The organism is Ramlibacter sp. (genome assembly GCF_036383835.1).
Lineage (GTDB): Bacteria > Pseudomonadota > Gammaproteobacteria > Burkholderiales > Burkholderiaceae_C > Ramlibacter.
Genome location: NZ_DASVNN010000028.1, coordinates 1 through 49,515, shown reverse-complemented (window position 1 = coordinate 49,515; position 49,515 = coordinate 1). Strand labels below are relative to the sequence as shown.

The window sequence follows — 49,515 nt, the reverse complement described above, 5'->3', positions numbered from 1 at the left end:
CAGACGCGCGAGCACATCCTGCTGGCCCGCCAGGTGGGCGTGCCGCACATCATCGTGTTCATGAACAAGTGCGACATGGTCGACGACGCCGAGCTGCTCGAGCTGGTCGAGATGGAAGTGCGCGAGCTCCTGACCAAGTACGACTTCCCCGGCGACGACACCCCGATCATCAAGGGTTCGGCCAAGCTGGCGCTGGAAGGCGACAAGGGCGACCTGGGCGAGCAGGCCATCATGCGCCTGGCCGATGCCATGGACACCTACTTCCCCACGCCCCAGCGGGCGGTGGACGGCGCCTTCCTGATGCCGGTGGAAGACGTGTTCTCCATCTCCGGCCGCGGCACCGTGGTGACCGGCCGCGTGGAGCGTGGCGTGGTCAAGGTCGGCGAGGAAATCGAGATCGTGGGCCTGACCCCGACGGTCAAGACCATCTGCACCGGCGTGGAAATGTTCCGCAAGCTGCTGGACCAGGGCCAGGCCGGCGACAACGTCGGCATCCTGCTGCGCGGCACCAAGCGCGAAGAAGTCCAGCGCGGCCAGGTGCTGGCCAAGCCGGGCAGCGTCAAGCCGCACACGCACTTCTCCGCCGAGATCTACGTGCTGAGCAAGGACGAAGGCGGCCGCCACACGCCGTTCTTCAACAACTATCGCCCGCAGTTCTACTTCCGCACGACGGACGTGACCGGCGCGATCGAGCTGCCGAAGGACAAGGAAATGGTCATGCCCGGCGACAACGTGACGATCACCGTCAAGCTGATCGCCCCGATCGCGATGGAAGAAGGCCTGCGCTTCGCCATCCGCGAAGGCGGCCGGACCGTCGGTTCCGGCGTCGTTGCCAAGATCATGGAGTAATGGCCATGGCCCAGCAAAAGATCCGCATCCGCCTCAAGGCCTTCGATTACAAGCTGATCGACCAGTCCGCCGCCGAGATCGTCGACACCGCCAAGCGCACCGGCGCCATCGTCAAGGGCCCCGTGCCCCTGCCGACGCGCATGAAGCGCTTCGACATCCTGCGTTCGCCGCACGTCAACAAGTCGTCGCGCGACCAGTTCGAGATCCGCACGCACCAGCGCCTGATGGACATCGTCGACCCGACCGACAAGACGGTCGACGCCCTGATGAAGCTGGACCTGCCGGCCGGCGTGGACGTGGAGATCAAGCTGCAGTAACCCTGCGGTTTGCGTTCCGGAAGAGCCGCCCTCGAGGCGGCTCTTTTTCATCCTGGCAGCTTTGTAGGAAGACTGCTACAATCGCAGGCTTCGCTCGGTTTGCGCCGGGCGGAGCTATTTAGTCGCCGGTCAAGCCGGCGTGATCAACCCTCTTTCGCAGGGCCTTCGCGGCCCAAACGCAGAAGCCAATTGCAGCGGCTGCGGCGAAAGCAACGGAGTAACAACATGAGTCTGAGCAGCCTCGGGTTGCTGGGCCGCAAGGTGGGCATGATGCGTGTCTTCACCGATGAAGGGGACGCAGTTCCCGTCACGGTGCTGGACGTGTCGAACAACCGCGTGACCCAGGTCAAGAACCAGGACAACGACGGCTACGTGGCCCTGCAGGTCACGTTCGGTGCACGCCGCGCCTCGCGCGTCACCAAGCCGGCCGCCGGCCACCTCGCCAAGGCGGGTGTCGAAGCCGGTGAAATCATCCGTGAATTCCGTGTCGACGCCGACACCGCCGGCAAGTACGCCGCGGGCAAGGCCGTGCCGGTGCAGGACATCTTCGCCGCCGGCCAGCTGGTCGACGTGCAGGGCACCTCGATCGGCAAGGGCTTCACGGGCACCATCAAGCGCCACAACTTCAGCTCGCAGCGCGCGTCGCACGGCAACAGCCGTTCGCACAACGTGCCGGGCTCGATCTCGATGGCGCAGGATCCGGGCCGCGTGTTCCCGGGCAAGCGCATGTCGGGCCACCTGGGCGACGTGACCACCACCGTGCAGAACCTCGACGTCGTCCGCGTGGACGAGGCCCGTGGCCTGCTGCTGGTCAAGGGCGCCGTCCCCGGCGCGAAGAACGGTTTCGTGACCGTTCGCCTGGCCGCCAAGGGCCAGCCGAAGCCGGTCCAGGTGCAAGCCAAGGCCGAGAAGGGGAAGAAGTAAATGCAACTCGAACTCCTGAACGAGCAGGGCCAGGCCGCGTCGAAGATCGACGCCCCCGAGACCGTGTTCGGCCGTGAATACAACGAAGCGCTGATCCACCAGATCGTGGTGGCCTTCCAGGCGAATGCCCGTCAAGGCACGCGCGCCCAGAAGGACCGCGAGCAGGTCAAGCACTCGACCAAGAAGCCGTTCCGCCAGAAGGGCACGGGCCGCGCCCGCGCCGGCATGACCTCTTCGCCGCTGTGGCGCGGAGGCGGCCGGATCTTCCCGAACAGCCCGGACGAAAACTTCTCCCAGAAGATCAACAAGAAGATGTACCGCGCCGGCATGGCGTCGATCTTCTCCCAGCTGGCCCGCGACGGCCGTCTGGCGGTCCTCGAGTCCCTGAAGCTCGACAGCCCCAAGACGAAGCAGCTGGCCGCCAAGTTCAAGAAGATGAACCTGGAGTCGGTGCTGGTGATCGCCGACGAAGTGGACGAAAACCTGTACCTCGCCTCCCGCAACCTGGCCAACGTGCTCATCGTCGAGCCGCGTTACGCCGACCCGGTGAGCCTGGTGCATTACAAGAAAGTGCTCGTCACCAAGGGCGCGATCGAGAAGCTGAAGGAGATGTTCGCATGAGCACCGCCTCCAAGAAATACGATGAAGGCCGCCTGATGCAGGTCCTCGTCGCCCCCATCGTCTCCGAGAAGGCGACCATGGTGGCCGACAAGACCAATGCCGTGACCTTCAAGGTCCTGCAGGACGCCACCAAGCCCGAGATCAAGGCCGCCGTCGAACTGATGTTCAAGGTGCAGGTCAAGGGCGTGTCCGTCGCCAACATCAAGGGCAAGACCAAGCGCTTTGGCCGTTCCGTGGGCCGCCGCGACAACATCCGCAAGGCGTATGTGACGCTGCAGCCGGGCCAGGAGCTGAACTTCTCCGGGGAGACCGCTTAATCATGGCAGTCATCAAGCTCAAACCGACGACTCCCGGCCAGCGCGGCACGGTGAAGATCTCGCGCGACCACCTGCACAAGGGTGCCGGTTACGCGCCCCTGCTGGAACCCCAGATCCAGAAGGCCGGCCGCAACAACAACGGCCACATCACCACCCGCCACAAGGGCGGTGGCCACAAGCACCACTACCGCGTGGTCGATTTCGTCCGCAACAAGGACGGCATCCCGGCGAAGGTGGAGCGCATCGAGTACGACCCGAACCGCTCGGCCCACATCGCCCTGGTGGTGTACGCCGACGGCGAGCGCCGCTACGTGATCGCCCCCCGCGGCCTGGAAGTCGGCTCGACGCTGGTTTCCGGCTCCGAGGCGCCGATCCGCGCGGGCAACACGCTGCCGATCCGCAACATCCCGGTGGGTTCCACGATCCACTGCATCGAACTGCAGCCCGGCAAGGGCGCGCAGATCGTGCGTTCGGCGGGCACCTCCGCGACGCTGCTGGCTCGCGAAGGCGTGTACGCCCAGGTCCGGCTGCGCTCCGGCGAAGTCCGCAGGATCCACGTCGAGTGCCGCGCCACCATCGGTGAAGTGGCCAACGAAGAACACAGCCTGCGCCAGTTGGGCAAGGCCGGTGTCAAGCGCCACATGGGCATCCGCCCGACCGTCCGCGGCGTGGTGATGAACCCGGTCGACCACCCGCACGGCGGCGGCGAGGGCAAGACCGGCGAAGGCCGCCATCCTGTCGACCCGTGGGGCAACCTGACCAAGGGTTACCGTACTCGCAACAACAAGCGCACGCAGACGTTCATCGTCTCGCGCCGCAAGAAGTAAGGGGTCCGCAACATGACGCGTTCTCTCAAGAAGGGTCCGTTCGTGGACCACCACCTGGTGGCCAAGGTCGACAAGGCCGTTTCCACCAAGGACAAGAAGCCGATCAAGACCTGGTCGCGCCGCTCGATGGTCCTGCCCGATTTCATCGGCCTGACCATTGCCGTGCACAACGGCAAGCAGCACGTGCCGGTCTACATCACCGACCAGATGGTGGGCCACAAGCTGGGCGAATTCGCCCTGACGCGCACCTTCAAGGGTCACCCCGCCGACAAAAAAGTCGTGAAGAAGTGAGGCTGAGAAATGGCTGAAACCAAAGCGATTCTCCGCGGCGTGCGCCTGTCCGTCGACAAGGGCCGCCTCGTGGCCGACCTGATCCGCGGCAAGAAGGTGGACCAGGCCCTGAACATCCTGAACTTCACCCAGAAGAAGGGTGCCGTCATCGTCAAGAAGGTGCTGGAGTCCGCGATCGCGAACGCCGAGCACAACGACGGCGTCGACATCGACGAGCTGAAGGTCAAGACGATCTACGTGGAACAAGGCACGGTGCTGAAGCGCTTCACCGCGCGCGCCAAGGGCCGCGGCAACCGCATCAGCAAGGGTACGTGCCACGTGTACGTGACCGTCGGGAACTGAGGAAGAACATGGGACAGAAGATCCATCCGACCGGCTTCCGCCTGGCCGTCACCCGCAACTGGAACTCCCGCTGGTACGCGAACAACCGTGACTTCGCCGACATGCTCGGCGAGGACATCAAGGTCCGCGAATACCTGAAGACCAAGCTGAAGAACGCTGCGGTCTCGCGCGTCCTGATCGAGCGTCCGGCCAAGAACGCGCGCATCACGATCTACTCCGCCCGCCCGGGCGTGGTGATCGGCAAGAAGGGCGAGGACATCGAGGCGCTGAAGAAGGAACTGGCCGTCCGCCTGGGCGTGCCGGTCGCCGTGAACATCGAGGAAGTGCGCAAGCCCGAAGTCGATGCACAGCTGATCGCCGACTCGATCACCCAGCAGCTCGAGAAGCGCATCATGTTCCGCCGCGCGATGAAGCGCGCCATGCAGAACGCGATGCGCCTGGGCGCCCAGGGCATCAAGATCATGTCCGCCGGCCGCCTGAACGGCATCGAGATCGCCCGTACCGAGTGGTACCGCGAAGGCCGTGTGCCGCTGCACACGCTGCGCGCGGACATCGACTACGGCTTCTCCGAAGCCAAGACCACCTACGGCGTCATCGGCGTCAAGGTGTGGGTCTACAAGGGTGACACCCTGGGCCGCAACGACGTGCCGTCCCTGGACAGCACGCCGCGTCCCGAAGGCGAAGAGCGCCGTGGCCCGCGTGGCCCGCGCCGCGACGGCGACCGCCGTGGCGGCCCCGGCGGCGATCGCCGTGGTCCGGGCGCCGGCCGTGGCGGTCCCCGCCGCGACGCCGGTGCGACCAACGTCGCCCCTGCCGAAGGCAGCGACAAGCCCGCTGAAGCAACCGCAGGCGCTCCCGAAGCGCCGAAATCTACCGTTAAGCGCGTGCCCCGTAAGACGGGCGCCGCGCCGGCTGGTGGCAACCCCGCCGACGGTAAAGGAGAGTAAACATGCTGCAACCTGCTCGCCGCAAATACCGCAAAGAGCAAAAAGGCCGCAACACGGGCATTGCCACCACCGGCAACTCCGTGGCGTTCGGCGACTTCGGACTGAAGTGCACCGACCGCGGTCGCCTGACGGCCCGCCAGATCGAGGCCGCGCGTCGCGCGATCTCCCGTCACGTGAAGCGTGGCGGCCGCATCTGGATCCGCGTGTTCCCCGACAAGCCGATCTCCCAGAAGCCCGCTGAAGTGCGTATGGGTAACGGCAAGGGCAACCCCGAGTACTACGTGGCCGAGATCCAGCCGGGCAAGGTCGTGTTCGAGATCGTCGGCGTGCCCGAGGAACTCGCGCGTGAAGCGTTCAAGCTGGCCGCTGCAAAGCTGCCGCTGCGCACCACGTTCGTCACCCGCATGATCGGCCAGTAAGGAGCAAGGACCATGACGAAAGCCAATGATCTGCGTTCCAAGGACGCCGCCGGCGTGGAAACCGAAGTGAAGAGCCTGCAGAAGGCCCATTTCGGCCTGCGCATGCAGAAAGCCACCCAACAGCTCAACAACACCGCCACGCTGCGTTCCACGCGCCGTGACATCGCTCGCGCCAAGACCATCCTGGCGCAGAAGCGTGCGGAATCCGCCAAGTCCAAGGAGTGAAGATGACGGAAGCGAAAACCTCCCTCAAGCGCACTCTGGTCGGCCGCGTGGTGAGCGACAAGCGCACCAAGACCGTGACGGTGCTGGTCGAGCGTCGGGTGAAGCACCCGATCTACGGCAAGATCGTGATCAAGTCGAGCAAGTACCACGCGCACGACGAGAACGGCGAGTTCCACACCGGCGACCTGATCGAGATCCAGGAAAGCCGCCCGATCTCGCGCACCAAGAACTGGGTCGCGACCCGCCTGCTCGAAAAGGCGGCGCTGGTCTAAGACCCGGCCCCGCTGCAGGCAAGCCCGAAACGGCCCACAATCGTGGGCCGTTTTTCTTTTGTCCCACCCCATTGAGGAGATGAACATGATCCAGGTCGGCGAGCAACTCCCTGACGTCACCCTGCAGGAATATTCGGAAGTCGAAGGCAACGGCTGCAGCATCGGCCCCAACCCCGTGAAGGTGCGGGAAGCCACCCAGGGCAAGACCATCGCCCTGTTCGCGCTGCCCGGCGCGTTCACGCCGACGTGCTCCGCCAAGCACGTGCCCGGCTACGTCGAGAAGTTCGCCGAGCTGAAAGCCAGCGGCGTCGACGAGATCTGGTGCGTGAGCGTCAACGACGCCTTCGTGATGGGCGCCTGGGCGCGCGACCAGAAGACCGCCGGCAAGGTCCGCATGCTGGCCGACGGCAGCGGCGAATTCGCCAAGGCGATCGGCCTGACGCTCGACCTCAACGCCCGCGGCATGGGCCTGCGCAGCCAGCGCTATTCGATGCTGGTCAAGGACGGCAAGGTGGCTTCGATGAACGTCGAGGCGCCGGGCAAGTTCGAGGTGAGCGACGCGGGCACGCTGCTGGCGCAGGCACGGGGCTGACCCCCGTCATCCCCGCCTGCGCGGGAATGACGGAGCTCAGAATCTGCTGCTCAACGCCGCCGGCGAAGTGTTCCAGAGATCCGCCTTGAGGTAGTGCGCGCCCGGCACCGGGTTGTGATAGTAGGGCGGGATGTCCTCGAAGCCGAGGTCCTCGTAGAGGGCGCGCGCCGCCTCCATGTCGTCCAGCGTGTCCAGCAGCACGCAGTCGAAGCCCGCCCGGCGCGCCGCATCGAGCGTGGCCTCGGCGAGCCGCCGGCCGAGGCCGAAGCCGCGGAAGGCCTTGCGCACGTACAGGCGCTTCATTTCTGAGGCGTTCGGGTAGTCGCTGGAATCCAGCGGCCGCAGCGCGCAGCAACCGGCCAGTTCGCCGTCCACCCGCGCGAGGAACAGCGCGCCGCGCGGCGCCGCGTACTCGCCGGGCAGTTCGGCGAGTTCCTGCTCGAAATTCTGGAAGCAGAGATCGACGCCGAGCCCTTCGGCGTATTCCCGGAAGATCGTGCGCACCTCCTCGAATTCGGGCGCGCCCGAGGGAGACGAGAGTTCGATCAGGGGCAGTGGCGCTGTGTCCAAGATCCGGATTGCGAGTCCATGGACGGACCATTCTAGTCAAGCCACACGGTCGAGCTATGCTCCGTTGCCCGTGTTCCCCAGGTGCACGATCCAGGCGACCAGGCTCGCGCACACGGCGATGACAACCAGGGCCACCACGCGCGAAGCCAGGTCGTCGCGCGAGGAGACCGCGGGCGCGGCGAGTTCCTTGTCCCCGGCGATCATCGGCCGCACCAGCACCTGCCGCTTCTTCACGACGTACCAGCCGACCGCGCCCAGGTGCAGCAGCACCAGCGCGATCACCAGCAACTGCCCGACTTCCTTGTGGTACCAGGTGGCCGAGAGGCCGCGCGCGGTCGACACGAAGCGGTTCAGGGGCCCGGTGAAGGCGATCTCGTCGTCGGCGAACAGCCCGGTGGCCACCTGCGCCGCCAGCACCAGCAGCATCGCGAACACCGAGCCCGCGCCCAGCGGGTTGTGCCCGACGAGATGGTCGGGATGGGGGCGCCCGCCCACATAGGCCAGCACGCTGCGCGGAGCGAACAGGAAGTTGCGGAACTTCGACCAGTGCCCGCCCGCGAAGCCCCACACGATGCGAAACAGCAGCAGCGCGAACACGGTGTAGCCGAGCCGCGCATGCCAGGGCAGCGCGTTGCCGCCCGTGTAGCCGGTGACCAGCAGGCCGACCACGGCCAGCGCCAGCAGCCAGTGGAAGACGCGGGTTGGCAGGTCCCAGACGCGCACGCGGTATGCCATGGTGGTCCTCGTCGTTTGTTGGGGCGGTGCGACAGCCCCGCTGGCCCTCGGGCGCCGGTCTCAGTAGATTCCCGGGGTGGCGCGCCGCGGGCCGAACTTTTGCCAGGGTCCGCGGTCTGCTGCACAGGCATCCGTCACTTTAACCATCCGGAGAAGAACTCATGAAGTTTGCCGTCCCCTTCGCCATCGCGGCCGCCCTGCTCACGCTGTCCAGCCCGGCGTCCGCGCAGTTCGCCAAGCCGGAGGATGCCGTCAAGTACCGCCAGAGCGTGATGTTCGTGATGTCGCAGCACTTCGGGCGCATCGGCGCCATGGCCAACGGCCGCGCCCCCTACGACGCGAAGGTCGCGACCGACAACGCCGAGATCGTGGCGGAGATGTCCCAGCTGCCCTGGCCCGCGTTCACGGCCAACACCGACAAGCTGTCGCAGAAGGCGAAATCGGAGATCTGGAGCGAGCCGGCCAAGTTCAAGGAGCACAACGAGAAGTTGATGGACTCCACCGGCAAGCTGCTGGCCGCCGCCAAGACCAACAGCTTCGACAACCTGAAGTCGGCCTTCGGCAATACCGCGCAGACCTGCAAGGGCTGCCACGACAACTTCCGGAACCAGTAAACGGACCTGGCATGAAAAAGCCCCGCGATGCGGGGCTTTTTTTGGTCGTCATTCCCGCGGAGGCGGGAATCCAGGGTCCTGGGTCCCCGCCTCCGCGGGGATGACGATCAGGATTCCGCCAGCAGCTTCTCGATCAGCGCGTGCAGCTCCGCGAAGTTCGGCTCGCCGACGTAGCGCTTCACGATCTCGCCCTTCTTGTTCACGACGTACGAAGTCGGCGTGAGTTTCACGTCGCCCCAGGCTTGCGCCACCGCGCCGGTGTTGTCGATCGCGACGTTGAAGGGCAGCTTGCGCGACTGCGCGTAGTTCACCACGTAGACCGGCGGGTCGTAGCTCATGGCCACGGCCAGGTGGTCGTAGCCCTTGGCGTGGTACTTCTCGTAGGTGGAGACCATCTTGGGCATCTCCGCCACGCAGGTGGTGCAGCTGGTGGCCCAGAAGTTGACCAAGGTCACCTTCCCCTTCAGGTCCGCGGTGGTCTTCTTCGAACCGTCGAGAAGCACGAAGGTGGTGTCGGGCGCCGCATCGCGCGCGCAGCCGGCCAGCACCGCCGTGGCGGCCACTACGCCCGCCAGCAGCGCGCGGCGGCTCCAGTTCGTTCCGGTCTTCGTCTTTGCCATGTCAGCTGGGATTCTGGCCCATCCTGGAAGTTCGCGCCTGACGCGGGTCAAGCGCAGGCCGCCAGCAGCCGGCCGAGCTCCTCCGGGGCGCTGACCATGGGGTCGTGGCCGGTGGCGAGCTCCACTACCCGGGCGCCGCCGCCGCCGACCCAGGCGCCGTCCCAGAAGTTGCGGTCGCGCACCCGCGGCCGGATCGAGTCGATGGTGCCCAGGCGCGGCTGGGTGCAGTCGACGAAGGTGCGCGGGACCGACGCGACGCGCGCCGGATCGAACGCCAGCGGCGCCTGGTAGGTGTGACCCGGATGCGGCGTCTGGCGGCGCTGCACCCAGGCATGGTCGTCCGCCGCGAGGCCGAACACGGACGGGTCCGGCGCCGGGAAGGCGTAGTCCGGCGAGGCCTGCGCGGCGGCCAGCCGCGCCTCGCGCGTCGCGCTGGCGTGCGTGCTGCTCCAGCTCTCGCCGGGCTTGGGCACCACGGCGTCCACGTAGACGAGATGCTTCAGCCGCTGCGGCATGCGGTCGGCGATCGCCGTGCCGATCATGCCGGCGTACGAGTGCACCGCCAGCACCACGTCGCCCAGTTCCTCCGCCTCGATGACGCCGGCGACGTCCGCGATGTGCGTCTCCAGCGTGATCAGCGACGACAGCAGGTGGGCGCGCTCGCCCACGCCGGTGAGCGTGACGGCGTGCGCCCGGTGGCCTTGCGCGTGCAGCCGGTCCACCACGCGCTGCCAGCACCAGCCGCCATGCCAGGCGCCATGCACCAGGACGAAATTCGCCATCAGAGGATCTCCTTCGCGCGCAGCGCGCCGACCTGCGCGTCGTCCCAACCAAGGATCTCGCGCAGCACTTCCTGCGTGTGTTGTCCGAGCAGTGGCGGCGGCATCTCGGTGCGCACCGGCGTCGCGCTCAGTTTCAGCGGGCTCGCCACCAGGTCCACCTCGCCCGCCAGCGGATGCTGCCACCGGTGCACCATGCCGCGCTCGCGCACCTGCGCATCGGCGAACACTTCGGCGAGGTTGTTGATCGCGCCGCAGGGCACCTTGGCGGCTTCCAGCGCCGCGAGCCAATCCGTCTTGGGCCGAGTCTTCATCACCGCCTCCAGCATCGGCACCAGCACGGCGCGGTTGCGCACGCGGTCCTGGTTCTTGGCGAAGCGCGGATCGCTCGCCAGCTCGGGATGGCCCGCCACCTGGCAGTACTTCGCGAACTGGCCGTCGTTGCCCACGGCGACGATCACGTAGTCCTTGCTGCCGTCGGTGTGCGGCGCCGTCTCGAACACCTGGTAGGGCACGATGTTCTGGTGCGCGTTGCCCGCGCGCCCGGGCGCCTTGCCGCTCACGAGGTAGTTCGCGCCCAGGTTCGCGAGCATGGACACCTGCGTGTCGAGCAGCGCCATGTCCAGATGCTGGCCTTCGCCGGTGCGCTCCGCGTGCCGCAGCGCGGCGAGGATGCCGACGCAGGAGTACATCCCGGTGAACAGGTCCGCCACCGCCACGCCCACCTTCTGCGGCCCGCCGCCGAGGTCGTCGCGCTCGCCGGTGATGCTCATGAGCCCGCCCATGCCCTGCACCGCGTAGTCGTAGCCGGCGCGCTCGCGGTAGGGGCCGGTCTGGCCGAAGCCCGTCACGCTGCAGTACACGATGCGCGGATTCGCCGCGCGGATCGATTCGTAGTCCAGCCCGTAGCGCGCCATGTCGCCGACCTTGAAGTTCTCCACGAACACGTGGCAATGCTTCGCCAGCTCGCGCACCAGCGCCTGGCCCTCGGGCTGCGCGATGTCGCAGGTCACCGAGCGCTTGTTGCGGTTCGTCCCGAGGTAGTACGCCGCTTCGCCCGTGTCTTGGCCGTCGCGGTCCTTGAGGAAGGGCGGCCCCCAGCTGCGCGTGTCGTCGCCGCTGCCGGGACGCTCGATCTTGATCACGTCCGCGCCGAGGTCGGCCAGGGTCTGCGTGCACCAGGGACCGGCCAGCACGCGCGACAGGTCGAGCACGCGGATTCCATCGAGGGCGTTCATGCGCCCATTATCGGGAAAGGATAATCCGTGCGATGTCCCTGCTCGAGCGCCGCCAGGCGGTGGTGGTCTTCCTCGCGTTCGCCTTCGCCTACTTCTTCGCGGCGGTCCTGCGCGCCATCACGGCGACGCTCTCGCCGGTGCTCACCGAGGAGTTCCGCCTGCACGCCGGCGACCTCGGGCTGCTCGCCGGTGGCTATTTCCTCGGCTTCGCCCTGATCCAGCTGCCCCTGGGCACCTGGCTCGATCGCCACGGCCCGCGCAAGGTGATCCTGCGCTTCGTGGCGCTCGCGGTGCTGGGCTGCGTGTCCTTCGCGCTCGCGCACGGCTTCGGCTGGCTGCTGGCCGCGCGCGTGCTCTGCGGGGTGGGCGTCGCCGCCTGCCTGATGGCGCCGCTCACCGGCTTTCGCCGCTGGTTCACCCCGCCGGTCCAGTTGCGCACCAACTCGTGGATGCTGATGACGGGCTCCATGGGCATGGTCGCTTCCACGCTGCCGGTGCAGTGGCTGCTGCCGCAGTTCGGCTGGCGGCCGCTGTTCTGGGGCCTCGCGGTGCTGATGGCGCTGTCGATGTTCGTGATCGCCTGGCGCGTGCCGGACTGGTCCACCGAGGACGCGACGGGCAAGCCCGGTGCGCCGCGCGGCAGCTACGGCCCGGTGTGGCGCCACCCTTATTTCTGGCAGATGGCGCCCCTCGGCTTCTTCAGCTACGGCGGGATGATCGCGGTGCAGTCGCTGTGGGCGGGGCCGTGGCTCTCGCGGGTGGCGGGCTACAGCCCGGTCGAAGCGGCCGCCGGCCTCTTCACGATCAACCTCGCCATGCTCGCCACCTTCTGGTGCTGGGGCCTGGTCAATCCCTGGCTGCAGCGCCGCGGCATCGTGACGGACCGCCTGATCGCCTGGGGCCTGCCCCTGAGCTTCGCTGCCCTCGCGAACCTGATCGTGGCGGGCCCCGCGGCCGGCCCGGCGGCCCTGGCCCTGTTCTGCACGGCCAGCACCTTCGTCGCGCTGGCCCAGCCCGCGGTGGGCATGGTGTTCCCGGCCGCGCTCGCCGGCCGCGCCTTGTCCGCCTACAACCTGGCGATCTTCATCGGCGTGTTCGTGGTGCAGTGGGGCATCGGCCTGCTGGTCGACGCCTTCCAGGCCGGGGGCTGGACCGAGGTGGATGCCTTCCGGGGCGCCTTTGGTGTCTTCCTCGCCACGAGCGTGCTCTCCTACGCATGGTTCCTGTGGAGCAGAAGCCATAATCGCCCGGAGAGCCCATGAACGCCATCCTGCTGATCGCCCATGCGCCGCTGGCCAACGCCCTGCGGCAGTGCGCGCTGCACGTCTTCCCCGACTGCGGCGGCGCGGTCATGGCGATCGACGTGCAGCCCAACCTGTCGCCCGACGAAACGCTGGCCACCGCGCGCATCGCGCTGGAGCAGCTCTCGCGCGGCCAGGGCATCATGGGCGTGCTGGTGCTCACGGATATTTTCGGCGCCACGCCCAGCAACGTGGCCCAGAAGCTGGTCGACGGCGTGAGCACGCGCCTCATCACCGGCGTGAACCTGCCCATGCTCCTGCGCAGCGTGAGCTACCGCCACGAGTCGCTCGACACGCTGGTGTCGCGCGCCGTGGTGGGCGGCACGCAGGGCGTGATGCAGGTGAACATCACCGCGCCGCAGAACCAGCCCCGACGGAACCATGATCAAGAAGAACACGACCATCAGCAATAAGCTGGGCCTGCACGCGCGCGCCTCCGCCAAGCTCACCAAGCTGGCCGGCAGCTACCCGTGCGAAGTCTGGATGAGCCGCGGCGAGCGCCGCGTCAACGCCAAGAGCATCATGGGCGTGATGATGCTGGCCGCCGGCATCGGCACCGAGGTCACGCTGGAGACCAACGGGGACAAGGAGCAGGAAGCGATGGACGCGCTGCTCGCGCTGATCAGCGACAAGTTCGGGGAAGGCGAGTGACTTTTTCGATCCATGGCATCGCGGTCGCCCGGGGCATTGCCATCGGGCGGGCGGTCGTCATGGGCTCGGGCCGCGCCGACGTGGCCCACTACTTCATCCAGCCTTCGCAGGTCGAAGCCGAGATCGAGCGCATCCGCGCCGGCCGCAACGCGGTGGTCGACGAGATCCACCGCCTGCAGCAGACCATCGCCGGCATGGGCCCCAAGGAGGCGCCGCACGAGCTGTCCGCCCTGCTGGACGTGCACCTCATGCTGCTGCAGGACCAGGAGCTGATCGACGGCGTCAAGCACTGGATCACCGATCGCCTCTACAACGCCGAATGGGCGCTCACGACGCAGCTGGAAGTGCTGTCGCGCCAGTTCGACGACATGGAGGACGAATACCTGCGCGAGCGCAAGGCCGACCTCGAACAGGTGGCCGAGCGCATCCTGCGCTACATGAAGGGCATCGGTTCGCCGGTGGCCCAACCCGTGGCGCGCAAGCGCAAGACGCAGCAGGACTTGCTGCTCGACGAGAGCGTCGACGTGCCGCTGGTGCTGGTCGCGCACGACCTGTCGCCGGCCGACATGCTGCAGTTCAAGCAGAGCGTGTTCGCCGGCTTCGTGACCGACGTCGGCGGCAAGACTTCGCACACCGCGATCATCGCCCGCAGCCTGGACATCCCCGCGGTGGTGGGGGCGCGCACCGCCAGCCAGCTGGTGCGGCAGGACGACTGGGTGATCATCGACGGCGACGCCGGCGTGATGATCGTCGACCCGTCGCCGATCATCCTGGCCGAGTACGGGTTCAAGCAGCGCCAGGCCGAGCTGGAGCGCGGCCGGTTGAGCCGGCTGCGGCACACGCCGGCCGTCACGCTCGACGGCCAGAAGGTGGAACTGCTCGCCAACATCGAACTGCCCGAGGACGCGGCGGGCGCGCTCGCCGCCGGCGCCGTCGGCGTGGGGCTGTTCCGCAGCGAATTCCTGTTCATGGGCCGCCACGGCAACCTGCCCGACGAGGAGGAGCAGTACCTCGCCTACCGCAAGGCGGTGGAGGACATGCATGGCATGCCGGTGACGATCCGCACCGTGGACGTCGGCGCCGACAAGCCGCTGGACGAATCGCGCCGCGACGAGGCGCACCTCAATCCGGCGCTGGGCCTGCGCGCGATCCGCTGGAGCCTGTCGGAGCCCGAGATGTTCCGTACCCAGCTGCGCGCGATCCTGCGCGCGGCGGCGCACGGCAAGGTGAACCTGCTGGTGCCCATGATCGCGCACGGCACGGAGATCCGGCAGACGCTGTCGCTGCTGGACTTCGCCCGGGCCGAGCTCGACAACCGCGGCGTGCCCTACGGCCCGGTGCAGTTCGGCGCGATGATCGAGATCCCGGCGGCGGCGCTGTCGCTGCGCACCTTCCTGAAGTACTTCGACTTCCTCTCGATCGGCACCAACGACCTGATCCAGTACACGCTGGCGATCGACCGCGCCGACGAATCGGTGGCGCACCTGTACGACCCCTGCCATCCGGCCGTGCTGCGGCTGGTGGCCGACACCATCGCCGAGTGCCGCCGGCAGGGCAAGGGCGTGAGCGTGTGCGGCGAGATGGCGGGCGACATCCAGTTCACGCGGCTGCTGCTCGGCCTGGGGCTGCGCAGCTTCTCCATGCACCCGGCGCAGGTGCTGGCCGTGAAGCAGGAGGTGCTGCGCGCCGATGCCTCGCGGCTGGAAACCTGGGCGCAGCAGGTGGTGGACTCCGAGGACCCGTCGCAGTCGCTGTCCGTCTGAACGGTCGTCGGCCGGGCGGCTTTCTCACCACCCGGCGGGGCCGGTCTGCGGTACAAAAGAACGATTCGCAGGCTGGCGGTGGAGCGAAGCGAAACCCCAGCGAGGCGCGAGGCTCCCAGGGAGGTATCCGCGATGACGAAATCGATGTGGCGCAGCCTCTGGCTGCTGCGCGTGTGGTTCGCGGCGGCCGCCGCCGCGCTCGTGCTGGCCTCCTGCGGCGGGGGCGGCGGTGGGGGGGCGGGGGACGATATCCGCTTCCTGCAGCCGTCCACGCCGGCGTTCCAGGGCACCTGGCAGCTGACCGTGTCCGTGGACACCGGCCCCGAATCCCCGCCGGTGGCCGTCGATGCGAGCGCCGTGCCTACGTCTTTGCAGGTCGCGCGGTTCACGACGAGTGCCATCGCCCAGCTGGTCGCGCGGACCAATTTCCAGGGCAAGGTCGTCAGCCAGAGCGGCACGACGATCACCGTGACCGACCCGGACACCAACTACGTGCTGGTGATCGACAGCATCGCCGCGTCGAACTACCAGGACTGCGGCACCTGCCAGGTCGGCACCGTCGTGAGCTTCAACGTCGTGGTGAACTTCACCGAGAGCGGCACCTTCGACGGCGCGACGGTGCCGGCGAACACCGACGTCATGACGCTGCGTTTCCGCTACACGCGCGTCGGCTAGCGGGCGCGGGTGCCCACCACGGCGGCGCCGATGATCAGGGCCGCCGCGAGCACGATGCTCGTGCCGAAGCCGCGCCCCGTGACGAGCACCAGCAGCGTCGTGGACAGGAGCGGCGTGAGGTAGCTGAGGATGCCGATCTGCCGTGCGTCGCCGTGCTTCAGCGCCTTGTCCCACAGGAAGAAGGCCGCGCCCAGGGGGCCGAGTCCCATCACGGCGACGAGGCCCAGGTCGCGTGCCGTGAGGTCCACGCGCGGCTCCAGCGCGAAGTGGCAGGCCAGCGACAGCGCGCCCGAGACCAGTCCGAACAGGCCGATGGCGGCGGTCGGAAAGGCTTCGACGCGGCGGGTCCACAGCGAGTAGCTCGCCCACAGGAAGGCCGAGGCCAGCGCCGGCAGGTAGCCCCACGACCAGGCGCCGCTGGCGCCGCCGCCGCCGAGGATGGCGATCGCCGCACCCGAGAAACCGGCGAGTGCCGCCAGCAGGTGCGCGGGCTTCAGGTGCAGGCCGGGCAGGAACACCGGCGCCAGCACCACGATGAACAGCGGCCACAGGTAGTTCACCAGGTTGGCCTCCACCGGCGGGGCGACGCGCAGCGCGACGAACAGCAGGAAGTGGTAGCCGAACAGGCCGTAGATGCCCAGCGCCAGCGTGCGCGGCGGCACCTTCCAGCGCTTGAAGAGCGGCCAGGCGGGGATGCTGCCGATCACCAGCGCGAGGCCGGTGAGCAGGAAGGGCGGCACGTGCTTCAGCGTGACGCCGAGGGTGGCGAGCGAGGCCCAGAGCGCGATCGCGCCGAGGGCGTAGACGTTGGGATGCATGGGCGCCGTCAGGCGCCTACGGGTACGCCGGCCGCGTGCGCCTGTTGGTCCGCGTGATACGAACTGCGCACCATGGCGCCGACGGCCGCGTGCGTGAAGCCCATCTCGTAGGCCTTCTGCTCGAACATCCTGAAGGTGTCCGGATGCACGTAGCGGCGCACCGGCAGGTGCGAGGTGGACGGCGCGAGGTACTGGCCGATCGTGAGCATGTCGATGGCGTGCGCGCGCATGTCGCGCATGACTTCCAGGATCTCGTCGTCGTTCTCGCCCAGGCCCACCATCAGGCCGCTCTTGGTCGGCACGCCCGGATGCAGGGCCTTGAACTTCTTCAGCAGGTTCAGGCTGAACTGGTAGTCGGAGCCGGGCCGCGCTTCCTTGTACAGGCGCGGGATCGTCTCCAGGTTGTGGTTCATCACGTCCGGCGGCGCCGCCTTCAGGATCTCCAGCGCGCGGTCGTCGCGGCCGCGGAAGTCGGGCACCAGCACCTCGATGGTGGTCTGCGGCGACAGCTCGCGCGTCTTGCGGATGCACTCGACGAAGTGGCCGGCGCCGCCGTCGCGCAGGTCGTCGCGGTCGACGCTGGTGATCACCACGTATTTCAGCTGCAGCGCGGCGATCGTCTTGGCCAGGTTCTCCGGCTCGCTCGCGTCCAGCGGATCGGGGCGGCCGTGGCCGACGTCGCAGAACGGGCAACGGCGCGTGCACTTGTCGCCCATGATCATGAAGGTCGCCGTGCCCTTGCCGAAGCACTCGCCGATGTTGGGGCAGGAGGCTTCCTCGCACACGGTGTGCAGCTTGTGCTCGCGCAGGATCTGCTTGATCTCGTAGAAGCGCGAGGTGGCGGAGCCGGCCTTCACGCGGATCCACTCGGGCTTCTTCAGGATCTCGCCGGGCTCCACCTTCACCGGGATGCGCGACAGCTTGGCCGCGGCCTTCTGCTTGGCCGTGGCCTGGTAGGTCTCGACGGATTGCGCCTCGCGCACGACGGGGTTGGAGCTCATGAAATCCCTTGGTTCAGGCCAGCAGCGCCTCGAGCTTGTGGCCCAGCAAGGCGGCGGCCTCGTTCCATGTGGTGGAAACCCCGATTGTAGAAAGGTCGACCGTGCGAAGTCCCGCGTAGCCGCAAGGGTTGATCCGGTCGAAGGGTTGCAGGTCCATGGCGACGTTCAGGGCGAGGCCGTGGTACGTGCAGTGGCGCGAGACCTTGATGCCGAGGGCGGCGATCTTGCCGAGGCCCTCGAAACTGTCATTGCGGGTCAAGCCCGGGATGACAGAGTGCCCGAACGGATCCTCCAGCCGCACATAGATCCCGGGCGCGCTGCGAACCCGGTGCCCGGTCACGCCGAACTCCGCCAGCGTGCGGATCACCGCCTCCTCCAGCCGGTACACGTATTCCTTGACGAAGTAGCCGCGCCGCCGCAGGTCGAGGAGGGGATAGGCGACCACCTGACCGGGCCCGTGGTACGTGACCTGCCCGCCGCGGTTGGTGGCCACCACCGGGATCTCGCCCGGCTCCAGCACGTGGTCCGCCTTGCCGGCGAGGCCCTGCGTGAACACCGGCGGGTGCTCGCACAGCCAGAGTTCGTCGGGACTGTCTTCGCGGCGGCCTTCGGTGAAGGCCGCCATGGCCTGGTACGTGGGCAGGTAGTCGACCCGCCCCAGCACCTTCACCAGCATTTACAGCACGACCTTGACCATCGGGTGCGAGGTCAGCGCCCGGTAGAGGTCATCCAGCTGCTGGCGGCTGGTCGCGGTCACCGTGATGGTGACGCCGAGGTAGTTGCCCTTGCTGCTGTCGCGCAGCTCCACGGTGGAGGCGTCGAAGCTCGGGTCGAACTCGCGCGCGATGGTGGTCACGGCGTGCACGAAGCCGTCCACCTTCGCGCCCATCACCTTGATGGGAAAGCGGGACGGGTATTCGATCAGCGAATCCTTGCGGGGATCGGTGGCGGAGGTGGGAGGAAATTGGGATGCGGACATTCTCAGGAAGCTTGTTTCGCCTGCTGGTACCCAGCAAACAGCTTCTCGTAGATAGGGCCGGGTTTGCCGTTTCCAACCGGCCGGCCGTCCAGCACCGTGCAGGGCAGGATTTCCTTGGTGGCCGAGGACAGCAGGATCTCGTCGGCCGCCAGCACCTCCTCGCGCGACACGCGGCGCAGCTCGAAGGGGATCTTCGCCCGCGCGCAAAGCTCTTCCAGCAGGCCGTAGCGGATGCCTTCCAGCACCAGGTTGTCCCTCGGCGCGCCGAGCACCACGCCGTTCTTCACCACCCACACGTTGGAGGCGGCCGCTTCGCTGAGCGAGCCGTCGCGGAACATGATGGTTTCGTTGCCGCCGACGTCGGCGCTCATCTGGCGCGACAGCACGGCGCCGGCCAGGCTGGTGCTCTTGATGTGCGCCTTCTCCCAGCGGAAGTCGTCCGCCGTCACGCACATCGCGCCCTTGGCGCGCTCTTCCGCGGTGTAGATGTAGAGCCGGTTGACCATGCCGAAGACCGTCGGCGTGATGTCCGCCGGCATCGCGTGGTCGCGCATCGCCACGCCGCGGGTGATCTGCAGGTAGACGAGCTGGTGGGTGTCCTCGGCCTTCCTGCCGACGTGCTTCGCATAGGCGTCGATCAGCTGGTCCACCACCTTGCGCCAGCCGGCCCGGTCCATCGGGTTGGGGATGCGCATCTCGCGCAGGCTGCGGTCCATCCGCGCCATGTGCTCCTCGAACCGGAACGGACGGCCGTTGTACGCGGGCACCACCTCGTAGATGCCGTCGCCGAAGATGAAGCCGCGGTCCAGGACGCTCACCTTGGCGTCGCGGATGGTGGAGATCTCGCCGTTCAGCCAGCAGGGGAGGGCGGGGATGTCGTTGTTCATGGGCGTCATTTTCTCCGGTTCGGGCGAGCGACGGGATTCACCGCCACAGCAGCACCGCCGCGATCGCCAGCCACCCCAGTCCCAGGTTCACCTTCACCAGCAGCACGATCTGGTTCATGCGCCTGCCCGCCTCCGGCCAGTCCTGCGCCGCCACCGCTCGCCGCAGCCGCCGCCACGGCGCGAAGTAGATGTGCCCGAACAGCAGCATCATCACGATGCCGATCCCGGCCATCGCGTGCCAGCCGCGCGGCGCCTGCGCGCCCGGCACCTGTTGCAGCAGCCCGACGCCCGTGAGCAGCAGCAGCGCGATGCTCGCCATCACCACGACGAAGAAGCGCCTGAGCACGCCGACCACCAGCGGCAGGCGCACAGGCGGCTGCTGCAGTTCGTGAAGGGCGGGCCGCAGGTTCATGACCGCGAAGGCCATCCCGCCCATCCAGAAGATCGCACCGGCCAGGTGCAGCAGCAGCATCAGGTTGCGCATGGGTCCTCCCCGTTGTGTGAGACCCGCATTCTCGGCCGTCCGTGCAAGTGCGTAGGACGAGCTCATCCCCGGGGGCTGGCGGAGGGGCACGGGTTTCTTCTTATAATGGGAGGCTTTCCAAAATTTTCAGGGCCACAGCGGCGGTTACATCGGCAGGTATGCCAACCAAAAACATCGCCCCGCTGCCTGAAGAGCCACTGGAAGCCTCCCCCGTCCAGCCGTTGAGCGCCGAAGAGGCGCGACGCGTGCGCGAGCAGAACCCCCCGGTGTCCCCGTGGTGGGTGGTGGCGGGGCAGGCCGCGGTGGTGGTGGTCGGCGGGCTCCTCGCCTGGCTGTTCACTGGAAAGCAGAACGTCGGATGGTCCGTCGCGTACGGGGCTCTGGCGGTGTTGGTGCCCGCGGCGGTGTTCGCCCGGGGACTGACCGGAAAGTTTTCATCGCTCGATGCGGGAACGGCGGCAGTCGGCTTCCTGCTTTGGGAGATGGTGAAGATCGCCTTGACGTTCGCCATGCTGGTGGTGGCGCCGAGGCTGGTGGCGGGACTGAGCTGGCCGGCGTTGCTGATCGGACTGGTCCTCGCAATGAAGGTTTACTGGGTCGCCCTGGCGTTCGCGCCGCGGCCCAAGACGAAATCGAGCTGAAAGAAACATGGCTGCTGAAAGCGCTGCCGCGGGGCATGGTCCGACCGCGGGTGAATACATCGTTCACCACCTGACGTTCTGGCAGAACAAGAAGCCCGGGAACGTCGTCGATTTCTCGGTGTTCAACTGGGACTCGATGTTCTGGGCGATCCTGATCGGCGTGGCGGGCTGCTTCCTGTTCTGGAAGGCCGCCCGCAAGGCGACCTCCGGCGTGCCGGGCCGCTTCCAGGCCGCCGTGGAGATCCTGGTCGAAATGGTCGACGCCCAGGCCAAGGGCATCGTCCACAGCGCGCAGAGCCGCAAGCTCGTGGCGCCGCTCGCGCTCACCGTGTTCGTCTGGATCTTCCTGATGAACGCCATGGACCTGCTGCCCGTCGACCTGCTGCCCGTGCTGTGGCAGTGGGCCTACGGCGCCGCCGGCCACGATCCGCACCACGCCTACATGCGCAGCGTGCCGACCGCCGACCTCTCCGTCACCATGGGCCTGTCCCTCTCGGTGCTGCTGATCTGCCTGTTCTACAACATGAAGATGAAGGGCGTGGGCGGCTGGGTGCACGAACTGTTCACCGCGCCCTTCGGCAACCACCCGGCGCTGTGGCCGTTCAACTTCCTGATGCAGATCATCGAGTTCGTCGCCAAGACCGTCTCGCACGGCATGCGGCTGTTCGGCAACATGTACGCCGGCGAACTGATCTTCCTGCTGATCGCCCTCATGGGCGGCGCCTTCTCGCTGACCGGCACGGGCATCGGCCTGGCCATCGGCCACATCATCGCGGGCTCCGCCTGGGCGATCTTCCACATCCTGATCATCACGCTGCAGGCGTTCGTGTTCATGATGCTCACGCTCGTGTACGTGGGCCAGGCGCACGACGCGCACTAAGCCGCGCGGCGCATCGCAAGAAGTCCTTCTCTCCCCTTTTTCTCGTCAACCACCAAAGTCCTTAGGAGCAATCATGGAAGTTATCAGCTTTGTCGCCCTGGCCGCCGGCCTGATCATCGGTCTGGGTGCCATCGGCGCCTGCATCGGCATCGGCATCATGGGCAGCAAGTACCTCGAGTCGGCCGCCCGCCAGCCCGAGCTGATGAACGAACTGCAGACCAAGATGTTCCTGCTGGCCGGCCTGATCGACGCCGCGTTCATCATCGGCACCGGTATCGCGCTGTGGTTCGCCACCGCCAACCCGTTCCTGGGCCAGCTGGCCAACCTGCCGAAGTAATTCACCCCATCCCTTCGCCAAACCGATCCCGCGTGCAAGTGGCCCGCGGGCTGGAAGGATGAAAAAGTGAGCATCACCGGTACCCTCATCATTCAGTGCATCGTCTTCGCGATCCTCGTCGCGTTCACGATGAAGTTCGTGTGGCCGCCGATCGCCGCCGCCCTCGACGAGCGTGCCCGCAAGATCGCCGAAGGCCTGGCCGCCGCCGACAAGGCGAAGTCCGAGCTGGCCGCCGCCGACAAGCGCGTGGAAGAGGAGCTGGCCAAGTCTCGCAACGACACCGCCGCCCTGCTGGCGGACGCCGAGCGCCGTGCGCAGGCGATCGTCGAGGAGGCCAAGGGCCGCGCCACCGAAGAGGCCAACAAGATCGTCGCCGCCGCCCGCGCCGAAGCCGAGCAGCAGACCGTGAAGGCCCGCGAAGCCCTGCGCGAGCAGGTCGCCGTGCTGGCGGTCAAGGGTGCCGAGCAGATCCTGCGCCGCGAGGTGAACGCCACCGTGCACGCCGACCTGCTGAATCGCCTGCAGGGCGAGCTGGTCTAGGGAAGCGCCATGGCAGAACTCGCCACGATCGCCCGTCCCTACGCGGAAGCGCTGTTCAAGTCCTCGAAGAGCGACCTGAACGGCACCTCGCAGTGGCTGGATGCCCTTGCCGCCGTGGCGGGCAACGCCCAGCTGCTGCAGTTCGCGGACAACCCGAAGGTCGGCAACGCCCAGGTCTACGACGTCATCTCCGATGTCGTGCGCGTGCAGTTGCCCGCGTCGGGCCAGAACTTCCTGCGCACCGTCATCGAGAACGGCCGCCTCGCGGCGCTGCCCGGGATCGCGCAGCAGTTCCGGGACATGAAGAACGCGCAGAGCGGCTCCTCCGACGCCACGGTCTACAGCGCCTTCCCGATCGCTGCCGAGCAGCTGGCCTCCGTGGCCCAGGTTCTCGAGCGGCGTTTTGGCCGTAAGCTCAATCTCTCCGTGCAGGAAGACGCGTCCCTCATCGGCGGCATCCGCGTGGTGGTGGGCGACGAGGTGCTGGACACCTCGGTGAAGGCACGCCTGGAACAAATGAAAGTCGCGCTGACGGCTTAAGCCGTTTTCGCTCCAAAGGACAAGGAACGAGTCATGCAGCTCAATCCCGCAGAAATTAGCGAACTGATCAAGAGCCGGATCGAAGGCCTGGCAGCCAGCGCCGACATCCGCAACCAGGGCACGGTCATCTCCGTGACCGACGGCATCGTCCGCATCCACGGCCTGTCCGATGCGATGGCCGGCGAAATGCTGGAATTCAAGCCCACGGCAGACGGCACCCCGACGTTCGGCCTCGCGCTGAACCTCGAGCGCGACTCCGTCGGCGCCGTGATCCTGGGCGAGTACGAGCACATCTCCGAAGGCGACACCGTCAAGTGCACGGGCCGCATTCTCGAAGTGCCCGTCGGCCCCGAGCTGATCGGCCGCGTGGTCAACGCCCTGGGCCAGCCGATCGACGGCAAGGGCCCGATCAACGCCAGGATGACGGACGTGATCGAGAAGGTCGCTCCCGGCGTGATCGCGCGTAAATCGGTCGACCAGCCGGTGCAGACCGGCCTGAAGGCCATCGACTCCATGGTGCCGATCGGCCGTGGCCAGCGCGAGCTGATCATCGGCGACCGCCAGACCGGCAAGTCCGCCGTCGCGGTCGACACGATCATCAACCAGAAGGGTCAGAACATGACCTGCGTGTACGTCGCCATCGGGCAGAAGGCGTCCACGATCAAGAACCTGGTGCGTGCGCTCGAGGCGAACGGCGCGATGGAGTACACCATCGTCGTGGCGGCCACGGCGTCCGAATCGGCCGCCATGCAGTACGTCTCCGCGTACTCCGGCTGCACGATGGGCGAGTACTTCCGCGACCGCGGGCAAGACGCCCTGATCATCTATGACGACCTGTCCAAGCAGGCCGTCGCCTACCGCCAGGTCTCGCTGCTGCTGCGCCGTCCCCCGGGCCGCGAAGCGTATCCCGGCGACGTGTTCTATCTCCACTCCCGCCTGCTGGAACGCGCCGCGCGCGTGAACGCCGACTACGTCGAAGCGTTCACCAAGGGCGAGGTGAAGGGCAAGACCGGGTCGCTGACCGCGCTGCCGATCATCGAGACGCAGGCCGGCGACGTGTCCGCGTTCGTGCCGACCAACGTGATCTCGATCACCGACGGCCAGATCTTCCTGGAAACCAACCTGTTCAACGCCGGCATCCGTCCCGCCATCAACGCGGGTATCTCGGTGTCGCGCGTGGGTGGTGCCGCGCAGACCAAGCTGGTCAAGGGCCTGTCCGGCGGTATCCGTACCGACCTGGCGCAGTACCGTGAACTGGCCGCCTTCGCGCAGTTCGCGTCCGACCTCGACGCCGCCACGCGCAAGCAGCTCGATCGCGGCGCCCGCGTGACGGAACTGCTCAAGCAGCCCCAGTACAGCCCGCTGCCCATCTCGCTGATGGCCGCTTCGCTGTTCGCGGTGAACAAGGGCTACTTCGACGACATCGACGTCAAGAAGGTCCTGGCGTTCGAAACCGGCCTGCACGGCTGGCTGAAGGACAAGAACGCGGCGCTGCTGAACAAGCTGGAAACCAACAAGGCCATGGACAAGGATTCCGAGGCCGAGCTGGTGGGCGCGATCGAAGCGTTCAAGAAGACCTTCGCCTAAGCCAACACCGAGGAACAACGGCAATGGCAGCAGGCAAGGAAATTCGCGGCAAGATCAAATCGGTGGAGAACACCAGGAAGATCACCAAGGCCATGGAGATGGTCGCCGCCTCCAAGATGCGCAAGGCGCAGGAACGCATGCGTGCGGCCCGGCCTTATAGCGACAAGGTCCGCAACATTGCCTCCAACCTCGGCAAGGCGAACCCGGAATACACCCACGCCTTCATGAAGTCGAACGACGTGAAGGCGGCGGGCGTGATCGTGGTGTCCACGGACAAGGGCCTGTGCGGCGGTCTCAACACCAACGTGCTGCGCGCGGTGACCCAGAAGCTGCGCGAGCTGCAGGGCGAGGGCGCCAGCGTCCAGACCGTTGCCATCGGCAACAAGGGCCTGGGCTTCCTGAACCGCATCGGCGCGCAGGTCGTGTCGCATGTCACCCAGCTGGGCGACACGCCGCACCTCGAGCGCCTGATCGGCCCGGTGAAGGTGCTGCTGGACCAGTACGCCGAAGGCAAGCTGAGCGCCGTGTACCTGTCGTACACGAAGTTCATCAACACCATGCGCCAGGAGCCCGTGGTGGAGCAGCTGCTGCCCCTGTCCGCCGCCAAGATGGAAGCGGACAGCAAGGCGTCGGGTTCGCACGAGCACGGCTGGGACTACATCTACGAGCCGGACGCGAAGACGGTGATCGACGAGCTGCTGCTGCGCTACGTCGAGGCGCTCGTGTACCAGGCGGTGGCCGAGAACATGGCCTCCGAGCAGTCGGCCCGCATGGTCGCCATGAAGGCGGCCACGGACAACGCCGGCAGCCTCATCGGCGAGCTCAAGCTGGTCTACAACAAGACGCGCCAGGCGGCGATCACGAAAGAACTTTCGGAGATCGTCTCGGGGGCCGCCGCCGTTTAAGGCGGCTCCCCATCAAACGGTTGAAGTGAATACGGAGAGCAACTGAAATGGCTCAGAACCAAGGAAAGATCGTCCAGTGCATCGGCGCCGTCGTGGACGTCGAATTCGCCCGTGACCAGATGCCGCGCGTGTACGACGCGCTGAAGATGGACGGCTCCGCGCTGACGCTGGAAGTGCAGCAGCAGCTGGGCGACGGCGTGGTGCGCTGCATCGCGCTGGGGTCCACCGACGGCCTGCGCCGCGGCCTCGTGGTGTACAACACCGGCGCGGCGATCACGGTGCCGGTTGGCAAGGCCACCCTCGGCCGCATCATGGACGTGCTGGGCAACCCGATCGACGAGCGCGGTCCCGTGGACCAGTCGCTGACGGCTTCGATCCACCGCAAGGCCCCGGCCTACGACGAACTGGCCCCCTCGCAGGAACTGCTGGAAACGGGCATCAAGGTGATCGACCTGATCTGCCCGTTCGCCAAGGGCGGCAAGGTCGGACTGTTCGGCGGCGCCGGCGTGGGCAAGACCGTGAACATGATGGAGTTGATCAACAACATCGCCAAGGCGCACTCGGGCCTGTCGGTGTTCGCCGGCGTGGGTGAGCGCACCCGCGAAGGCAACGACTTCTATCACGAAATGGCCGAATCCGGCGTCGTGAACCTGGAGAGCCTCGGCGACTCCAAGGTGGCCATGGTCTACGGCCAGATGAACGAGCCCCCGGGCAACCGCCTGCGCGTGGCGCTGACCGGCCTGACGATCGCCGAGTCCTTCCGCGACGAAGGCCGCGACGTGCTGTTCTTCGTGGACAACATCTACCGCTACACGCTGGCCGGCACCGAAGTGTCCGCGCTGCTGGGCCGCATGCCTTCCGCCGTGGGCTACCAGCCGACGCTGGCCGAGGAAATGGGCCGCCTGCAGGAACGCATCACGTCCACCAAGGTCGGTTCGATCACCTCGATCCAGGCCGTGTACGTGCCCGCGGACGACCTGACCGACCCGTCCCCCGCCACGACCTTCGCCCACCTGGACGCCACCGTGGTGCTGTCGCGCGACATCGCCGCGCTGGGCATCTACCCCGCGGTGGACCCGCTGGACTCCACGTCCCGCCAGGTCGACCCGAACGTCGTCGGCGAAGACCACTACGCCACGACCCGTTCGGTGCAGCAGACGCTGCAGCGCTACAAGGAACTGCGCGACATCATCGCGATCCTGGGCATGGACGAACTCGCGCCGGAAGACAAGCTGGCCGTGGCCCGCGCCCGCAAGATCCAGCGTTTCCTGTCGCAGCCCTTCCACGTGGCCGAAGTGTTCACCGGCTCGCCCGGCAAGTACGTGCCGCTGGCCGAGACCATCCGCGGCTTCAAGATGATCGTGGCCGGCGAGTGCGACCACCGGCCCGAGCAGGCCTTCTACATGGTCGGCACCATCGACGAGGCCTTCGAGAAGGCCAAGAAGCTGGCGGCATCCTGATACCTGCGGGACAGACCAGGAAGCAATGCGACTGCTCTGTCCTCACTGACTAAGAGATCAAATGGCAGACGCTGTCCACACCATCCACGTCGACGTGGTGAGCGCCGAGGAGTCGATCTTCTCGGGCGAGGCGCGCTTCGTCGCCCTGCCCGGTGAAGCCGGCGAACTCGGCATCTACCCGCGCCACACGCCGCTGATCACGCGCGTGAAGCCCGGCTCGGTGCGCATCGAGCGCGCCGATGGCGGCGAGGAATTCGTCTTCGTCGCCGGCGGCATCCTGGAGGTGCAGCCGAACCGCGTCACCGTCCTGTCCGACACCGCCATCCGCGGCAAGGACCTGGACGAAGAGAAGGCCAACGAGGCCAAGCATGCCGCCGAGGAAGCCCTGAAGAACGCCAAGAGCGAGATCGACGTGGCCAAGGCCCAGTCCGAACTCGCCGTCATGGCCGCCCAGATCGCCGCGTTGCGCAAGTACCGGCAAGCGAAATAAGAACGCGCTAAAAACCAGCGCCCTAAGCCCCGTGCCGCAAGTCACGGGGCTTTTTTATGGCCTTCCCTCCGTCATCCCCGCGCAGGCGGGGATCCAGGGCTTCCTGCATGCTCTGGATTCCCGCCTGCGCGGGAATGACGGCACGGGATAAGCTCTCTCCCCATGTCCGACCCGGCCCTCACCTTCCGCGTCGACGTCGTCAGCGCCCACGAGTCCATCTACTCGGGCGAGGCGCGCTTCGTCGTGTTGCCGGGCGAGTCGGGCGAACTGGGCATCTATCCGCGCCACACGCCGCTGATCACGCGGGTGCGACCCGGGGCGGTCCGCATCGAGAAGCCGGACGGCGCCGAGGAATTCGTGTTCATCGCCGGCGGCATCCTGGAGGTGCAACCGAACCGCGTCACGGTGCTGTCGGACACGGCGATCCGCGGCAAGGACCTCGACGAGCAGAAGGCGGAAGAGGCGCGCCGCGCTGCCGAAGAAGCCCTGCGCAACGCGAAAAGCGAGATCGACATCGCCCGCGCGCAGTCGGAGCTTGCCGTGGCAGTCGCGGAGATGGCCGCGGTGCGCCGATACCTGCGGCGCAAATAGCCGGAGTTGACCGCCGGCTCCGCCGAGGCTACAAAGCGCGCCAGGAGGAAACGAGAAATGAAACGACCCGTCATCATGCGTGCGACCGCCGTCATCGCGGTCCTGTTCGGAATTCCCCTGCTGCTTGCGCCCAATGCGCTGCTGGCGATGTACCGCGCCGGCGAGCTCAACGTGCCGGGCATCTACAACTCGATGTTGTACGGCGCCTGCCTGATCGGCCTGGGCGTGATGAACTGGCTGGCCGCCGGCGCCAGCCACGCCGAGGCCCGGCCGGTGATCGCCGGCAGCACGGTCGTCGCGGTACTCGGCTTCCTGGTGGCGATCAGCCGCCAGCTGATGGACCAGGCGCCGCCGATGGCGTGGTTCAACGTCGTGCTTTTCTTCGTGCTGGCGGTGTCGTACGTCGGGCTGCTGCGCGGCGCGGCCGCACCGGACACGGCATCAGCCGCCGCGCTCGAGCGCGTGCAATAGCGCCGGCACTTCCGCCCCGAGCTCGCGCGCCAGGTATCCGACCTGCCCATGCCGCCGCGCGAGCGCCTCGCCCGCGCGCGCATGCAGCGCGACGCCCCACGCCGCTGCCTGTTCCGGCGCTGCGCCGCGCGCGGCCAGCCCCGCGACGATCCCGGCCAGCACGTCGCCCGAGCCGGACGTGCCGAGGCCCGGCGCCTGCAGCCGGTGCAGCCAGCTGCGCCCATCAGGTGTCGCGATCGCGGTCTCCGCCCCTTTCAGCGCCACGACGGCATTCCACCTGGCTGAATGCCGCAGTGCCACGTCGATCGCCTGCTCCCGCAGGTCTTCCTTGACGTGCCCCGTCAGGTGCGCCATCTCCCCCGCGTGCGGCGTGAGGATCACCGGCTGCGCGAAGCGCGAGACCGCATGCACGCAGTCCATCGCGAGCGCGTCCAGCAGCACCGGGCACTGCTTGAATACCGGCAGCAGCACCTGCGTGAATTCGATCGTGCTCTCGCGTCCGATCATGCCGGGCCCGATCAGCAGTGCGGCGGTCGCGCCGGCCAGCGCCTGCAGCAGCGGCAGCCCGTAGAAGCTCGGGCCGCCATCGGACGCCTCGGGCAGGGCGATCACGCGCGCCTCCGGCACGCCGGCGGCGACCGTCTGCGCGGCCGACTGCGGCGTCGCGATCACCAGCTTGCCGGCGCCCGCGCGCAGGGCCGCCGTGCCCGCCAGCACCGCCGCACCGGGCATCTCGCGGCTGCCCGCCACGACCAGCACGCGGCCGCGGCTTTCCTTGTCGCCATCGGGCTCCACCGCCGGCAGCGGCCAGGCGCGCAGCAAGGCGTCGTCGACTTCGCGCGCGGGCCCGCTCATGGCTTGGGCGCGGACTGCGGGTCCGGCGCGGACGTCACCGGCGCGCCGGCTTCGATCAGCGGCGCGATGAAGTTCACGAGGTCCGGCACCAGCGCGTTGGCGCCGCGATCGAGCCGATAGGACGTCACGCCGCAATTCGGCACGTCGCCGAGCTTGTCGATCGCGAGGATCTTCGCCTCGTCGAGGTTCTCCAGCAGGTAGCGCATGCAGTTGACGATCACCTGGTGCGCGATCACCAGCACGCGCTCGCCCGCGTGCTCGCGCGTGACCATCTCCGTGAGGCTGCGCAGCCGCAGGATCACGTCGCACCAGCTCTCGCCGCCGGGCGGGCGGAAGTAGAACTTGCCGACGTGCGTGCGCTGCTCGCTCAATTCCGGAAACTTCTCGCGGATGCCGTGCTTGGTGAGGCGGTCCAGGATGCCGAACTCCTTCTCGCGCAGGCGCTCGTCGAGGCGCAGCCGCACGTCGCGGTGCTCGCGCAGGTCCGCGGCTTCCATCAAGAGGCGGGCCGTTTCGCGCGCGCGCACGTACGGCGAGGCCAGCACGACCTGCGGCCTTTCTTCGACCGGCAGGTCGCGGAACCAGCGCCCGAGCGCCACCGCCTGCTCGACGCCCAGCTCCGACAGCGGCGTGTCGATGTCGCGGAATTCCACATTGATCCACACGTGGCCCGCCGCTTCCGCCGCGTCGCGCGCCACGTTGCCCGCGCTCTGGCCATGCCGCGCGATCCAAAGGAGATGGGGCCACTGGGTCTGCATCAGTTTTCCGTGTTGCAGCTGCCAGTGTCGCCAAGGCCCGGCCGCCGTGGTGTGCACTTAGCTTGGTGGACGTTGTAGGCAGGGAACGTTCCGAGCTCGACCGTGGCGCCTCCGGGTCCGCCCGGGTTCGCATGGACGAGCAGTGGGTGTAACCTCCCGTGTCACAAGACGGCCCGAGCCGCCCCCTCTGTTGGAGACTCCGATGCGCTCTCTTGCCTGCCTTCTGCTCGCCGTCGCCGCCGCACCCGCGCTGGCGCAGGACATCGTCGTGGGCCAGTCGGCCCCGCTCACGGGCGGCAACGCCGAACTCGGAAACGACATCCGCAACGGCGCGCTGGCGTATTTCCGCAAGGTCAACGAGGCCGGCGGCCTGCCGCAAGGCAAGCTGAAGCTCGTGACGCTCGACGACCGGAACGACACCAAGCTGTCGGCCGAGAACACCCAGAAGCTCGTGAACGAGCAGCATGCGGTGGCGCTCTTCGGTTACGCGTCTTCCACCCTGAGCATCCCCGCGATGCCGACGGTGCTGGAGAACAAGGTGCCGTTCTTCGCGCCCTTCACCGGCGCCGACACGATCCGCAAGCAGAACGACTACGTCTACACCGTGCGTTCGACCTATGCCGACGAGATCGAGAAGATCATCAACTTCTGGGGCAACCTGGGCAACACGCGCGTCACGGTGCTGCACTACGACGACACGGTGGGCAAGCAGAACTTCGAGACCGTGGCCGCGGTGCTGAAGAAATTCGACCGCCAGCCGGTGTCGGTGGCGATCAAGCGCAATGCGGACATCACCGAGCAGAACGTCAAGGACGTGATGGCCACCAGCCCGCAGGTGCTCGTGGTCACGACGCTCTATGCGCCGGCGGCGCAGATGGTGAAGAAGCTCAAGGCCGCCAACCGCGCGACGCTGGTGACGAGCCTCTCGTTCGCCGGCGCGAGCCAGCTTGCCAAGGCGCTGGGACCGGACGCCTCCGGCGTGTCGGTCTCGATCACGGTGCCGACGCCGCGTTCGAAGACGGTGCCGGTGGTGAGGGAATGCGACGACGCATGGACGGCCGCGGGCCAGAAGGAGCCGATGTCGGTGACCGCGCTGGAATCGTGCATCGCCGCCAAGGTGCTGGTCGAAGGCATGAAACGCGCCGGTTCGCAGCTCACGCGCGCCACGCTGCATCGCTCGCTGTCCGGGCTGGGCCGCTACGACGCGGGCGGCTACGTGGTGGACTTCAAGCCGAACTTCCGCCACGGCGGCACGTATGTCGGCATGGCGCTGCTGAAGCCGAACGGGGAAGTGCGCGACTAACCCGTCATTCCCGCGCAGGCGGGAACCCAGGTCGCGCGCGTAGCGCGCTGCCTCGGATGCCCTGGGTCCCCGCCTCCGCGGGGATGACGAATCATCCCAGCACCGGCTGGTCCGGCAACTCGTTCGCGTTCGGCGCACCCGGCGTTGCCGGAAAGTGCTTCACCAGCAGCGCGGTGACCTCGTCGACCGCCTGCTTCAACCCTTCCTCGTAGCGGCCCGCGCGGAACGCATCGCCCATGTGGCGCACGACCTGCTGCCACTGCGCGGCGCCGACGTGGCGGCTCAGGCCCCGGTCGGCGACCACCTCGATCGCGTGCTCCGCGAGCAGCAGGTAGATCAGCACGCCGTTGTTCTGGTCCGTGTCCCACACGCCCAGCTTGCCGAACATCGCGATCGCCCGCTCGCGCGGCGCCGCCCCGCGCCACAGGTAGCTCAGGGGCAGGCTCGCCTCGACGTAGATGCGGATTTCGCCGGTGTGGCGGCGCTCGCTGTCCGCCACGTACTGCGCGAGCCGCTCCGCCAGTGCGGGCGGGATCGCGCGGCGCGTGTCGTCCTCGTCGCGCCAGCGATGGCGCAGGATGCGCTGGATACGGTCGATCATCACCAGTCTCCCGAGGCGCCGCCGCCGCCGAAGTCGCCGCCGCCGCCGGAACCGAAGCCGCCACCGCCGCCGCCACTCCAGCCGCCGCCACCGCCGCCGCCCCATCCCCCGCCACCGGGGAAGATGACCGGGCCGCCGCCGTAGCCGCGACCGCGTCCGCCGCCGAAACCGCCCGACAGCATCGAGAACAGCAGCGCGACGATGCCGGCGACCACCGCGACGACGATGCTGGACGTGAACAGCATCGCGAGCAGTCCGACGCCGCCGCCGGTGGCGAGCGAGCCGAGCTTGCGCCCGAGCATGCCGCGCAGCACCCCGCCGGCGATCGGCACGGCGAAGAACAGGAAGATGGCGAGGTCGAACCAGTCGAAGCCACTGTCGCTGCGTTGCTGCGTGCGCGGCTGCTGCGGCGGGGGCAGCTGCTCGCCGGTCACGCGCGCCACGAGCTGGTCGGCCGCGGCCTGCAGGCCGCCCGCGAAGTCGCCCTGGCGAAAGCGCGGCGTGATCGCGTCGTCGATGATCGTCTTCGCGGCGAGGTCGGGCACCGCGCCTTCCAGCGTCTTGGCGACCTCGATGCGCACCTTGCGGTCGTCCTTCGCGACGACGAGCAGGATGCCGTCGCCGACTTCCTTGCGGCCGATCTTCCAGGCATTGGCGACGCGGTTGGCGTAGCTCGCGATGTCTTCCGGCTGGGTGGTCGGCACCAGCAGGAACACCATCTGCGAGCCCTTCTTCTGCTCGAAGGCCGCGAGCTTGTCCTCCAGGCCCTTGCGCTGGATGTCGTCCAGCGTGCCGGTCTGGTCGATGACGCGGGCGGTGAGGGCGGGGACGGGCAGGACGTCCTGTGCGAAGGCGGCGAGCCATGCGCACAGGACGAACAGGAGAGTGGAAAGCCGCTTCAACAAGGCTTGTCATCCCGGGCTTGACCCGGGATCCATGGATTGCCCCGGATCATGGTCCGGGGCAGGCTCTTACGCCCGCAATGACAACCATTTCAACGCGACGCCGGCGCACTCGGCGCCACCGCGGGCACCCTCGGCGCGGGCGGCGCCGTCGTCGTCCCGAATTCCACCTTCGGCGGCACTGAGATCTGCGCCTCGTTCTGCACCGTGAAGTTCGGCTTCGGGTCGTAGTTGAAGACCATCGCCGTCAGGTTGGACGGGAAGCTGCGCGCCAGCACGTTGTACTGCTGCACCGCCTGGATGTAGCGGTTGCGCGCGACCGTGATGCGGTTCTCGGTGCCTTCGAGCTGCACGCGCAGGTCGCGGAAGCCCTGGTTGGCCTTCAGGTTCGGGTACTGCTCCGACACCACCAGCAGCCGCGACAGCGCGCTGGAGAGCTCGCCCTGCGCCTGCTGGAAGCGCTGGAAGGCCTGCGGGTCGTTCAGCGTCTCGGGCGTCACCTGCACCGACGTCGCCTTGGCGCGCGCCTCGATCACGCGCGTGAGCGTGTCGCGCTCGAAATTCGCCTCGCCCTTGACCGTCTCGACCAGGTTCGGCACCAGGTCGGCGCGCCGCTGGTACTGGTTCAGCACCTCGCTCCAGGCGGACTTCGTCTGTTCGTCCAGGCGCTGGAAGTCGTTGTATCCGCACCCGGTCAACAGCAGCGGAAAAGCCAGGATCAGCAGCCACTTCTTCATGTCGGTTTCCTTCCCTAGGCACAAACCTCGAACGCTAGCATAGGTGGGATGCGTATGGACCCCCTTCAAGTCCTGCAGGGCGCCTCGCGATCGTCCCCATCCGTCGGAAAGCCGCGCCTGCTCATCGCCGGGGCCACCGGCGTCCTCGGCAACGAAGTGTTGCGGCGGCTGGCCGGCTCGTCGATGTACGCCGGCACCCAGGTGCTCGCCCGGGAGCCGATCACCGCAGGCCTGCGCGGCGTGTCCACCGCCGTGGTGCCCTCCGGCGATCCGCAGCAGTGGCCGATTGCCGCGGCCGACGTCGGCGTGGTGCTGTTCGATCCGCCGCGCCTGTTCTACGACCGCGAACGCGCCCTGTGGACGCCCGCGCCGCAGCAGCTGCCGACGCTCGCCCGCTGGCTGCGCGCGGGCGGCGTGCAGACGCTGGCCATCGTGCTGCCGCATGCACCGGGACGCCTGCCCGAGGCGCTCAAGCGCGGCCTCGCGAGCCTGGACGAGCAGGCGATCGCCAGCCTGGGATTCGAGCGCCTGATCCTGCTGCGGTCGGCGCAGAAGCCCGCGGATCCGCCCGGGCGCTCGCTGCCTGCGCGGCTCGCCCACTGGATGCTGGGCGTCTTCAAGTACATGGTGCCCTCCAGCGAGCAGCCGGTGCGGGCGGTGAAGGTGGCCGAGTTGCTGGCGATCGCGCTGCGCATCGCGCCGGCCGGCATCCACGTCGCCGCGCCGGAGCTTGTCTGGCAGGCGTCACAGGGCGACATGGCGGAAGTGGCGCGGCGCTGGCTGCGCTGAGCGGCTCAGGGCACAATGGCGCGTAGCAGTCATGCGCAAGTCCAAGCTCCAGGCCGCCCACCTCGAAGGCGACGCCGACGACATCGAAGCCGCCTTCTACGATGCCCTCCAGCGCGGGGACATCGAGAAACTCATGGCCTGCTGGGCCGACGAGGACGACATCTTCTGCATCCATCCCGGTGGCCCCCGCGTCGTGGGCGCCACCGCCATCCGCGCGACTTTCGAAGCCATGTTCGCCGAGGGCGGTGCCGTGCGCGCCTGGCCCGAGCGCGTGCGCAAGATCGTGGCCGTGGCGGCCAGCGTGCACAACGTTCTCGAACGCGTGGAAGTGCTCACCCCCGGCGGACCCGGCGCCGCCTGGGTGATCGCGACCAACGTCTACCACCGCACGGCCCAGGGCTGGCGGCTGGTGGCGCACCACGCCAGTCCCGGCACCACCAGCGAAATCCAGGAAGTGTCCGATGCGCCCGCGGTCCTTCACTAGCGATTTCCTGCAGTACCGCGCGCCCTGGTGGCTGCCGGGCGGCAACCTGCAGACCATCTGGCCGGCGCTGTACGGCCGCCGCACGCGCGGGCCCGTCCCGGCGTACCGGCGCCGGCGCCTGACCACGCCCGACGGCGATTTCGTCGACCTGGACTACCTGGCCAACGACGTCTCGCAGCGCCGTCCGCTGATCGTGCTGTTCCACGGCCTGGAAGGTTCGTCGCGCAGCCACTACTCGGAAGCCTTCGCCGACGTCGCCTGGCGCGGCAAGCTCACCTACGTGGTGCCGCATTTCCGCAGCTGCAGCGGCGAGATGAACCTGGCGCCGCGCGCCTACCACTCGGGCGACTTCGAGGAGATCGGCTGGATGCTCAGCCGCATCCGCGACATGCACAAGGGCCCGATCGTGGCCGTGGGCGTGTCGCTGGGCGGCAATGCGCTGCTGCGCTGGGCCGGCGAGATGGGCGAGGAAGCATCGAAGTACGTGTCGGCGGTCGCTTCCGTGTCCTCGCCGCTGGACCTCGCCGCCGGCGGCAAGCGGATCGACCACGGCTTCAACCGCCTGGTCTACGCCGCGATGTTCCTGCGCGTGCTCAAGCCCAAGGCGCTGCTGAAGGCGGCGCAGCACCCGGGCCTGTTCGACATCGACGCGCTGATGAAGGTGCGCGACATCTACGAGTTCGACCGCATCTTCACGGCGCCGGTGCACGGCTTCACCAGCGTGGAGGACTACTGGGCCAAGTCCTCGGCCAAGCCGCACCTGCCGCGCATCCGCATCCCGACGCTGGCGCTCAATGCCATGAACGATCCCTTCATTCCGGCCGGCAGCCTGCCCAAGCCGCACGAAGTGGGCGACTGGGTGACGCTGTGGCAGCCCGCGCATGGCGGGCACGTGGGCTTTCCGCTGGGCTCGCCGCCGGGCCACGTCCTGGCGATGCCGGAAGCGGTCACGGCCTGGCTGCTGAAAGCCTCGGGGATCACGCCGCGGGTGCCGGAGCGCTGGCCGACGGCGCCGATGACGATGCCGGCAGCCCTCTGAACTAGCGCGGCACGAAGGCCGGGTGGATCGCGGTCCCGGGGTGGTACGCGGTCGGCACGGTCCTGGGCGCCGCGACCGGCGCGGCGGCCGTCGTGGCCGGCACCGCCGGTGCCGCCTTCGCCAGGGCGGCCGCACTCGCCGCGCTGGCCGGCGGCATCGCCGCCGCGGCCGCGCCCGCCGCCGACGGCGGCCAGGCCACCTGCGACGCGATGCGCGGCACGCCCACCGGCGCGCCGGCCTTGCCCTGGCGCACCAGTTCCATGTCCTGCTCGCTGGGGTACTGGTCCAGCAGGTGGTAGTCGAACACGCGGCGCGCGATCGGCGCGGCGGCCACCGCGCCGAAGCCGGCGTTCTCCACGATCATCGCGATCGCCAGCTTGGGTTCCTCCGCCGGCGCGAAGGCGATGTACAGCGAGTGGTCGCGCTGGTGCTCCTCCAGCTTGGACGCGTTGTACTTGGTGCCCTGCGCGATCGTCACCGCCTGCGCGGTGCCGGTCTTGCCGCCCGAGAGGTAGGGCGCGCCGCGGAACACGCCGGCCGACGTGCCGGCCTGCGAGACGCCCACCATCGCCTTCTTGATGACGGCCAGGTGCTCCGGCTTGAAGTGCAGATCCACCGGGGCGGGCTTGGGGATCGGCGTCTTCTGCTTCGTCGTCGAGTCCTGCGTGGCGATCACCAGGTGCGGCTTGTTCTTCACGCCGTTGTTCACCACGGCGGCGAGCGCGTGCGAGATCTGCAGCATGGTGAAGCTGTTGTAGCCCTGGCCGATGCCCAGCGAGATCGTCTCGCCGGCGAACCACTTCTTCTGCTCGGGCCGCCTGTAGTAGTTGCGCTTCCACTCCTGGCTGGGAAGCACGCCGCGCACCTCGCCGAAGATGTCGATGCCGGTGAGCTGGCCGAAGCCCAGGGGCTTCATGAAGTCGTGGATCAGGTCCACGCCCATCTCGTTGGCGAGCGAGTAGTAGTAGACGTTCGAGGACTTGACGATGCTGGCGTGCATGTCGACCGGCCCCAGGCCGTGGTCGCCGTGGCTGCGGAACACGTGGCCGCCGAACGACCAGGAGCCGCCGTCCATGATCACCTGCGACGCCGAGCGCTTGCCGGTCTCCAGCGCCGCCAGCGCCATGAAGGGCTTGTAGGTCGAACCGGCCGGATAGGTGCCGCGCAGCGCGCGATTGAGCAGCGGCTTGTCGAGCGACTCGTTGAGCATCGTCCAGTTCTCCTGGTCGATGCCGTCGACGAACAGGTTCGGGTCGAACGTGGGCTTGCTGACGAAGGCGAGGATCTGGCCGGTCTTCGGCTCGATCGCCACCAGGGCGCCGCGGCGGTCGCCGTACAGGTCCTCCACCAGCTTCTGCATCTTGATGTCGAGCGACAGCACCACGGTGTTGCCCGGCGTCGCGGGGCTGCTCGCCAGCTTGCGCACGGCCCGCCCGCCGGCGGAGGTCTCCACCTGCTCCACGCCGGTGATGCCGTGCAGCTCCTTCTCGAAGCTCTGCTCCACGCCCAGCTTGCCGATGTATTCGGTGCCGCGGTAGTTGCCCTGTTCCTCGTCGGGCCACTCCTCGATCTGCTTCTTCTCCGTCTGGTTGATGCGGCCGATGTAGCCGATCGCGTGGCTGGCGAGTTCGCCCCAGGGATAGTTGCGGAACAGGCGGGCCTTGATCTCCACGCCGGGGAAGCGGAAGCGCTGCACCGTGAAGCGCGCCACTTCCTCGTCGGTCAGCTTGGTGCGGATCGGCAGCGAGTCGATGCTCTTGCTCTCCTCCTGCAGCTTGCGAAAGCGCCGGCGGTCGCGCGACTGGATGTCGATCACCTGCGAGAGCTCGTCGATCACCTGCTCCAGCGGGCGCGCCAGGCGCGAAGGAGTGATCTCCAGCGTGTAGGCCGAGTAGTTGGTCGCGAGCACGATGCCGTTGCGGTCGGTGATCAGGCCGCGGTTCGGCACGATCGGCACGATCGCCGTGCGGTTGGCCTCCGCCTGGTCGTCGAACTCCGCGTGCTTGACCACCTGCAGCCACACCAGGCGCGACACCAGCAGCAGGAAGCACATGAGCACGGCGGCGCTGGCTACGAGCACGCGCGCGCGGAATCGCGTGAGTTCGGCTTCGACGTTGCGCAGTTCGGTCATCGGCGGGCGCCTTTACATGTGTCCGCGGTGGGGATCGGGCAGCTGCTGCGCGCCCGCGGCGGGAGGCACGGTGCCGGCGAACGCCGGATGGATGAAGGCGGGTGACGACGGCGCCACGGCGTGTTCATGCGCCCCAGGGACCGCGGGCGGCGCGCCAGGCGCTCCGCCATTCACCGCCAGCGGCGGCCACGCGGCTTCCGCTGCGGGACGCGGCGCGCCCACCGGCGTGGTGGCCTTGCCCTGCCGCACCAGCGCGATGTCTTCCTCGCTCGGATACAGGCCCTGCAGGTAGTAGTCGAAGGCGCGGCGCGCGATCGGCGCGGCGTTGGCGGCGCCGAAGCCGGCGTTCTCCACCACCATCGCGATCGCGATCTTCGGATCCTCCGCCGGCGCGTAGGCCATGTACAGGGCGTGGTCGCGGTGGCGTTCGTCCAGCTGCGAGGCGTTGTACTTGGACCCTTGCGCGATCGTGATCACCTGCGCGGTGCCGGTCTTGCCGCCGCTCGTGTAGGCCGCGCCGCGGAACGCAGCCGCCGACGTGCCTTCGATGTTCACGCCCTGCAGCGCCTTGCGGATGATGGCCAGGTTCTCCGGCCGGGCCGCGAGCTGTCCCACCTGCTGCGCGGCCACCGGATGCTTTTCCCTGCTCGTCGCATCCACCACCTCGCGCACCAGGTGCGGCTTCATGCGCGCACCCTGCGGGTTGGCCACGGTCGCCGTGGCCGTGGCGATCTGCAGCACGGTGAAGTTGTTGTAGCCCTGGCCGATGCCCAGCGAGATGGTCTCGCCCGCATACCACTTCTGCTGTTCGGCCTTGCGGTAGGCCTTGCGCTTCCATTCGGTCGAAGGAAGCAGGCCCTTCGATTCGCCGTGGATGTCGATGCCGGTGATCTCGCCGAAGCCGAAGTGCGACAGCTGTTCGTGGATCAGGTCCACGCCCATGTCGTTGGCCAGCATGTAGTAGTAGGTGTCGCACGACTGCACGATCGAGCGGTACATGTCCACCGAGCCGTGGCCGCCTTCCTTGTCGTCGCGGAACTTGTGGTTGCCGAACCAGAAGTAGCCGGGATCGCTGATCGCCTGCTCGGGCCGGCGCTTGCCGGTCTCCAGCGCCGCCAGCGCCATGAAGGGCTTGTAGGTCGAGCCGGGCGGGTAGGTGCCGCGCAGCGCGCGATTGAGCAGCGGCTTGTCGAGCGATTCGTTCAGCGCCGCCCAGTTCTCCTGGTCGATGCCGTCGACGAACAGGTTGGGGTCGAAGGTCGGCTTGCTGACGAAGGCCAGCACCTCGCCGGTCTTCGGGTCCAGCGCCACCAGCGCGCCGCGGCGGTCGCCGTACAGTTCCTCGACCAGCTTCTGCAGCTTGATGTCGAGCGACAGCACGACCGTGTTGCCCGGCGTCGAAGGACTGCTCGCGAGCTTGCGCACGGCATGGCCGCCGGCCGAGGTCTCCACCTGCTCGACGCCGGTCAGGCCGTGCAGCTCCTTCTCGAAGCTCTGCTCCACGCCCAGCTTGCCGATGTATTCGGTGCCGCGGTAGTTGGCCTGCTCGTCGTCCGGCCAGTCCTCGATCTGCTGCTTCTCCGACTGGTTGATGCGGCCGATGTAGCCGATCGCGTGGCTCGCGAGTTCGCCCCAGGGATAGTTGCGGAACAGGCGCGCCTTGATCTCCACGCCCGGGAAGCGGTAGTGCTGCACGGTGAAGCGCGCCACTTCCTCGTCGGTGAGCTTGGTGCGGATCGGCAGCGAGTCGATGCTCTTGCTTTCCTCCTGCAGCTTCTTGAAGCGGCGGCGGTCGCGCGCATGGATCTCGACCACCTGCGACAGCTCGTCGACCACCTGCTCCAGCGGCTTGGCGAGCCGCGAGGGCGTGATCTCCAGCGTGTAGGCGGAATAGTTGGAGGCCAGCACGATCCCGTTGCGGTCGAGGATCAGGCCGCGGTTGGGCACGATCGGCACGATCGCCGTGCGGTTGGCCTCGGCCTGGTCGTCGTACTGCTCGTGCTTCACGACCTGCAGCCACACCAGCCGCGCCACCAGCAGCAGGAAGCAGACGAGGATGGCCGCGCTCGCCACGAGGACGCGGCCGCGGAAGCGCGTGAGTTCGGCTTCGACGTTTCTGAGCTCGGTCATCGACGGTGAGCGTTGAGCGTTGAGTGTTGGGCGTGAAGCGTTGAGCGGGTTTGACGCCGAACGCTCAACGCCCAACGCCGAACCTCACAGCGGCCTATTTTCGTCCGGATCGTGCGCCCTGCGTTGCGGGGCCAGCAGGATCACGCTCACCACGGGCCAAAGCACGGCTTCCAGCACGGGGGCCAGCAGGATCATGGGGCCGGGGAAGGCGCCGCCGGCCAGCATGCGGATTGCCAGTTCGATGCCGTGCGCGGCGGCGAACAGGGGCAGCACCTGGACGGCCTGCGACGGCACCGTGAACCACAGCAGCCGGCGGTGGATCGTGATCGCGAAGAAGCTCAGCGTGGTGTAGGCCAGCGCGTGCTGGCCCAGCAGGGAGGCCTGGTGCACGTCGATCGCCAGGCCGAACAGGAAGGCGGCGATGACGCCCACCCGCAGCGGCTGGTGCACGCTCCAGAACACCACCACCACCGCCAGGATGTCCGGCATCCACGGGATGCGGCCGAGCGGCAGCATGCCGATCATCATCGCGACGATCAGCGAGAACCAGATGAACAGCGGGTTGGCCGGCAGCAGCAGCGGCTGCCCGGGACGCATGATCATGCCGCGGGCCCCTTCATTTCCTGGCGCCCTTCTTGGACACCGGGGCGGCATCTTCGGGCGCCGGGCGCGGGGGCAGCTGCGACAGCAGCGGCTTGAGCACCATCACGTGCCGCGCGCCGTCCACCAGCGCCTGCGGGAAGCAGACGATGCGGGCGAAGGCGGAATCGGGCCGGCGCTCCACCTTGGCGACCTTGGCCACCGGGATGCCGGCGGGGTAGACGCCGTCGACGCCGCTGGTGGTGAGCAGGTCGCCGGGCTGGATGTCCGCGTTGGCGGCCATGTAGCGCAGCTCCAGCGCGCCGCTGCCGTGCCGGCCGGCGTCGCCATAGGTGATGCCGCGCACGCCGGTGCGGGTGTTGATCACCGGGATGGCCTGGTCGGGGTCGCTCACCAGCGTCACCTCGCTGGTCAGCGGCTGCACGCGGGTGACCTGGCCGAGCACGCCGGATTCGTCGATCACCGGCGAGCCGGGCTGCACGCCCTGGGCAAGCCCCTTGTCGATGATCACCTTGCGGGTGTACGGGTCGGCGGCGTCGTACAGCACTTCGGCGGCGACCGTGGGCGAGTTGAGGCGCTCGCGCAGGGCGAGCAGCTTGCGCAGCTGGAGGTTCTCGTTGGACAGCTGCTCGACCTGGTTGGCGCGCTGCGACTGCAGGATCAGCTTGCGGCGCGCGGCCTCCTCCTTGCTCACGGCGGAGTCCAGCGAGGTGACGTAGTCGGTGACGCCGCGAAAGGCGAGCACCGGCTGCATCACCACCCACTGCAGCGGAAACAGCACCGTGCTCATCGCCGACCGGATCGGTTCGGTGATGCGGAAACGCGCATCCGCCACCATCAGGAACAGCGCCAGCGCGCTGCACACCATCAGCTTGGAGAGAGCCGAGGGTCCCTGCTTGAAGAACGGCGGAGGGGTGCGATCGAGGGTGCCTAAGGGCATGACGAATGACTTCGCTTCGCTTCAATGACGAATGACAAAGACCAGCATATTGTCATGCCTGCCGCGGCAGGCGTGTCATCCCGCGCCGCACGCGGCGCGAGTCATTCGTCATTCGCTCGTGAAGATCGAGCCCAGCCGTTCCATGCGCTCCAGCGCGATGCCGCAGCCGCGCACCACGCAGGTGAGCGGGTCTTCGGCCACCAGCACCGGCAGGCCGGTTTCCTCGGCGAGCAGGCGATCGAGGTCGCGCAGCAGCGCGCCGCCGCCGGTGAGCATCATGCCGCGCTCGGCGATGTCGGCGCCCAGTTCCGGCGGGGTCTGCTCCAGCGCGTTCTTGACGGCGGAAACGATGTTGTTCAGCGGGTCGGTCAGCGCTTCCAGGATCTCGTTGGACGAGATGGTGAAGCTGCGCGGCACGCCCTCGGAGAGGTTGCGGCCCTTGACTTCCATCTCCTTCACCTCGCTGCCGGGGAAGGCGGAACCGATCTGCTTCTTGATGCTTTCGGCGGTGGGTTCGCCGATCAGCATGCCGTAGTTGCGGCGGATGTAGCTGATGATGGCTTCGTCGAACTTGTCGCCGCCGACGCGCACCGAGCCCTTGTAGACCATGCCGCCCAGCGAGATGACGCCGACTTCGGTGGTGCCGCCGCCGATGTCGACGACCATGGAGCCCGAGGCTTCGGACACCGGCAGGCCGGCGCCGATCGCGGCGGCCATCGGTTCCTCGATCAGGTACACCTCGCTCGCGCCGGCGCCGAGCGCCGACTCGCGGATGGCGCGGCGTTCCACCTGGGTGGAACCGCAGGGCACGCAGATGATGATGCGCGGGCTGGGCTTCAGGACGGACCGCGGATGGACCATCTTGATGAACTGCTTGAGCATCTGCTCGGTGACGGTGAAGTCGGCGATCACGCCGTCCTTCATCGGGCGGATCGCCTCGATGTTGCCCGGCACCTTGCCCAGCATGGCCTTGGCCTCGTGGCCCACGGCCTGGATGGTTTTCTTGCCTTGCGGGCCGCCCTCGTGGCGGATAGCCACCACGGACGGCTCATCGAGGACGATGCCCTTGTCGCGGACGAAAATCAGGGTGTTGGCCGTGCCCAGGTCGATGGCCAGGTCCGTGGACAGATAGCGTCGGAAAACTCCGAACATTTGGGGAAATCCTTGTTTCTTCTGCGAAAGCGGCCGCTGTGCGCGGCCGTTGCAAACCGGCGGCGGAGACCGCGCGCCGAAGGCGGGATAATACCCCATCCCCTGTGCCGGACCCGTCCCGCGCGGCCTCCGCGCGGGTGAGCTGTGGCGCTGGCGCAAAGACTTTTTTCACCATGTCCCTGAACGCACAAGACATCGCACGCATCGCGCACCTCGCGCGGCTGGAACTGCATCCCGAGGAAAGCGAGCGCATGCTCGCCCGGATCAACGGCTTCTTCGACCTCGTGGAGAAGATGCGCGCGGTCGACACCTCCGGCGTGGAGCCGCTGACGCACCCCGTGGCGGCCATCCGCGACGTGCCGCTGCGCCTGCGGGACGACGTCGCCAGCGAGCCGAACCAGCGCGAGGCCAACCAGCAAAGCGCGCCTTCGGTGGAGCGCGGGCTGTTCCTGGTGCCGAAGGTGATCGAATGAGCGCCTTGCACGAATTGTCGGTCGCCGCGCTGGCGAAGAAGCTCAAGGCGAAGGAAGTCTCCGCCGTGGAAGCGGCGCAGCATTTCCTGGCCCGTTCCGCGGCCCATGCCGGCCTGGGCGCCTACCTGGCGACCAACGAGGAAGCCACCCTGGCGCAGGCCCGGGCAGCCGACCAGCGGATCGCTTCCGGCGATGCCGCGCCGCTCGTCGGCGTGCCGATCGCGCACAAGGACATCTTCGTCACCAAGGACTTCCCGAGCACCGCCGGCTCGAAGATGCTGGAAGGCTACCGCTCGCCCTTCGATGCGACGGTCGTCCGCAAGCTCGCCGAGGCGGGCACCGTGACCCTGGGCAAGCTCAATTGCGACGAGTTCGCCATGGGCTCGTCCAACGAGAACTCCGCCTACGGGCCGGTGAAGAACCCCTGGGACACCCGCCGGATCCCCGGCGGCTCCTCCGGCGGCAGCGCGGTGGCGGTGGCGGCAGGCCTGGCGCCGGCGGCGACCGGCACCGACACCGGCGGCTCGATCCGCCAGCCGGCGTCCTTCTGCGGCATCACGGGCATCAAGCCGACGTACGGCCGGGCCTCGCGCTACGGGATGATCGCCTACGCCTCCAGCCTGGACCAGGCCGGGCCCATGGCGCGCAGCGCCGAGGACTGCGCGCTGCTGCTCTCGGCGATCTGCGGCCCGGATCCGGACCGCGATTCGACTTCGCTGGACGTGCCGGCGGAGGACTTCACCCAGGCGCTGGGCGGGTCACTGGAAGGCCTGCGCATCGGCGTGCCGAAGGAATTCCTGGCCGAGGGCGTGAGCGCCGACGTGCGCTCGGCGATCGAGGCGGCGCTGGCGCAGTACGAGAAGCTGGGCGCGAAGCGCGTCGAGGTCTCGCTGCCGCGCACCGAACTCGCCATCCCGGTCTACTACATCATCGCGCCGGCCGAGGCGAGCTCGAACCTCTCGCGCTTCGACGGCGTCAAGTTCGGGCACCGCGCCGGCCAGTACGGCGACCTGCTGGACATGTACAAGAAGTCGCGCGCCGAAGGCTTCGGCCTCGAGGTGCAGCGCCGCATCATGGTGGGCACCTACGTGCTCTCGCACGGCTACTACGACGCGTACTACCTGCAGGCGCAGAAGATCCGCCGCATGATCGCCGACGACTTCCAGCAGGCGTTCAAGCAGTGCGACGTGATCGTCGGCCCCGCCGCGCCCACGGTCGCCTGGAAGCTCGGCGAGCACGGCAACGACCCGCTGGCCGACTACCTCGCGGACATCTTCACGCTGCCCGGCTCGCTCGCCGGCCTGCCCGGCATGTGCATCCCGGCCGGCTTCGGCGAAGGCAGCATGCCCGTGGGCCTGCAGTTGATCGGCAACTATTTCCAGGAAGGCCGGCTGCTGAACGCGGCCCACCGCTTCCAGCAAGCGACCGATTTCCACCTCCGCCGGCCGGAGGGCTTCTGATGACCGCGAAACTCGTCCACGGCTGGGAAGTCGTCATCGGCTTCGAGACCCACGCGCAGCTCTCCACCGAGAGCAAGATCTTCAGCCGCGCGCCGACGCAGTTCGGCGCCGAGCCCAACACGCAGGCTTCGCCGGTGGACCTGGCGCTGCCCGGCACGCTGCCGGTGATGAACGTCGGCGCGGTGGAGCGCGCGATCCGCTTCGGCCTCGCCATCGGCTCGCACATCGCGCCGCGCAGCATCTTCGCGCGCAAGAACTACTTCTATCCCGACCTGCCCAAGGGCTACCAGATCTCGCAGTACGAGATCCCGGTGGTGCAGGGCGGCGTCGTCGAGTTCTGGCTCGGCGAGGAGAAGATGTCGGTGCGCCTGGTGCGCGCGCACCTGGAGGAAGACGCAGGCAAGTCGCTGCACGAGGACTTCGTGGGCCAGTCGGGCATCGACCTGAACCGCGCGGGCACGCCGCTGCTGGAGATCGTGACCGAGCCCGACATGCGCTCGTCCGACGAGGCGGTGGCGTATGCGAAGGAACTGCACAAGATCGTCACCTGGATCGGCATCTGCGACGGCAACATGCAGGAAGGCAGCTTCCGCTGCGACGCCAACGTGTCGGTGCGCAAGCCCGGCCAGCCGTTCGGCACGCGCCGCGAGATCAAGAACCTGAACTCCTTCAAGTTCATGAAGGAGGCGATCGACTTCGAGGTGCGCTGGCAGATCGAGCAGATCGAGGACGGCCACAAGATCGAGCAGGCGACGGTGCTGTTCGACCCCGATACCGGCGAGACGCGCGCGATGCGCACCAAGGAAGATGCGGCGGACTACCGCTACTTCCCCGATCCCGACCTGCCGCCGCTGGTGATCGCGCCGGAGTGGGTCGAACGCGTGAAGGCCGGCATGCCGGTGCTGCCGCGCGTGATGGCCGCGCGCTTCGTCAGCGACTACGGCCTGCCGGAGTACGACGCGACGACGCTGACCCAGAGCAAGGCGATGGGCGCCTACTTCGAGGAAGCGGCGAAGGCGAGCGGGCAGGCGAAGCTGGCCAGCAACTGGATCATGGGCGAGGTGTCGCGCCGCCTGAACGCGCAGGAGATCGCGATCGGCGAAGCGCCGGTGAAGGCGCCGGTGCTCGCGAAGCTGCTGCAGCGCATCGCCGACGGCACGGTGTCGAACAACGCCGCGCGCCAGGTGTTCGAGGCGCTGTGGACCGGGGACGGCAGCGACGTCGACGCCGTGATCGAAGCCAAGGGCCTGAAGCAGGTGAACGACACCGGCGCCCTGGAAAAGATCGTCGACGAGGTGATCGCCGCCAACCCGGCCAACGTCGAACAGGTCCGCGCCGGCAAGGACAAGGCCTTCAACGCCCTCGTGGGCCAGGCCATGAAGGCCTCCAAGGGCAAGGCGAACCCGCAGCAGGTGGGTGAGTTGATGCGGAAGAAGCTGGGGATGTGAGCGCCCATGGTGGGCAAGCTGAGCTTGCCCACCCTACGGCCGTCATCCCCGCGGAGGCGGGGATCCAGGGCGTCCAAAAAAAAGCGGCCCCATGGCCGCTTTCTCCTCCCGGCTTCCGTCCCGCTCTTGTGGTCTATCGCACCGCCGGCATCGCCGCCGCCGGGCTGGCCTGCGCCCACAGCCCCTTCAGGCGTGCCAGTTCATCGTCGAAGCGCGTGTTGATCCGCTTCTTCTCTTCCTGCTGGTTGGCGATGAAGCGCTGCTGGGCCCCTTCCTGAGCGTAGCTCTCCTCGAACTGCCGCTTCAGCTTGGCCGGCCACAGCTCCGGCGCCTTGTACCACTCGCTTTCCGCCACCAGCTTCCTGCGTTCTTCCTGCAGGGCCTGGATGCGCCGCTGCGCGCTGTGGATCGAGTCGTCGATCGCCTGCAGCGCCTTGCCGCGCTCCATGTCGTGCACCGACTGGCGCGGATAGCGCGTGAGCAGCGCGCGCGTCATGCGCTTTTCCTCGGCCGCGCGCTGGCGGTCTTCGGCCACCTTGCGGTCCTTTTCCTCCTGCGCCGCCCGCTCGACGGCCGTCATCGAGGGCGGGACGGTGCGGCGCACGGTGCCGCTCGGATTCATTTCCTTCTGTTCGCGGTCCAGGCAGGCGGCGATCGGGCGGTCGGAGGTGAGGCGCCGGCCCTGGGCGTCGACGCAGGTGTAGATGCCTTGTCCCCAGGCGCTGCCCACCGCGCCCGTCAGCAGGGCGAGGACGGGAAGGCTCCAGACACGAGGCATGACGACTCCTTTTCAGCCGGCGCCGTAACGATCCCGGTATGCGAGCACCTTGGCGTGGTGCTGGCCCAGTTCATCGCCGGCGTGGACTTCCAGGTACTGCAAGAGGTCTGCCAGCTCCGCGATGGCGCAGACCTGCAGGCCCAGTTTTTCACGGACATATTGCACGGCGCTCCAGGAAACGTCGTGGCCGCCTTCGGTGGCCTTCTCCTGCCGGTCCAGCGCGATCGCCACCGCGTGGGGGGTGGCGCCGGCGGCCTGGATCAGCGCGATCGACTCGCGCGCGGCCGTCCCGGCGGACATCACGTCGTCGACGATCAGCACGCGGCCGCGCACCGGCGCGCCCACCAGGGTGCCGCCCTCGCCGTGGTCCTTGGCTTCCTTGCGGTTGTAGGCGAAGGGCACGTTGCGCCCCAGCCGGGCCAGTTCGATGGCGACGGCGGCCGCCAGCGGGATGCCCTTGTAGGCGGGACCGAACAACATGTCGAACTCGACGTTCGAGGCGAGGATGCGCTGTGCATAGAATTGCGCCAGCCGCCCGATCTTGTTGCCGTCGTCGAAAAGGCCGGCATTGAAGAAATAGGGCGAGAGCCGTCCCGCCTTCGTCTTGAACTCGCCGAAGCGCAGCACGCCGGACTGCACCGCGAACTCCACGAAATCCTGCGCCAGCCTGTCCTGGCCCCGCATCGCCACCATGGGAACGTCCTTCTTCAAACTCACCAGCCTCAACCTGAACGGCATCCGCTCGGCGGCCAGCAAGGGCGTCGAGGCGTGGCTCGCCCAAACCACCCCGGATTGTATTTGCGTGCAGGAGGTGAAGGCGCAGTCGGACGACGTGAAGGGCAAGTACGACGCGCTCGCCGGCCTGAGCGGGCACTTCCATTTCGCCCAGAAGAAGGGCTACTCGGGCGTCGGCGCCTTCACGCGGCACGAGCCCAGCGACGTGATCGTCGGCTTCGGCTGCGAGGAGTTCGACGCCGAGGGCCGTTACCTCGAACTGCGCTTTGACACGCCGCAGCGCAAGCTGTCGATCGTCAGCTGCTACTTCCCCTCCGGCTCCTCCGGCGAGGACCGGCAGCAGGCCAAGTTCCGCTTCCTCGACGCACTCGACCCGCACCTCGTGGCGTTGAAAAATTCACGGGAATTCATCCTGTGCGGCGACGTCAACATCGCGCATCACGAGAAGGACCTGAAGAACTGGAAAGGGAACCGGAAAAACAGCGGTTTCCTGCCCGAGGAGCGGGCCTGGATGACAAAACTGTTATCCGAAACGGGGCTGGTGGACGTTTATCGTCACCTGCAGCCGGACACCACGGACGCCTGCTACACCTGGTGGAGCAACCGCGGCCAGGCCTACGCGAAGAACGTGGGCTGGCGGCTGGACTACCACCTGGCCACGCCCGGCGTCGCGCAGCTGGCCCGCACGGAGTCGATCTACAGGGACCAGCGCTTCTCCGACCACGCGCCGATCACGGTCGAATACGAACTGGGCCTGTAAGTGATCGTCCGCGACCGTCCCACGGGGCTGCAGCTCTTCTACGTCCTGCGCGGCTCCGTGCTGCCGCACATCGCCTGGGAGCTGGTCACCTGCACCGCCGTCGCCGTGCTGGTGACGCTCACGCACGGCTTCGTCTACCAGTGGAAGATCACGCTGACCACGGTGCCGTTCTCGCTGATCGGCCTGGCGCTGGCGATCTTCCTCGGCTTCCGCAACAACGCCGCCTACGACCGCTACTGGGAGGCGCGCAAGCTGTGGGGCGAGCTGGCCGCCCGCTCGCGCAGCTTCGCGCGGCAGGTGCAGTCCGTGCTGCACTTCGAGGATCCCGCCTCGATCGACGACCTGGGCGACCCGCGGCGCACGCTGGTGCTGCGCACCATCGCCTTCGCGCATGCGCTGCGGCACCAGCTGCGCTGCAGCAGCCCGCGCGCCGACCTGGAGCGGCTGCTCGGGGCGGAGGAGGCGCGCGCGGCCACCGCGTCGCGCCTGCCGGGCGACTGGCTGCTGCGCCGCATGGGCGAGCAGTTGGGCGCCTTCCTGCGGGCTCGCCGGCTCGACGCCCCGGTGGCGGCCGACATGGACCAGGGCCTGACCGCGCTGGCCCAGGTGGCCGCCAACTGCGAGCGCATCAAGCACACGCCCATTCCCTTCCCCTACACGCTGCTGCTGCACCGCACCGCCTGGCTCTATTGCTTCCTGCTGCCCTTCGGCCTGGTGGACACGGTGGGCTTCATGACGCCCTTCGTGGTGGTGATCGTGGCCTACACCTTCTTCGGCCTCGATGCGCTGGGCGACGAGATCGAGGAACCCTTCGGCCTGGCCAACAACCACCTGCCGCTCGATGCGCTGTGCCGCGAGATCGAGATCGACGTGCTGGAGACGCTGGGGGCACGGGAGCTGCCGCCGCCGTTGAAGCCGGTGAACGGGCGGCTGACCTGAG

62 protein-coding genes are annotated in these 49,515 nt (G+C 67.9%); 39 read left to right on the top strand and 23 right to left on the bottom strand.

The features are described 5' to 3' along the window. From VF522_RS05165 to VF522_RS05105, 13 genes are all read left to right on the top strand, one after another. Positions 1–849: elongation factor Tu (locus VF522_RS05165; RefSeq protein ID WP_330907161.1), on the top strand; the 849-nt coding region annotated here is incomplete at its 5' end. A 5-nt stretch (positions 850–854) separates the two neighbouring features. Continuing rightward, positions 855–1,166 (top strand): 30S ribosomal protein S10, encoded by a 312-nt coding sequence (rpsJ, locus tag VF522_RS05160; protein ID WP_145895499.1) that lies wholly within the window; start codon positions 855–857, stop codon positions 1,164–1,166. A gap of 225 nt (positions 1,167–1,391) precedes the next feature. After that, entirely contained in the window at positions 1,392–2,090 is a 699-nt protein-coding gene (rplC, locus tag VF522_RS05155) for a 50S ribosomal protein L3 (RefSeq protein ID WP_330907160.1), read from the top strand. After that, entirely contained in the window at positions 2,091–2,711 is a 621-nt protein-coding gene (gene rplD, locus VF522_RS05150) for a 50S ribosomal protein L4 (RefSeq protein ID WP_330907159.1), read from the top strand. Next, complete coding sequence (rplW, locus tag VF522_RS05145) at positions 2,708–3,028, top strand: 50S ribosomal protein L23 (protein WP_330907158.1); 321 nt, start codon at positions 2,708–2,710, stop codon at positions 3,026–3,028. Before rplD ends, rplW begins: the two co-directional genes overlap by 4 nt. Before the next feature lie 2 nt (positions 3,029–3,030). Beyond that, positions 3,031–3,855, top strand: coding sequence for a 50S ribosomal protein L2 (gene rplB / locus VF522_RS05140; RefSeq protein ID WP_330907157.1), 825 nt, complete (start codon positions 3,031–3,033; stop codon positions 3,853–3,855). Positions 3,856–3,867: 12 nt separating this feature from the next. Continuing rightward, positions 3,868–4,146, top strand: coding sequence for a 30S ribosomal protein S19 (gene rpsS, locus VF522_RS05135; protein ID WP_330907156.1), 279 nt, complete (start codon positions 3,868–3,870; stop codon positions 4,144–4,146). Positions 4,147–4,155: 9 nt separating this feature from the next. Beyond that, complete coding sequence (gene rplV, locus VF522_RS05130) at positions 4,156–4,488, top strand: 50S ribosomal protein L22 (RefSeq protein WP_193675724.1); 333 nt, start codon at positions 4,156–4,158, stop codon at positions 4,486–4,488. A gap of 8 nt (positions 4,489–4,496) precedes the next feature. Beyond that, positions 4,497–5,435 carry a 30S ribosomal protein S3 gene (gene rpsC, locus VF522_RS05125; protein WP_330907155.1) on the top strand — a complete coding sequence of 313 codons (939 nt, stop codon included), beginning with the start codon at positions 4,497–4,499 and terminating at the stop codon, positions 5,433–5,435. Between the two features lie 2 nt (positions 5,436–5,437). Then, entirely contained in the window at positions 5,438–5,854 is a 417-nt protein-coding gene (gene rplP, locus VF522_RS05120; protein ID WP_330907154.1) for a 50S ribosomal protein L16, read from the top strand. Positions 5,855–5,866: 12 nt separating this feature from the next. Next, positions 5,867–6,079, top strand: coding sequence for a 50S ribosomal protein L29 (gene rpmC / locus VF522_RS05115; protein WP_330907153.1), 213 nt, complete (start codon positions 5,867–5,869; stop codon positions 6,077–6,079). Positions 6,080–6,081: 2 nt separating this feature from the next. Beyond that, positions 6,082–6,351, top strand: a complete 270-nt coding sequence (gene rpsQ, locus VF522_RS05110) for a 30S ribosomal protein S17 (protein ID WP_330907152.1) — start codon at positions 6,082–6,084, stop codon at positions 6,349–6,351. An 85-nt stretch (positions 6,352–6,436) separates the two neighbouring features. After that, the gene (locus tag VF522_RS05105; protein ID WP_330907151.1) at positions 6,437–6,943 is read left to right on the top strand and encodes a peroxiredoxin; all 507 of its coding nucleotides are present in this window, start codon (positions 6,437–6,439) and stop codon (positions 6,941–6,943) included. Between the two features lie 36 nt (positions 6,944–6,979). On the opposite strand, the gene VF522_RS05100 is transcribed toward VF522_RS05105, so the two are convergent. Continuing rightward, entirely contained in the window at positions 6,980–7,513 is a 534-nt protein-coding gene (locus VF522_RS05100; protein ID WP_330907150.1) for a GNAT family N-acetyltransferase, read from the bottom strand. Between the two features lie 54 nt (positions 7,514–7,567). Continuing rightward, a complete protein-coding gene (locus VF522_RS05095) occupies positions 7,568–8,248 on the bottom strand; it encodes a cytochrome b/b6 domain-containing protein (RefSeq protein ID WP_330907149.1) in 681 nt (226 codons plus the stop codon). 161 nt (positions 8,249–8,409) lie between these two features. Between VF522_RS05095 and VF522_RS05090 the strand changes: the two genes are divergently transcribed. After that, positions 8,410–8,862: a cytochrome c gene (locus tag VF522_RS05090; RefSeq protein ID WP_330907148.1), complete on the top strand. Its 453-nt coding sequence runs from the start codon at positions 8,410–8,412 to the stop codon at positions 8,860–8,862. A gap of 107 nt (positions 8,863–8,969) precedes the next feature. Here the strand turns inward: VF522_RS05090 and VF522_RS05085 are convergent, their stop codons facing one another. The 3 genes from VF522_RS05085 to VF522_RS05075 are packed head-to-tail and all read right to left on the bottom strand — an operon-like array spanning position 8,970 to position 11,499. After that, positions 8,970–9,482 carry a TlpA disulfide reductase family protein gene (locus VF522_RS05085; protein WP_330907147.1) on the bottom strand — a complete coding sequence of 171 codons (513 nt, stop codon included), beginning with the start codon at positions 9,480–9,482 and terminating at the stop codon, positions 8,970–8,972. A 47-nt stretch (positions 9,483–9,529) separates the two neighbouring features. Beyond that, complete coding sequence (locus tag VF522_RS05080; RefSeq protein WP_330907146.1) at positions 9,530–10,264, bottom strand: alpha/beta hydrolase; 735 nt, start codon at positions 10,262–10,264, stop codon at positions 9,530–9,532. Then, a complete protein-coding gene (locus tag VF522_RS05075) occupies positions 10,264–11,499 on the bottom strand; it encodes a CaiB/BaiF CoA-transferase family protein (RefSeq protein ID WP_330907145.1) in 1,236 nt (411 codons plus the stop codon). The genes VF522_RS05080 and VF522_RS05075 overlap by 1 nt, the downstream gene beginning before the upstream one ends. Positions 11,500–11,531: 32 nt before the next feature. Between VF522_RS05075 and VF522_RS05070 the strand changes: the two genes are divergently transcribed. The 5 genes from VF522_RS05070 (at position 11,532) to VF522_RS05050 (ending at position 15,889) form a co-directional block, all read left to right on the top strand. Beyond that, positions 11,532–12,761 carry an MFS transporter gene (locus VF522_RS05070; protein WP_330907144.1) on the top strand — a complete coding sequence of 410 codons (1,230 nt, stop codon included), beginning with the start codon at positions 11,532–11,534 and terminating at the stop codon, positions 12,759–12,761. After that, a complete protein-coding gene (locus VF522_RS05065) occupies positions 12,758–13,213 on the top strand; it encodes a PTS fructose transporter subunit IIA (protein ID WP_330907143.1) in 456 nt (151 codons plus the stop codon). Before VF522_RS05070 ends, VF522_RS05065 begins: the two co-directional genes overlap by 4 nt. After that, a complete protein-coding gene (locus VF522_RS05060; RefSeq protein WP_330907142.1) occupies positions 13,182–13,451 on the top strand; it encodes an HPr family phosphocarrier protein in 270 nt (89 codons plus the stop codon). Before VF522_RS05065 ends, VF522_RS05060 begins: the two co-directional genes overlap by 32 nt. Further along, complete coding sequence (ptsP, locus tag VF522_RS05055) at positions 13,448–15,214, top strand: phosphoenolpyruvate--protein phosphotransferase (protein ID WP_330907141.1); 1,767 nt, start codon at positions 13,448–13,450, stop codon at positions 15,212–15,214. Before VF522_RS05060 ends, ptsP begins: the two co-directional genes overlap by 4 nt. A 132-nt stretch (positions 15,215–15,346) precedes the next feature. Then, on the top strand, positions 15,347–15,889 hold the full coding sequence (locus VF522_RS05050; protein WP_330907140.1) for a hypothetical protein: 543 nt from the start codon (positions 15,347–15,349) through the stop codon (positions 15,887–15,889). On the opposite strand, the gene VF522_RS05045 is transcribed toward VF522_RS05050, so the two are convergent. Genes VF522_RS05045 through VF522_RS05020 form a run of 6 tightly spaced genes read right to left on the bottom strand, consistent with a single transcriptional unit; the run spans position 15,886 to position 20,058 of the window. Then, the gene (locus VF522_RS05045) at positions 15,886–16,707 is read right to left on the bottom strand and encodes a DMT family transporter (RefSeq protein ID WP_330907139.1); all 822 of its coding nucleotides are present in this window, start codon (positions 16,705–16,707) and stop codon (positions 15,886–15,888) included. The two genes, VF522_RS05050 and VF522_RS05045, sit on opposite strands and share 4 nt — an antisense overlap. Before the next feature lie 8 nt (positions 16,708–16,715). Continuing rightward, the gene (lipA, locus tag VF522_RS05040; RefSeq protein WP_330907138.1) at positions 16,716–17,708 is read right to left on the bottom strand and encodes a lipoyl synthase; all 993 of its coding nucleotides are present in this window, start codon (positions 17,706–17,708) and stop codon (positions 16,716–16,718) included. A 13-nt stretch (positions 17,709–17,721) separates the two neighbouring features. Beyond that, a complete protein-coding gene (gene lipB / locus VF522_RS05035) occupies positions 17,722–18,384 on the bottom strand; it encodes a lipoyl(octanoyl) transferase LipB (RefSeq protein ID WP_330907137.1) in 663 nt (220 codons plus the stop codon). Then, positions 18,385–18,687, bottom strand: a complete 303-nt coding sequence (locus VF522_RS05030; protein ID WP_330907136.1) for a YbeD family protein — start codon at positions 18,685–18,687, stop codon at positions 18,385–18,387. Positions 18,688–18,689: 2 nt separating this feature from the next. After that, positions 18,690–19,583: an aminotransferase class IV gene (locus VF522_RS05025; RefSeq protein ID WP_330907135.1), complete on the bottom strand. Its 894-nt coding sequence runs from the start codon at positions 19,581–19,583 to the stop codon at positions 18,690–18,692. Positions 19,584–19,611: 28 nt separating this feature from the next. Further along, complete coding sequence (locus VF522_RS05020) at positions 19,612–20,058, bottom strand: CopD family protein (RefSeq protein ID WP_330907134.1); 447 nt, start codon at positions 20,056–20,058, stop codon at positions 19,612–19,614. A 158-nt stretch (positions 20,059–20,216) separates the two neighbouring features. Between VF522_RS05020 and VF522_RS05015 the strand changes: the two genes are divergently transcribed. The 11 genes from VF522_RS05015 to VF522_RS04965 all read left to right on the top strand — a co-directional run bounded on the left by VF522_RS05015 (position 20,217) and on the right by VF522_RS04965 (position 28,500). Continuing rightward, a complete protein-coding gene (locus VF522_RS05015; RefSeq protein WP_330907133.1) occupies positions 20,217–20,699 on the top strand; it encodes an ATP synthase subunit I in 483 nt (160 codons plus the stop codon). A 7-nt stretch (positions 20,700–20,706) separates the two neighbouring features. Continuing rightward, positions 20,707–21,579: a F0F1 ATP synthase subunit A gene (gene atpB / locus VF522_RS05010; protein WP_330907132.1), complete on the top strand. Its 873-nt coding sequence runs from the start codon at positions 20,707–20,709 to the stop codon at positions 21,577–21,579. A 73-nt stretch (positions 21,580–21,652) separates the two neighbouring features. Continuing rightward, complete coding sequence (gene atpE, locus VF522_RS05005) at positions 21,653–21,916, top strand: F0F1 ATP synthase subunit C (RefSeq protein WP_227753795.1); 264 nt, start codon at positions 21,653–21,655, stop codon at positions 21,914–21,916. Positions 21,917–21,982: 66 nt separating this feature from the next. Beyond that, entirely contained in the window at positions 21,983–22,456 is a 474-nt protein-coding gene (locus VF522_RS05000; protein ID WP_330907131.1) for a F0F1 ATP synthase subunit B, read from the top strand. Between the two features lie 9 nt (positions 22,457–22,465). Further along, a complete protein-coding gene (locus VF522_RS04995; RefSeq protein ID WP_330907130.1) occupies positions 22,466–22,996 on the top strand; it encodes a F0F1 ATP synthase subunit delta in 531 nt (176 codons plus the stop codon). Between the two features lie 33 nt (positions 22,997–23,029). Then, positions 23,030–24,583, top strand: a complete 1,554-nt coding sequence (atpA, locus tag VF522_RS04990; RefSeq protein ID WP_330907129.1) for a F0F1 ATP synthase subunit alpha — start codon at positions 23,030–23,032, stop codon at positions 24,581–24,583. A gap of 23 nt (positions 24,584–24,606) precedes the next feature. After that, on the top strand, positions 24,607–25,488 hold the full coding sequence (gene atpG, locus VF522_RS04985; protein ID WP_330907128.1) for a F0F1 ATP synthase subunit gamma: 882 nt from the start codon (positions 24,607–24,609) through the stop codon (positions 25,486–25,488). A 47-nt stretch (positions 25,489–25,535) separates the two neighbouring features. Continuing rightward, positions 25,536–26,948, top strand: a complete 1,413-nt coding sequence (atpD, locus tag VF522_RS04980) for a F0F1 ATP synthase subunit beta (RefSeq protein WP_330907127.1) — start codon at positions 25,536–25,538, stop codon at positions 26,946–26,948. Between the two features lie 61 nt (positions 26,949–27,009). Beyond that, positions 27,010–27,438, top strand: a complete 429-nt coding sequence (locus tag VF522_RS04975; RefSeq protein WP_330907126.1) for a F0F1 ATP synthase subunit epsilon — start codon at positions 27,010–27,012, stop codon at positions 27,436–27,438. A 162-nt stretch (positions 27,439–27,600) separates the two neighbouring features. Beyond that, positions 27,601–28,029, top strand: a complete 429-nt coding sequence (locus VF522_RS04970) for a F0F1 ATP synthase subunit epsilon (protein ID WP_330907125.1) — start codon at positions 27,601–27,603, stop codon at positions 28,027–28,029. Between the two features lie 57 nt (positions 28,030–28,086). Next, positions 28,087–28,500, top strand: a complete 414-nt coding sequence (locus VF522_RS04965; RefSeq protein WP_330907124.1) for a hypothetical protein — start codon at positions 28,087–28,089, stop codon at positions 28,498–28,500. Here the strand turns inward: VF522_RS04965 and VF522_RS04960 are convergent. Together VF522_RS04960 and VF522_RS04955 are read right to left on the bottom strand one after the other, a co-directional pair. Further along, positions 28,471–29,355: an NAD(P)H-hydrate dehydratase gene (locus tag VF522_RS04960; protein WP_330907123.1), complete on the bottom strand. Its 885-nt coding sequence runs from the start codon at positions 29,353–29,355 to the stop codon at positions 28,471–28,473. The two genes, VF522_RS04965 and VF522_RS04960, sit on opposite strands and share 30 nt — an antisense overlap. Continuing rightward, a complete protein-coding gene (locus VF522_RS04955) occupies positions 29,352–30,113 on the bottom strand; it encodes a histidine phosphatase family protein (RefSeq protein ID WP_330907122.1) in 762 nt (253 codons plus the stop codon). The genes VF522_RS04960 and VF522_RS04955 overlap by 4 nt, the downstream gene beginning before the upstream one ends. A gap of 202 nt (positions 30,114–30,315) precedes the next feature. Between VF522_RS04955 and VF522_RS04950 the strand changes: the two genes are divergently transcribed. Beyond that, positions 30,316–31,416 carry an ABC transporter substrate-binding protein gene (locus VF522_RS04950; RefSeq protein ID WP_330907121.1) on the top strand — a complete coding sequence of 367 codons (1,101 nt, stop codon included), beginning with the start codon at positions 30,316–30,318 and terminating at the stop codon, positions 31,414–31,416. Positions 31,417–31,507: 91 nt separating this feature from the next. Here VF522_RS04950 and VF522_RS04945 read toward each other — a convergent pair whose 3' ends face one another. The 3 genes from VF522_RS04945 to VF522_RS04935 form a co-directional block, all read right to left on the bottom strand. Beyond that, on the bottom strand, positions 31,508–32,017 hold the full coding sequence (locus VF522_RS04945) for a TPM domain-containing protein (RefSeq protein WP_330907120.1): 510 nt from the start codon (positions 32,015–32,017) through the stop codon (positions 31,508–31,510). Continuing rightward, positions 32,017–32,922: a YgcG family protein gene (locus VF522_RS04940; protein WP_330907119.1), complete on the bottom strand. Its 906-nt coding sequence runs from the start codon at positions 32,920–32,922 to the stop codon at positions 32,017–32,019. The genes VF522_RS04945 and VF522_RS04940 overlap by 1 nt, the downstream gene beginning before the upstream one ends. Before the next feature lie 89 nt (positions 32,923–33,011). Further along, a complete protein-coding gene (locus tag VF522_RS04935) occupies positions 33,012–33,656 on the bottom strand; it encodes a LemA family protein (RefSeq protein WP_330907118.1) in 645 nt (214 codons plus the stop codon). A gap of 54 nt (positions 33,657–33,710) precedes the next feature. Here VF522_RS04935 and VF522_RS04930 point away from each other — a divergent pair, with 54 nt between their 5' ends. From VF522_RS04930 to VF522_RS04920, 3 genes are read left to right on the top strand one after another with little or no spacing between them, the layout of a single operon-like run. Beyond that, positions 33,711–34,445: a hypothetical protein gene (locus VF522_RS04930; RefSeq protein ID WP_330907117.1), complete on the top strand. Its 735-nt coding sequence runs from the start codon at positions 33,711–33,713 to the stop codon at positions 34,443–34,445. A gap of 31 nt (positions 34,446–34,476) precedes the next feature. After that, the gene (locus VF522_RS04925) at positions 34,477–34,929 is read left to right on the top strand and encodes a YybH family protein (RefSeq protein ID WP_330907116.1); all 453 of its coding nucleotides are present in this window, start codon (positions 34,477–34,479) and stop codon (positions 34,927–34,929) included. Continuing rightward, a complete protein-coding gene (locus VF522_RS04920) occupies positions 34,907–35,968 on the top strand; it encodes a YheT family hydrolase (RefSeq protein WP_330907115.1) in 1,062 nt (353 codons plus the stop codon). The genes VF522_RS04925 and VF522_RS04920 overlap by 23 nt, the downstream gene beginning before the upstream one ends. 1 nt (position 35,969) lies before the next feature. On the opposite strand, the gene mrdA (VF522_RS04915) is transcribed toward VF522_RS04920, so the two are convergent. The 5 genes from mrdA (VF522_RS04915) to VF522_RS04895 form a co-directional block, all read right to left on the bottom strand. Further along, positions 35,970–38,099 (bottom strand): penicillin-binding protein 2, encoded by a 2,130-nt coding sequence (gene mrdA, locus VF522_RS04915; RefSeq protein ID WP_330907114.1) that lies wholly within the window; start codon positions 38,097–38,099, stop codon positions 35,970–35,972. Between the two features lie 12 nt (positions 38,100–38,111). Beyond that, a complete protein-coding gene (gene mrdA, locus VF522_RS04910; RefSeq protein WP_330907113.1) occupies positions 38,112–40,229 on the bottom strand; it encodes a penicillin-binding protein 2 in 2,118 nt (705 codons plus the stop codon). A gap of 84 nt (positions 40,230–40,313) precedes the next feature. Next, positions 40,314–40,832: a rod shape-determining protein MreD gene (mreD, locus tag VF522_RS04905; protein WP_330907112.1), complete on the bottom strand. Its 519-nt coding sequence runs from the start codon at positions 40,830–40,832 to the stop codon at positions 40,314–40,316. Positions 40,833–40,845: 13 nt separating this feature from the next. Next, a complete protein-coding gene (mreC, locus tag VF522_RS04900; RefSeq protein WP_330907111.1) occupies positions 40,846–41,769 on the bottom strand; it encodes a rod shape-determining protein MreC in 924 nt (307 codons plus the stop codon). Between the two features lie 108 nt (positions 41,770–41,877). Beyond that, on the bottom strand, positions 41,878–42,921 hold the full coding sequence (locus tag VF522_RS04895; protein WP_330907110.1) for a rod shape-determining protein: 1,044 nt from the start codon (positions 42,919–42,921) through the stop codon (positions 41,878–41,880). 173 nt (positions 42,922–43,094) lie between these two features. On the opposite strand from VF522_RS04895, the gene gatC reads away from it, so the two are divergent. From gatC to gatB, 3 genes are read left to right on the top strand one after another with little or no spacing between them, the layout of a single operon-like run. Next, entirely contained in the window at positions 43,095–43,394 is a 300-nt protein-coding gene (gene gatC, locus VF522_RS04890; RefSeq protein ID WP_330907109.1) for an Asp-tRNA(Asn)/Glu-tRNA(Gln) amidotransferase subunit GatC, read from the top strand. After that, the gene (gene gatA, locus VF522_RS04885; protein ID WP_330907108.1) at positions 43,391–44,854 is read left to right on the top strand and encodes an Asp-tRNA(Asn)/Glu-tRNA(Gln) amidotransferase subunit GatA; all 1,464 of its coding nucleotides are present in this window, start codon (positions 43,391–43,393) and stop codon (positions 44,852–44,854) included. The genes gatC and gatA overlap by 4 nt, the downstream gene beginning before the upstream one ends. Continuing rightward, on the top strand, positions 44,854–46,302 hold the full coding sequence (gene gatB, locus VF522_RS04880; protein WP_330907107.1) for an Asp-tRNA(Asn)/Glu-tRNA(Gln) amidotransferase subunit GatB: 1,449 nt from the start codon (positions 44,854–44,856) through the stop codon (positions 46,300–46,302). Before gatA ends, gatB begins: the two co-directional genes overlap by 1 nt. A gap of 133 nt (positions 46,303–46,435) precedes the next feature. Here the strand turns inward: gatB and VF522_RS04875 are convergent, their stop codons facing one another. Then, positions 46,436–47,080, bottom strand: coding sequence for a DUF4124 domain-containing protein (locus VF522_RS04875; RefSeq protein WP_330907106.1), 645 nt, complete (start codon positions 47,078–47,080; stop codon positions 46,436–46,438). Between the two features lie 12 nt (positions 47,081–47,092). Beyond that, positions 47,093–47,773 (bottom strand): orotate phosphoribosyltransferase, encoded by a 681-nt coding sequence (gene pyrE, locus VF522_RS04870; RefSeq protein ID WP_330907162.1) that lies wholly within the window; start codon positions 47,771–47,773, stop codon positions 47,093–47,095. On the opposite strand from pyrE, the gene VF522_RS04865 reads away from it, so the two are divergent. Continuing rightward, a complete protein-coding gene (locus VF522_RS04865; protein WP_330907105.1) occupies positions 47,772–48,575 on the top strand; it encodes an exodeoxyribonuclease III in 804 nt (267 codons plus the stop codon). The two genes, pyrE and VF522_RS04865, sit on opposite strands and share 2 nt — an antisense overlap. Then, on the top strand, positions 48,576–49,514 hold the full coding sequence (locus VF522_RS04860) for a bestrophin family protein (RefSeq protein WP_330907104.1): 939 nt from the start codon (positions 48,576–48,578) through the stop codon (positions 49,512–49,514). The last annotated feature ends 1 nt before the right edge of the window (position 49,515 follow it).

Coding starts and splice junctions, on each gene's coding strand:
- rpsJ (WP_145895499.1), top strand. CDS start 855: ATGGCCCAGCAAAAGATCCGCATCCGCCTCAAGGCCTTCGATTACAAG.
- rplC (WP_330907160.1), top strand. CDS start 1,392: ATGAGTCTGAGCAGCCTCGGGTTGCTGGGCCGCAAGGTGGGCATGATG.
- rplD (WP_330907159.1), top strand. CDS start 2,091: ATGCAACTCGAACTCCTGAACGAGCAGGGCCAGGCCGCGTCGAAGATC.
- rplW (WP_330907158.1), top strand. CDS start 2,708: ATGAGCACCGCCTCCAAGAAATACGATGAAGGCCGCCTGATGCAGGTC.
- rplB (WP_330907157.1), top strand. CDS start 3,031: ATGGCAGTCATCAAGCTCAAACCGACGACTCCCGGCCAGCGCGGCACG.
- rpsS (WP_330907156.1), top strand. CDS start 3,868: ATGACGCGTTCTCTCAAGAAGGGTCCGTTCGTGGACCACCACCTGGTG.
- rplV (WP_193675724.1), top strand. CDS start 4,156: ATGGCTGAAACCAAAGCGATTCTCCGCGGCGTGCGCCTGTCCGTCGAC.
- rpsC (WP_330907155.1), top strand. CDS start 4,497: ATGGGACAGAAGATCCATCCGACCGGCTTCCGCCTGGCCGTCACCCGC.
- rplP (WP_330907154.1), top strand. CDS start 5,438: ATGCTGCAACCTGCTCGCCGCAAATACCGCAAAGAGCAAAAAGGCCGC.
- rpmC (WP_330907153.1), top strand. CDS start 5,867: ATGACGAAAGCCAATGATCTGCGTTCCAAGGACGCCGCCGGCGTGGAA.
- rpsQ (WP_330907152.1), top strand. CDS start 6,082: ATGACGGAAGCGAAAACCTCCCTCAAGCGCACTCTGGTCGGCCGCGTG.
- VF522_RS05105 (WP_330907151.1), top strand. CDS start 6,437: ATGATCCAGGTCGGCGAGCAACTCCCTGACGTCACCCTGCAGGAATAT.
- VF522_RS05095 (WP_330907149.1), bottom strand. CDS start 8,248: ATGGCATACCGCGTGCGCGTCTGGGACCTGCCAACCCGCGTCTTCCAC.
- VF522_RS05090 (WP_330907148.1), top strand. CDS start 8,410: ATGAAGTTTGCCGTCCCCTTCGCCATCGCGGCCGCCCTGCTCACGCTG.
- VF522_RS05085 (WP_330907147.1), bottom strand. CDS start 9,482: ATGGCAAAGACGAAGACCGGAACGAACTGGAGCCGCCGCGCGCTGCTG.
- VF522_RS05080 (WP_330907146.1), bottom strand. CDS start 10,264: ATGGCGAATTTCGTCCTGGTGCATGGCGCCTGGCATGGCGGCTGGTGC.
- VF522_RS05075 (WP_330907145.1), bottom strand. CDS start 11,499: ATGAACGCCCTCGATGGAATCCGCGTGCTCGACCTGTCGCGCGTGCTG.
- VF522_RS05070 (WP_330907144.1), top strand. CDS start 11,532: ATGTCCCTGCTCGAGCGCCGCCAGGCGGTGGTGGTCTTCCTCGCGTTC.
- VF522_RS05065 (WP_330907143.1), top strand. CDS start 12,758: ATGAACGCCATCCTGCTGATCGCCCATGCGCCGCTGGCCAACGCCCTG.
- VF522_RS05060 (WP_330907142.1), top strand. CDS start 13,182: ATGATCAAGAAGAACACGACCATCAGCAATAAGCTGGGCCTGCACGCG.
- VF522_RS05050 (WP_330907140.1), top strand. CDS start 15,347: ATGACGAAATCGATGTGGCGCAGCCTCTGGCTGCTGCGCGTGTGGTTC.
- VF522_RS05045 (WP_330907139.1), bottom strand. CDS start 16,707: ATGCATCCCAACGTCTACGCCCTCGGCGCGATCGCGCTCTGGGCCTCG.
- lipA (WP_330907138.1), bottom strand. CDS start 17,708: ATGAGCTCCAACCCCGTCGTGCGCGAGGCGCAATCCGTCGAGACCTAC.
- lipB (WP_330907137.1), bottom strand. CDS start 18,384: ATGCTGGTGAAGGTGCTGGGGCGGGTCGACTACCTGCCCACGTACCAG.
- VF522_RS05030 (WP_330907136.1), bottom strand. CDS start 18,687: ATGTCCGCATCCCAATTTCCTCCCACCTCCGCCACCGATCCCCGCAAG.
- VF522_RS05025 (WP_330907135.1), bottom strand. CDS start 19,583: ATGACGCCCATGAACAACGACATCCCCGCCCTCCCCTGCTGGCTGAAC.
- VF522_RS05020 (WP_330907134.1), bottom strand. CDS start 20,058: ATGCGCAACCTGATGCTGCTGCTGCACCTGGCCGGTGCGATCTTCTGG.
- VF522_RS05015 (WP_330907133.1), top strand. CDS start 20,217: ATGCCAACCAAAAACATCGCCCCGCTGCCTGAAGAGCCACTGGAAGCC.
- atpB (WP_330907132.1), top strand. CDS start 20,707: ATGGCTGCTGAAAGCGCTGCCGCGGGGCATGGTCCGACCGCGGGTGAA.
- atpE (WP_227753795.1), top strand. CDS start 21,653: ATGGAAGTTATCAGCTTTGTCGCCCTGGCCGCCGGCCTGATCATCGGT.
- VF522_RS04995 (WP_330907130.1), top strand. CDS start 22,466: ATGGCAGAACTCGCCACGATCGCCCGTCCCTACGCGGAAGCGCTGTTC.
- atpA (WP_330907129.1), top strand. CDS start 23,030: ATGCAGCTCAATCCCGCAGAAATTAGCGAACTGATCAAGAGCCGGATC.
- atpG (WP_330907128.1), top strand. CDS start 24,607: ATGGCAGCAGGCAAGGAAATTCGCGGCAAGATCAAATCGGTGGAGAAC.
- atpD (WP_330907127.1), top strand. CDS start 25,536: ATGGCTCAGAACCAAGGAAAGATCGTCCAGTGCATCGGCGCCGTCGTG.
- VF522_RS04975 (WP_330907126.1), top strand. CDS start 27,010: ATGGCAGACGCTGTCCACACCATCCACGTCGACGTGGTGAGCGCCGAG.
- VF522_RS04970 (WP_330907125.1), top strand. CDS start 27,601: ATGTCCGACCCGGCCCTCACCTTCCGCGTCGACGTCGTCAGCGCCCAC.
- VF522_RS04965 (WP_330907124.1), top strand. CDS start 28,087: ATGAAACGACCCGTCATCATGCGTGCGACCGCCGTCATCGCGGTCCTG.
- VF522_RS04960 (WP_330907123.1), bottom strand. CDS start 29,355: ATGAGCGGGCCCGCGCGCGAAGTCGACGACGCCTTGCTGCGCGCCTGG.
- VF522_RS04955 (WP_330907122.1), bottom strand. CDS start 30,113: ATGCAGACCCAGTGGCCCCATCTCCTTTGGATCGCGCGGCATGGCCAG.
- VF522_RS04950 (WP_330907121.1), top strand. CDS start 30,316: ATGCGCTCTCTTGCCTGCCTTCTGCTCGCCGTCGCCGCCGCACCCGCG.
- VF522_RS04945 (WP_330907120.1), bottom strand. CDS start 32,017: ATGATCGACCGTATCCAGCGCATCCTGCGCCATCGCTGGCGCGACGAG.
- VF522_RS04935 (WP_330907118.1), bottom strand. CDS start 33,656: ATGAAGAAGTGGCTGCTGATCCTGGCTTTTCCGCTGCTGTTGACCGGG.
- VF522_RS04930 (WP_330907117.1), top strand. CDS start 33,711: ATGGACCCCCTTCAAGTCCTGCAGGGCGCCTCGCGATCGTCCCCATCC.
- VF522_RS04925 (WP_330907116.1), top strand. CDS start 34,477: ATGCGCAAGTCCAAGCTCCAGGCCGCCCACCTCGAAGGCGACGCCGAC.
- VF522_RS04920 (WP_330907115.1), top strand. CDS start 34,907: ATGCGCCCGCGGTCCTTCACTAGCGATTTCCTGCAGTACCGCGCGCCC.
- mrdA (WP_330907114.1), bottom strand. CDS start 38,099: ATGACCGAACTGCGCAACGTCGAAGCCGAACTCACGCGATTCCGCGCG.
- mrdA (WP_330907113.1), bottom strand. CDS start 40,229: ATGACCGAGCTCAGAAACGTCGAAGCCGAACTCACGCGCTTCCGCGGC.
- mreD (WP_330907112.1), bottom strand. CDS start 40,832: ATGATCATGCGTCCCGGGCAGCCGCTGCTGCTGCCGGCCAACCCGCTG.
- mreC (WP_330907111.1), bottom strand. CDS start 41,769: ATGCCCTTAGGCACCCTCGATCGCACCCCTCCGCCGTTCTTCAAGCAG.
- VF522_RS04895 (WP_330907110.1), bottom strand. CDS start 42,921: ATGTTCGGAGTTTTCCGACGCTATCTGTCCACGGACCTGGCCATCGAC.
- gatC (WP_330907109.1), top strand. CDS start 43,095: ATGTCCCTGAACGCACAAGACATCGCACGCATCGCGCACCTCGCGCGG.
- gatA (WP_330907108.1), top strand. CDS start 43,391: ATGAGCGCCTTGCACGAATTGTCGGTCGCCGCGCTGGCGAAGAAGCTC.
- gatB (WP_330907107.1), top strand. CDS start 44,854: ATGACCGCGAAACTCGTCCACGGCTGGGAAGTCGTCATCGGCTTCGAG.
- VF522_RS04875 (WP_330907106.1), bottom strand. CDS start 47,080: ATGCCTCGTGTCTGGAGCCTTCCCGTCCTCGCCCTGCTGACGGGCGCG.
- VF522_RS04865 (WP_330907105.1), top strand. CDS start 47,772: ATGGGAACGTCCTTCTTCAAACTCACCAGCCTCAACCTGAACGGCATC.
- pyrE (WP_330907162.1), bottom strand. CDS start 47,773: ATGGTGGCGATGCGGGGCCAGGACAGGCTGGCGCAGGATTTCGTGGAG.